This is a genomic window from Streptomyces glomeratus (assembly GCF_021462825.1).
Lineage (GTDB): Bacteria > Actinomycetota > Actinomycetes > Streptomycetales > Streptomycetaceae > Streptomyces > Streptomyces glomeratus.
This window is the reverse complement of sequence record NZ_JAKEEB010000004.1, coordinates 230687-288357: the sequence shown is the minus strand read 5'-3', so window position 1 is coordinate 288357 and position 57671 is coordinate 230687. Positions and strand designations below refer to the sequence as shown.

Sequence of the window (57671 nt, the reverse complement as noted above, 5' to 3'; positions counted from 1 at the left end):
GATGCCGAGGCCCACCAAGGGCGCCCGTATGGGCGGCAGCGCCGCGCACGAGAAGATCATCCTCGCGAACCTCGCGAAGGCGCTCTTCGAGCACGGCCGTATCACCACCACCGAGGCGAAGGCGCGCAAGCTGCGTCCGTACGCCGAGCGTCTGGTCACCAAGGCGAAGAAGGGCGACCTTCACAACCGCCGTCAGGTGCTCCAGGTCATCACGGACAAGAGCGTCGTCCACACGCTCTTCACCGAGATCGGCCCGCGCTACGAGAACCGTCCGGGTGGCTACACCCGCATCACCAAGATCGGTAACCGCCGTGGCGACAACGCTCCCATGGCCGTGATCGAGCTGGTCGAGGCGCTGACGGTGCAGCAGAAGGCGGTCGGCGAGGCCGAGGCGGCGACCAAGCGTGCCGTCAAGGAGGCCGAGGCCAAGGCCGAGGAGCCCAAGGTCGAGGACGCGGTTCCAGCCGCGGACGAGGCCGCCGAGGCTCCGGCCGAGGAGTCGAAGGACGCCTGAGGTCCACCCTCGCCCTGAGCGGGTCCGCCCTTCGCGGGGCGGGCCCGCTTTCGCGTACCTGAGAGGATCCGGCGGTGAGTGAGGATCCGGGAGTGAGCTGAGGATCCGGCAGTGAGTGAGGGTCCGGGAGTGAGTGAGGATCCAGGAGTGAGTGACGAAGTACAGACCGGTCACGTTCGTGTCCGTCTCGACCTTTCCTACGACGGCAGCGGTTTCCACGGCTGGGCCAAGCAGGCCGGCGGCAAGCGGACCGTGCAGGGGGAGATCGAGGACGCGCTGCGGACGGTCACACGGTCCCGGGAGACATACGAGCTGACCGTCGCCGGACGGACCGACGCCGGGGTGCACGCCCGCGGCCAGGTGGCCCATGTCGATCTGCCCCTGGAGGTCTGGGGCGAGCACCGCGGGAAGCTGCTGAAGCGGCTGGCGGGGCGGCTGCCCAAGGACGTGCGGGTGTGGGCCCTCCGGGAGGCGCCCAGCGGCTTCAACGCCCGCTTCTCCGCCGTCTGGCGGCGCTACGCCTACCGGGTCACCGACAACCCCGGCGGTGTCGATCCGCTCCTGCGGGGCCATGTCCTCTGGCACGACTGGCCGCTCGACGTGGACGCCATGAACGAGGCGGCCCGGGGGCTCTTCGGGGAGCACGACTTCGCCGCCTACTGCAAGAGGCGCGAGGGCGCGACCACCATCCGCACCCTCCAGGAGCTGAGCCTGGTGCGCGACGGGGACGGGATCGTCACCGCCACGGTCCGGGCGGACGCGTTCTGTCACAACATGGTGCGCTCGCTGATCGGGGCGCTGCTGTTCGTGGGGGACGGGCACCGCCCGCCCGACTGGCCCGCGAAGGTGCTGGCCGCCCGGGTACGGGACTCGGCGGTGCACGTCGTACGGCCGCACGGGCTCACGCTGGAGGAGGTCGGCTACCCGGCCGACGAACTGCTCGCCGCGCGGAACAAGGAGGCGCGGAACAAGCGGACGCTGCCGGGGGCCGGCTGCTGCTGAGCCCCCGGCAGTGTCCGCGGCGCCACCGGCCGGGGGCGTGGCGCCGGCGGTTCGGCGGCGCTACTGGTTGGTGGCCGCGGCCGCCTGTGCCTCGCCGCGGCGCCGTATCTGGCGGAAGGTGAACTCGGCCAGGTCGTCGCCGGCGGCGAAGACCTTGGCGTCCTTGGCCGTCACGTCCTTGCCGTTGGTGAAGCCGGCGAGCGTGAAATAGGCGTAGCGGCCGTAGGAATTGGTGGTGGAGCGGCAGACCGTCGTCCGGCAGAAGGCGGGCACCCCCTTGCCGAACAGCGACCTGAGAATGCTCTTGCTGTCGGCCTGCTGCTTCGCCTTGGTGGCCTGGGACGCGGTGTCGAACAGTGCCACGCCGACCGTCACGGCGACGCCGTCCTTGGTGTAGGTGGCGCGGAACACCTTGGTGCAGCCGTTCTTGGCGAGCACCGCGGGCAGGGTGCCCTGGACGGCGGACGCGCAGTTCGTGCCGGTGTCCGAGGGTCCCCGCTTGTAGACGTTCGCGCCCACGGTCAGCTGGGTGCCGGGGAACAGCGTGTTCGCGCTGATCGGGGCCTTGTCCTTCTTGGCGCTGGAGATGAAGTCCATCGGATTCAGCGGCGGAGGGGCCGAGGTCGGCGCGAAGGAAGGTGCCGGGTCGGCGCTCTCACTGGGGATGTTTGCCGTGCTGGGCAGGGCGCCAGCCGGCTTGTTCGAGGCGTTGGCGTTGCCGTTCGCGGACACGACCGCCACCGTGACGGCGGCGCCGATGCCGATCGTGGCCAGGGCCCCGCCGACGATCAGCAGCACCCGACGGCGCTTGTTGCGCGCCTCGGAGGCTTCGGCGAGCGCGGCCCAGTCAGGGGTGCCACTGCCGCTCCGGCTGCCCCACTCCGACTGCTGGGAACTCGGTTTCCAGGGATCCCACTGGGGCTCCCCCTGCCCATAACTCATGCGGCGCATCTTAGACGCGCCGCGGACCGCCTTGTTCCCCTTCGGTGGGCACCAAGGCGACAACACAGCTCAAGTGTGACCGGGCTGCCGGCCCCCGTCCGACGCGGCCGGGCGCCGGCGGCCCCGTTTTGACCCCTGTGGGCGCCCCGGTTATCCTGGCTGTTCGTTATGTGTATTGGCTTGCTCATTCTCACGTGAGGGGCCCTTACACCGGTCCACCGGGCCGATGACCAGCGACCAGCACGCGGCTTGCGTCACCGCGGTGCGGTCAGGGCTGTCGTGATCGTCTTCGGTGACCTTGTCAGGAACCTCACTGAAGAAGCGAAGGCTACGAACCGTGCGTACGTACAGCCCCAAGCCCGGCGATGTGACGCGTCAGTGGCACGTCATCGACGCTCAGGACGTCGTCCTGGGCCGTCTGGCCACCACTGCCGCCACCCTTCTGCGCGGCAAGCACAAGCCGATCTACGCGCCCCACGTGGACGCCGGCGACTTCGTCATCATCATCAACGCGGACAAGGTGCACCTGTCCGGCAACAAGCGGACCCAGAAGATGGCGTACCGCCACTCCGGCTACCCGGGTGGTCTGCGTTCCGTCCGCTACGACGACCTGCTGGCGAACAACCCCGAGAAGGCCGTCGAGAAGGCCGTCAAGGGCATGCTCCCCAAGAACTCCCTGGGCCGTCAGATGCTCTCGAAGCTGAAGGTCTACAAGGGTGACCAGCACCCGCACGCTGCCCAGCAGCCGGTGCCGTTCGAGATCACCCAGGTCGCGCAGTAAGTCCGGCCACCCCCTAAGACTGAAGAGAATCTGAGGAGAATCGTGGCCGAGACCACTGCCGAGCAGCCGCTCGAAGAGCTTGACATCGACAGCTACACCACGGAGACCGAGGTCCCGCTGGAGGGTGAGTACACCTCCGAGTCCCTCGCCTCCCGTTTCGGTGAGCCCCAGCCGGCCGCCGGCCTGGGCCGTCGCAAGAACGCCATTGCCCGTGTCCGGATCGTTCCGGGCTCCGGCAAGTGGAAGATCAACGGTCGCACCCTCGAGGACTACTTCCCGAACAAGGTGCACCAGCAGGAAGTGAACGAGCCCTTCAAGGTGCTCGAGCTCGAGGGCCGCTACGACGTCATCGCCCGCATCGCGGGTGGCGGCGTGTCGGGTCAGGCCGGTGCGCTCCGTCTCGGTGTCGCCCGCGCCCTGAACGAGGCGGACGTCGACAACAACCGCGGCCCGCTGAAGAAGGCCGGCTTCCTGCGTCGTGACGACCGTGCGGTCGAGCGCAAGAAGGCCGGTCTGAAGAAGGCCCGCAAGGCGCCGCAGTACAGCAAGCGCTAATCGCGCCCGCTGGTCGCGCAGGCTCGTACCGCCTGCCGCGCGTACGTATCGCCCCGGCAGCACGCTCCGTGCCGCCGGGGCGGTTCGTTTACGCGGAAAGATGCTTATCACCGGCTTTTGGAGCTTATGGAGCAATCCCGACAGGCTCGGGACGACTGCGTGGGATAAGCCTCAAGACGGGTCCGGGGGATGTACGTATCCCGCGCCGGTCTGGACACTCGGCATGAGCCGGATATTTGCAGCAAGTTCGGAGGACAGCACAGTGGGACGACTCTTCGGCACCGACGGCGTGCGCGGTGTCGCCAACGCGGATCTCACGGCCGAGATGGCACTCGGCCTGTCCGTGGCGGCGGCGCACGTACTGGCCGAGGCGGGCACGTTCGAGGGCCACCGGCCGACGGCGGTCGTCGGACGCGATCCGCGGGCGTCCGGGGAGTTTCTGGAGGCCGCCGTGGTCGCCGGTCTCGCCAGCGCGGGCGTGGACGTGCTGCGCGTCGGCGTGCTGCCCACCCCGGCCGTCGCGTATCTGACCGGTGCGCTCGGGGCCGACCTCGGGGTGATGCTCTCGGCCAGCCACAACGCCATGCCCGACAACGGCATCAAGTTCTTCGCCCGCGGCGGCCACAAGCTCGCCGACGAGCTGGAGGACAAGATCGAGGCCGTCTACGAGGAGCACAGGACCGGCGCGCCCTGGGACCGTCCCACCGGTGCCGGAGTCGGCCGGGTGAGGGCGTATGACGAGGGCTTCGACCAGTACGTCGCCCACCTCATCGGGGTCCTGCCGAACCGGCTCGACGGGCTCAAGATCGTCCTGGACGAGGCGCACGGCGCCGCCGCCCGGGTCTCGCCCGAGGCGTTCAGCCGGGCGGGTGCCGAGATCGTCACGATCGGCGCGGAGCCCGACGGACTCAACATCAACGACGGCTGCGGCTCCACCCACCTGGCGAAGCTGAAGGCCGCCGTCGTCGAGCACGGCGCCGACCTCGGCATCGCGCACGACGGGGACGCCGACCGCTGTCTCGCCGTGGACCACACCGGTGAGGAGGTGGACGGCGACCAGATCCTGGCCGTGCTCGCGCTGGCGATGCGGGAGCGTTCCGCACTGCGCTCCGACACCGTTGTCGCGACGGTCATGTCGAATCTGGGCTTCAAGCTGGCCATGGAGCGCGAAGGCATCCAGCTCGTGCAGACCGCGGTCGGCGACCGGTATGTGCTGGAGGAGATGAAGAACAAGGGCTACGCCCTGGGCGGCGAGCAGTCCGGCCACGTCATCATCCTCGACCACGCCACCACCGGCGACGGCACGCTGACCGGCCTGATGCTGGGCGCCCGGGTCGCGCAGACCGGCCGTACGCTCAAGGAACTCGCGTCCGTGATGGAGCGGCTGCCGCAGGTCCTCGTGAACGTCCCGGACGTCGACAGGTCCCGCGTCGGCACGTCCGCCGAGCTGGCCGCCGCCGTGACCGAGGCCGAGCGGGAACTGGGGTCCACCGGACGGGTGCTGCTGCGTCCGTCGGGCACGGAGCCGCTCGTGCGGGTCATGGTCGAGGCCGCCGACATCGACCAGGCCCGGTCGGTCGCCGGCCGTCTGGCGGACGCGGTGAAGTCGGCGCTCGGCTAGTACCGTCCGGCCCGGATGATACGGCCCCCCCGCCGGCCCGGAACCGCCTCCGGCCCGGCGGGGTGAGCGCGCCGTCCGGGCGCCGGCGCACCGGGGCTCACAGCTTGCGCAGGCTCAGCCGCTGCACCGTGTGGTCCGGGCCCTTGCGCAGCACCAGGGCGGCGCGGCCCCGGGTGGGGGCGATGTTCTCCACCAGATTGGGCTTGTTGATGGTGCGCCACATGGTGCGGGCGTAGTCGAGGGCCTCGTCCTCCGAGACCTGGGTGTACTTGCGGAAGTACGAGGACGGGTTCTGGAACGCCGTCTGACGGAGCTTCTTGAACCGGTTGAGGTACCAGCGTTCGATGTCCTCGGTGCGGGCGTCCACGTACACGCTGAAGTCGAAGTAGTCCGCGAGGCCGACCCGGGTGCGGCCGTCCTTCCCGGGCAGGGCCGGCTGCAGCACATTGAGGCCTTCGACGATCAGGATGTCCGGGCGGCGCACGGTGAGCTTGCGGCCGGGGACGATGTCGTAGATCAGGTGGGAGTAGACCGGCGCGGTCACCTCGTCCTTGCCGGCCTTGATGTCGGCGACGAAACGGGTGAGCGCGCGGCGGTCGTACGACTCGGGGAAGCCCTTCCGGGACATCAGCCCGCGGGCCTGGAGCTCCTTGGTCGGCAGCAGGAAGCCGTCGGTGGTGACCAGCTCCACCCGCGGATGCTCGGGCCAGCGGGACAGCAGGGCCTGGAGAAGGCGGGCCACGGTCGACTTGCCGACCGCCACCGAGCCCGCCACACCTATCACGAAGGGCGTCCCGGACTGGGAGCCCTGCTCACCGAGGAAGGTGTTCAGGGCGCCGCGCAGGCCGTCCGTGGCGCCGACGTAGAGGTTGAGGAGCCGGGACAGCGGCAGGTAGATGTCCCGCACCTCGTCGAGGTCGATGACGTCACCCAGACCGCGCAGCTTCTCGACCTCCTCGGCGGTCAAGGGCAGCGGCGTCTTGTCACGCAGCGCACTCCACTCGGCACGGGTGAGGTCGACGTAGGGAGTCGCCTCCGGCCTGGGCCGGTGGGCGCTCCGGGGCATCGAGGAGACCGGAGAGATCACAGTCCATTGTTAACGGAGTTTGAACGAGCGGCGGGGTGGGGTGCGTCACGCCGGGAGCGTATGGCGGCGCGCAGCGGACCGAACGCAAACTCGCCGTCGACCGGGTGCGGGGGCGTCTCGTGGTCGTCGCGCTCCCAGTGCAGTCGGTCGCAGCCCCAGCACGGCCACTTCGCCGTCCGGCGGCTTGTTCCGGCCCACCCGTGCGTGACGGCGACGGCTCGGCAGTCCCTGCCCTGGCTCCCGTCGGTGCGGTCACGGGCCGACTTGGCGTTCGTACGCCAGTGGGAAATTCCGATTTCGGGCAGGATTCGGGAGGTCGGGGCGCCGCCCGGACCGTAGGCTGCGGCACATGTGCGGAATCGTGGGATACGTGGGGCCGCAGTCGGCGCTCGATGTGGTCGTGGCGGGACTGAAGAGGCTGGAGTACCGGGGCTACGACTCGGCGGGCGTCGCCGTGCTCTCGGACGGCAGCCTGGCGGCCGCCAAGAGGGCCGGGAAGCTGGTGAATCTGGAGAAGGCGCTGGTCGAACGGCCGTTGCCGAGCGGCACCACGGGCATCGGGCACACCCGCTGGGCCACCCACGGCGGACCCACCGACGCCAACGCGCACCCGCACCTCGACAACGCCGGACGTGTCGCCGTCGTCCACAACGGCATCATCGAGAACTTCGCGGTGCTGCGGGCCGAGCTGGAGGAACGGGGCCACGCCCTCGACTCCGAGACGGACACGGAGGTCGTCGCGCATCTGCTCGCCGAGGAGTTCTCCGCCACCGCGGACCTCGCGGAGGCGATGCGACTGGTGTGCCGGCGGCTGGAGGGCGCGTTCACGCTCGTCGCGGTGCACGCCGACGATCCGGATGTGGTCGTGGGGGCGCGGCGCAACTCCCCGCTCGTGGTGGGCGTCGGCGAGGGTGAGGCCTTCCTCGCCTCGGACGTGGCCGCCTTCATCGCCCACACCCGCTCCGCGATCGAGCTGGGCCAGGACCAGGTGGTGGAGCTGCGCCGGGACGGAGTGACGGTCACCGGCTTCGACGGCCGGCCCGCAGACGTCCGCTCGTACCACGTCGACTGGGACGCCTCGGCCGCCGAGAAGGGCGGCTACGACTACTTCATGCTCAAGGAGATCGCCGAGCAGCCCAAGGCGGTCGCCGACACCCTGCTCGGCCGGATCGACGCGGCCGGCTCGCTGACGCTCGACGAGGTGCGGATCTCCACCGCCGAGCTGCGCGAGGTCGACAAGGTCGTGATCGTGGCCTGCGGGACCGCGTTCCACGCCGGGCTGATCGCCAAGTACGCCATCGAGCACTGGACGAGGATCCCGTGCGAGGTGGAGCTGGCCAGCGAGTTCCGCTACCGGGACCCGATCCTCGACCCACGCACACTGGTCATCGCCATCTCCCAGTCCGGCGAGACGATGGACACGCTGATGGCGCTCCGGCACGCCCGCGAGCAGGGCTCCAAGGTGCTCGCGATCTGCAACACCAACGGCTCGACGATTCCACGCGAGTCGGACGCGGTGCTGTACACGCACGCGGGCCCGGAAGTCGCGGTGGCGTCCACGAAGGCGTTCCTGACCCAGCTCGTCGCCTGCTACCTGGTGGCCCTCTACCTGGGCCAGGTGCGCGGCACCAAGTGGGGCGACGAGATCCGGGCCGTGATCCGCGACCTGTCGAAGATCTCCCAGGAGGTCGAACGGGTCCTGAAGACCATGGAGCCGGTACGGGAGCTGGCGCGCTCGCTCGCCACGAAGAACACCGTGCTGTTCCTGGGCCGGCATGTGGGCTATCCGGTGGCCCTCGAAGGCGCCCTCAAGCTCAAGGAACTGGCGTACATGCATGCCGAGGGCTTCGCGGCGGGCGAACTGAAGCACGGGCCGATCGCTCTGATCGAAAAGGACCTGCCGGTCGTGGTCGTGGTGCCGTCACCGCGTGGCCGCTCGGTCCTGCACGACAAGATCGTGTCGAACATCCAGGAGATCCGGGCGAGGGGCGCGCGCACGATCGTGATCGCGGAGGAGGGTGACGAGGCGGTGGCCCCGTACGCCGACCATCTGATCCGCATCCCGGCGACGCCGACCCTGCTCCAGCCGCTGGTCGCGACGGTGCCGCTCCAGGTCTTCGCCTGTGAGCTGGCGACCGCCCGGGGGAACGAGGTGGATCAGCCGCGGAACCTGGCGAAGTCGGTGACGGTGGAGTAGGCCTCGCTCTTCAGGCCTTCGATGAAGGTGGTGAAGGCTCCGGCCGGGAAGGAGAGGGTTCCCTCGGCCGGGGTCTTTGAGTCGCGTATGGATATACGGGTGGGCGAGTCGGCGATCTCCACACAGTCGTTGCCGTCGCCGGGGCCCGAGTAGGACGACTTCCGCCAGTTGCCGGGGGTGGTCATTGCGCGTCACAGCTCCTTCGCCAGCCTGTGGATGAAGTCACGGGACTGATCGGGTTCGAGCGATACAGCCTCCACTCTATGGAAGAGTGTTCGAAAAGCGCCTAGTTGTGCCTCCGAGTCGATGAACGCGGTGCCATGGGGTGCGTCTCGGACCACCGTGTCGAGCTTGGGCACGGCGCCGCCCGCGTACTTCATGGTGCTTGTGGCTCCTGCGAAGCCGTCCAGGTCGAACGGGATGACGCGCAGGACGATGTGCTCTGCTTCGGAGAGTTCCAGGAGCCGGGAGAGCTGGACCCGTGAAGCGGCGCGGCCGCTGACCCTGATCCGCAGGGCTGTCTCGTGGACCACCGCTTCGTACGGGACCGGCGCGGGTTCTTCGAGGATCACCTTGCGCTGCATCCGATGCTGGACACGCAACTCGACGTCTGCAGGGGGAAGTTCGGGGACCCTGAAGGAGTAGACCGCGCGTGCGTAGTCCTCCGTCTGAAGCAGGCCGGGGATGTACGGCAGCGCCACCTCACGTAGGGACGTGGCATGGTGCTCCAACTCGGCGAGGTCGAGGAACGGTGCGGGAAGCAGCCTTCGATACTCCTCCCACCAGCCACGCGTCCGGTCGGTTGCCATCGCCACCAGGGCATCGATGAATGCGTCGTCCGTGCAGGCGTAGTGGGACGCGAGTTGACGCAGTCGCTGCTCGCTCACTCCCGAGATGCCGGATTCGATCTGGCTCATCTGAACGGAACTCGCGCCAAGTCGGCTCGCGGCCTCGGTTGCCTTGAGGCCCGCGGCCTCACGCAGCCTCCGAAGTTCGGTTCCCAGGCGTACCTGACGTGCTGTGGGGTGCCGTCGAGCTGGCACGGCGACCTTCTTTCAACCTCTTGGGCAGGACGACTCGTTCGAGGGTCAGGCTACGCGACCGGCTTGCACGGACTGAAATTTATGGCCTACCGTCAGTGACCAATCGGAAGCGCACCGCTCCGTCGCGCCACGACGGCTGCGGCAATGCCACCGCCCGCCCCGCAACCCCACCACCGACCAAACGGAGCTGACGCATGCCCGAAAACGCGAACGAATCCTGGGAGTACTGCCTGTACATCCCGAACGACCCACGCGCCGTCACCATCAGTCGCCGCACCCTCCGCCTGATCCTCACCGCGCACGGCCTGATCCGCCTGGTGGACACCGCCGAACTCCTCGCGACGGAGCTGGTCTCCAACGCCGTGCGGCATACCAAGGGTCCGGCAGCACTGCGCGTGCGCTGGTCCGCGGGGGTGTTACGGATCGGGGCGTGGGACGCCGACCCCGGGCCTCCGGAGCCACCCCTGCCACCGGAGCAGGTGGCCCAGCTGGAGGAGGGGCGGGGGCTGGCACTGGTGCGGGCCTGCGCCGATCTGTGGGGCTGGCAGCCGCTGACGAGGGGCGGCAGCCGGGGCAAGGTCGTCTGGTGCGAACTGGCCGCGGCGGCCTGATCGCTTTTGCACCGCTCGCATCTTCCAGGAGCGGCCCAAGGCCGCCGACTACTTCTTCGACTTCCTGGAAACCAGCCTGGGTAACACCCCAGCCGGACAGAAACTGAAGGAAATCATGTCGTTCGTCAGCTACTTCCCCGGCCGGGGAACGTCCGCGAAACCGCCTACCTCGAAGGCAAGGCCGAAGGTAAAGCCGAAGGCAGGGCCGAAGACCGCGCATCGCTGATCCTGCGCGTCCTGGAGAAGCACGGGATCCCCGTCCCCGAGGAGACACGGGCACCCGCTTCCTCGATCGGGCCGTCACCGCGACGCACCAGGCCGATCTGGTCACCGGGGAGCGGGCGCACGGTCGCCGGTCGGATCGTAGAGTGCCCGGATGAGCATCATCGGAGTCGGGATCGACGTGGCCGAGATCGACCGTTTCCGGGCGTCGCTGGAGCGGACGCCGGGGCTGGCCCAACGTGTTTTCCTGCCGCAGGAGCTGCTGCTGCCCAGCGGCGAACGGCGCGGTATCGCCTCGCTGGCCGCGCGGTTCGCGGCCAAGGAGGCGGTGGCCAAGGCCCTCGGCGCGCCGGGCGGGCTGCACTGGACCGACGCCGAGGTATACGTCGAGGACAGCGGGCAGCCCCGGCTGCGTGTGACGGGTACGGTGGCGGCCCGCGCAGCCGAACTCGGCGTACAGAACTGGCATGTGTCACTCAGTCATGACGCCGGTGTGGCGTCGGCGGTGGTCGTGGCCGAGGGGTAGAGCCTCCGTCATGGTGTGAGGGCGGTGGGGGAGACTCGACGGTATGCGTACTGCGTACAGCGTGGAGACGGTGAGGGCCGCCGAGCGTTCCCTCATGGCACGGCTACCGGAGGGTGCGCTGATGCAGCGCGCCGCCGCCGGACTGGCCGCGGCCTGTGCGGACTTGCTCGGGCGGGTGTACGGCAGCCGAGTGGTGCTGCTGGTCGGCAGCGGGGACAACGGTGGTGACGCCCTGTATGCCGGGGCGCGCCTCGCCCGGCGCGGGGCGGGCGTCACGGCCGTACTGCTGTCGCCCGAACGCGCCCATCACGGAGGGCTCGCCGCCCTGCGGAGGGCGGGCGGCTCGGTCGCGGAGCCCTCGAAGGCCGCCGAGGAGCTGATCGGGCGGGCCGACCTCGTCGTCGACGGCATCGTCGGCATCGGCGGCAAGGGCGGGCTGCGGCCGGACGCCGCCGCGCTCGCCGCGCTCGCCGAACAGTCACGCGCGGCCGTCGTCGCCGTCGATCTGCCGAGCGGGGTCGAGGCGGACAGCGGGGAGGTACGGGGGGCGGCCGTACGCGCGGACCTGACCGTGACCTTCGGCACCCACAAGCCGGCCCTGCTGATCGATCCGGGGCGGGAGTACGCCGGTTCGGTACGCCTGGTCGACATCGGGCTCGACCTGCCGGAGGAGACGGAACTCGAGGCGCTGCAGCACGCGGACGTGGCGGCGCGGCTTCCGCTGCCGCAGGCGATGAGCGACAAGTACCGGCGCGGAGTGGTCGGCATCGCCGCCGGATCCGCGCGCTACCCCGGGGCGGCCGTGCTCGCCGTGGCGGGGGCGCTGCGGGGAGGGGCGGGGGCCGTGCGGTATGTGGGGCCCGCCGGGAACGCGGTGATCAGCCGCTTCCCGGAGACCCTGGTGTCCGACCGGGGGCCCGCGAAAGCCGGACGGGTGCAGGCGTGGGTGGTCGGCCCCGGTGCCGGGGACGACGCCGCGACGGTTGCGGAGGTCCTGGAGGCGGACGTGCCGGTGCTCCTCGACGCGGACGGGCTGCGGCTGGCCGACCGTGAGGCCGTACGCGGCCGCGGGGCGCCGACGCTGATGACCCCACACGCCGGTGAGGCTGCCGCCCTGCTCGGCGTGTCACGCGAGGAGGTGGAGGGCGCCCGGCTCTCGGCGGTGCGGGAACTGGCGGCGCTGTACCGGGCGACCGTCCTGCTCAAGGGCTCCACCACGCTGGTGGCGGACCCCGGTGGCGGGCCGGTGCGGGTGAACTCCACGGGCACGCCGTGGCTCGCGACCGCAGGCAGCGGAGACGTGCTGTCCGGATTGACCGGTTCACTGCTCGCGGCCGGCCTCTCCGCACGGGACGCGGGCAGCGTGGGGGCCTATCTGCACGGCCTCGCGGGCCGTTACGCGGCGGACGGCGCCCCCGCCGGTGCCCACGACGTGGCGGACACGATCCCGGAGGCCTGGCGGGACGTCCGGGGCTGAACGCGCGGGCGGGGCGCGGCCGGGAACGGCCCGATACCCAACGGGGGGTCCATCCGTACCGCCTGGGAGAGCCTGCCCGGGAGACCCCGTCCGGGCGGCACCGCCCGGACGGCGACCGCAGGCGCGTCGCGTGATCCGTGGGCGGCTCCGGGCCCCGCCTCGGGCCGCCGGGTGCCCGCCTGGAGGGGAACGTGTGACGTGCGCCACAACCCGCGGCCCCCGTCGAGGGCGACGCCGAGTCGTACGCCCCCCGCCCCCCGTACCGGCGCGACCGCAAGCCCCGCACATGCCACCCTGCGGTGCGTCGGTCCGAGGCTCACGGGCACCCGTCGGCAGGCCACCGCAGTCCGGGGCGTGCGCCGCAGGCCCGAGTGCCCGCGCGTCGGACGCCCGGCCGCGGGCCGTGCGTCCGCGTCGCCGCCCACGAGCGGACCGGTGCCGGAACGTCGTCGGAGGCCTCTGAGACACTGGGGGCGCGATGACGAGTTCTGAGACAGCACCCCTGCGTGCCCGCGCCGAGATCGATCTGGCTGCGCTGCGGGCGAACGTACGTGCCCTGCGTGCCCTCGCGCCCGGCGCGGCCCTGATGGCCGTCGTGAAGTCGGACGCGTACGGCCACGGGGCGGTGCCGTGCGCCCGCGCGGCTCTGGAGGCCGGCGCCGAGTGGCTCGGCACGGCCACCCCCGAAGAGGCCCTCGCCCTGCGCGCGGCCGGCTTGTCCGGGCGCGTCCTGTGCTGGCTCTGGACCCCCGGCGGCCCCTGGCGTGAGGCGATCGAGGCCGATGTGGACGTCTCCGTGAGCGGACTGTGGGCTCTGGAGGAGGTGCGCGAGGCGGCGGCCGCCGCGGGCGCGCCCGCCCGTGTCCATCTCAAGGCCGACACGGGCCTCGGGCGCAACGGCTGCCAGCCCTCGGACTGGCCGGAACTCGTCGCCGAGGCCCTGCGCGCCGAGGCCGAGGGCCTGGTCACCGTCGTGGGCCTGTGGTCGCACTTCGCCTGCGCGGACGAGCCCGGACACCCCTCCATCCAGGCCCAACTGGGCTGTTTCCGGGAGATGGTGGCGTACGCCGAGGAGCAGGGCGTACGGCCGGAGGTGCGGCACATCGCCAACTCGCCCGCCACGCTTACCCTGCCCGAGGCCCACTTCGACCTCGTCCGGACGGGGATCGCGGTGTACGGCCTCTCGCCCAGCCCCGAGCTGGGCACCCCCGCCGACCTCGGACTGCGCCCGGTGATGAGCCTGAAGGCCGCGCTTGCCCTGGTGAAGCAGGTCCCCGGCGGTCACGGCGTCAGCTACGGCCACCTGTACACCACCTCCGGCAGCACCACCCTCGGCCTGGTCCCCGTCGGCTACGCGGACGGCATCCCGCGCCACGCCTCCGGCACCGGACCGGTCCTGGTCGACGGCAAGCTGCGTAAGGCCGCGGGCCGGATCGCCATGGACCAGTTCGTGGTGGACCTGGGCGGCGACGAGCCGGCGCCCGGCACGGAGGCCGTCCTCTTCGGTTCCGGCGACCTCGGCGAGCCCACGGCCGAGGACTGGGCGCAGGCGGCCGGAACCATCGCTTACGAAATCGTGACCCGGATCGGAACCCGCGTGCCCCGCGTCTACGTAAATGTGAAGGCGGAACGAGATGGGTAACCCATACGGGTGAACCTGGGCAGGCGTGGGGCAGGACGAGGGGAGCATCCGGCGATGAGGAGGGGGACGTGAGCGAGACGAGCGCGGAGGCCTTGGAGGCCGTCGCGGGCGCCACCTCCACCACAACCGGGAGCTGGCGCATCGCCGGCCTCGCAGGCGCCGCGATAGGCGTCGTCGCGGCGGGCGCCGCGGCCGGTGTCGCCCTCGAGCGGATGACGGTCGGCCGCGGTATGCGCCGCAAGGCCCGGCTCGCCCTCGACTCGGCCGGCCCCTACGGCTCGCTCCGCGGCGCCCCCGGCAAGGCGTACGCCGACGACGGCACGGAGCTGTACTACGAGGTCGACGAAGTGGAGCCGGAGGGCGGCCCCGCACCGCGCCGCCGCCGGCTCTTCGGACGCAAGGCCCCGGTCCCGGTCACCGTCGTTTTCAGCCATGGTTACTGCCTGAGCCAGGACTCCTGGCACTTCCAGCGGGCCGCGTTGCGCGGCGTGGTGCGGACCGTGCACTGGGACCAGCGCAGCCACGGCCGCTCCGGGCGCGGAGCGGCCCAGGCACAGGGCACACCCGTCTCCATCGACCAGCTCGGGCGGGATCTGAAGGCCGTGGTGGACGCGGCCGCGCCCGAGGGGCCGATCGTGCTCGTCGGTCACTCCATGGGCGGTATGACGGTGATGGCCCTCGCCGACCAGTACCCCGAGCTGATCCGCGACCGGGTCGTCGGCGTGGCCCTGGTCGGCACCTCGTCCGGACGGCTCGGCGAGGTCAACTTCGGGCTGCCCGTCGCGGGCGTCAACGCGATACGGCGCGTCCTGCCCGGCGTGCTGAAGGCGCTGGGTCAGCAGGCCGAGCTGGTGGAGAAGGGGCGCAGGGCCACCGCCGACCTGTTCGCGGGGATCATCAAGCGGTACTCGTTCGCCTCCCGGGACGTCGACCCGGCCGTCGCCCGGTTCGCCGAGCGCATGATCGAGGCCACGCCCATCGACGTGGTCGCCGAGTTCTATCCGGCGTTCGCCGACCACGACAAGACCAAGGCGCTGGCCCGTTTCGCCGGCCTACCCGTGCTGGTGCTGGCCGGTGTCCGGGACCTGGTGACGCCGAGCGAGCACAGCGAGGCGATCGCCGGTCTGCTGCCCGACGCCGAACTCGTGCTGGTGCCGGACGCCGGGCACCTGGTGATGCTGGAGCACCCCGAGGTCGTCACCGATCGCCTCGCCGACCTTCTGATGCGCTCGGGAGCGGTTCCGGCAGGGGCTACCGTGGGGGGCTATGGAAGCACCAGCACCAGCACCGCACAGCCCGGCTGAGACCCCGCTGCCGGGCGTCACCGCCGAGTTCACCGTCACCTCCCCCGAACAGATGCAGGAGCTGGGGCGCCGTCTGGCCAAGCTGCTGCGCGCCGGCGACCTCGTGATGCTGAACGGCGAGCTGGGGGCGGGCAAGACCACGCTGACCCGCGGCCTCGGCGAGGGGCTCGGGGTGCGTGGCGCGGTCACCTCGCCGACCTTCGTGATCGCCCGGGTGCACCCGTCCCTCGGGGGCGGCCCGCCGCTGGTCCACGCGGACGCGTACCGCCTGAGCGGCGGGCTCGACGAGATGGAGGACCTCGACCTCGACGTCTCGCTGCCGGACTCCGTGGTCGTCGTGGAGTGGGGCGAGGGCAAGGTCGAGGAGCTGGCGGACGACCGGCTGCACGTGATCATCCACCGTGCGGTCGGGGACACGACGGACGAGGTGCGCCACGTGACCCTGAGGGGCCTGGGACACCGCTGGGCGGCGGTGGACCTCGCCGTGCTGTCGGCCTGAGGGCGCCGCCACCGGGGCTTCGCCCCGCATCCCGGGCGAACACCGCGGGGTGCGGGGCGCTCGTATGTTCGGTCGAACATGCCGACAAGTCGTCGGCAAAGTGTTGCGCCCCAGGTGCCGGGCGTGGTCACATGGATACCAGTCCGTGGTTAGGTCTACCTAACCACGTCGCCCCCGCGAGTCCAGGAGGCGTCCATGCCGGCTTCAGAACGCAAAGAGGCGCCGCCGCGCGTGGTGGCCGGGGCGGCCGGCGTGTCGATGCGGGACCTGCTGGCGTCGTGCGCCGCGGCGAAGGCCGTCTCGACGCCGCCGGGCGACCCCGCACCACAGGCACCCCCGGCGACACCGGCGGCCGGCGAGCGCCGCAGGGCCGCGTAGGGCGGGTTCTCCCGGGCGCAGCGCCGGCCGGGGTGCTTACACCTACCGGACGTTACCTACCGGACGACGACGACCTTCTCGCTGGTCGTCGCGAACTCCCACATCGCGGTGCCGTCCGCACGGGACGCACGGATCCCGCCCAGCTTCTTCGAGGCGTCGGGCTTCGCCGTCGAACCGTCCATCGCCGCGCTGAAGCCGATCACCACGCCGCGGTTCGTCGCGAATCGCACGATGTGCTCGATCGGCGTACCGTCCGAACCGGTCCCGGCGGCGGTCCGGGAGGTCACCTCGTAGGTGCCCGGCAGCGGGTCCACCGTCCCCGGCATGACCGTGAACGTGCGCTGCACCTTGTTGTCCCTGCCGACCAGCCACACCCGGTCGTCGCCGAGCGCGTACACGACCCGCTCACCGGAACCGGAGCCGCCGGGCAGCGCCGCCGGGTTCTTCTTGGTCCGGTCCGTCTTCGGCGTGGTCCTCGGGGAGTTCTTCACCTGCGGCTTGCCCAGGGTGTCGGGCACGTGCGCCGACGCCTGGTAGGCGAGGAAACCGACCGTGGCGACGGCCGCCACGGTGAGCCCGGCCACGAATCCCGAGCTGCTCCTAGCCACCTGTGCCCACCTCTCGACCCCCGCACGCGGAAGCAGTGCGTCGCCCGGATACGTCTCGTACACGCCTCGTATACGTGTCGCACAACTTACCGATTCGTTCACCGAATCCGTCGTACGCCTTCGCTGTGACGGTAGCAGCAGGCGCGCGCCGGACCGGCCCGGCCGTGCGTCGGGCGTGGGCGCCGTACGCTGTTTGCGTGCTCTTGCTCGCTCTGGATACCGCCACCCCCGCCGTCACCGTCGCCCTGCACGACGGCACGTCCGTCGTCGCCTCGTCGAGCCAGGTCGACGCGCGCCGGCACGGGGAACTGCTGCTGCCCGCCGTCGACCGGGTCCTCGCCGAGGCGGACACCCGGCTCGACGCCGTCACGGGCATCGTCGTGGGCGTGGGCCCCGGCCCGTACACGGGGCTGCGGGTCGGGCTCATGACCGCCGACACCTTCGGTCTCGCGCTCGGCGTGCCCGTGCACGGCGTGTGCACCCTCGACGGCCTCGCCTATGCCTCCGACCTGGAGGTGCCCTTCGTCGTGGCCACGGACGCACGCCGCAAGGAGGTCTACTGGGCGCGGTACGACGACGCCCGCACCCGGGTGACCGGGCCCGCCGTGGACCGGCCCGCCGAGATCGCGGAGCAGGTCGCGGGCCTGCCCGCCGTCGGCGCCGGCGCACTGCTGTACCCGGACACGTTCCCGCAGGCCCACGAGCCCGAGCACGTCTCGGCGGCCGCGCTCGCGTCCCTGGCCGCCGAGAAACTGGCGGCGGGCGAGGAACTGGCTCCGCCCCGCCCGCTGTACCTGCGCCGCCCGGACGCGCAGGTGCCCAAGAACTACAAGGTGGTCACCCCCAAGTGACCGCGCCCGTGACCCCCGTGCTGCGCGAGATGCGCTGGTGGGACATCGACCCCGTCCTCGAGCTGGAGAAGGAGCTCTTCCCCGAGGACGCCTGGTCGCGGGGCATGTTCTGGTCCGAGCTCGCGCACTCCCGGGGGCCCGAGGCGACGCGGCGGTATGTCGTGGCCGTCGACGGCGAGCGGGTGGTCGGCTATGCGGGGCTGGCCGCCCAGGGCGACCTGGCGGACATTCAGACCATCGCCGTGGCCCGCGGCCTGTGGGGCTCGGGACTCGGCGGCCGGCTGCTCACCGAACTGCTGCGCGCCGCCACGGCGTTCGAGTGCGCCCAGGTGATGCTCGAGTGCCGGGTCGACAACGTGCGCGCACAGAAGCTCTACGAGCGCTACGGCTTCGAGCCCATCGGCTTCCGACGCGGCTACTACCAGCCGGGGAACGTGGACGCCCTGGTGATGCGCCTGACCACAGCGCCCGACGGCGGCTTCGCCGCGGGCTCCCCATCAGTACGAGGAACCGAGAACAATGGCTGACGAACCCCTGGTCCTGGGGATCGAGACCTCCTGCGACGAGACCGGCGTCGGCATCGTCCGCGGTACCACCCTGCTCGCCGACGCCGTCGCCTCCAGCGTCGACGAGCACGCGCGCTTCGGCGGCGTGGTCCCGGAGGTCGCCTCCCGCGCACACCTGGAGGCGATGGTGCCGACCATCGACCGGGCGCTGAAGGAGGCGGGGGTGAGCGCGAAGGACCTGGACGGCATCGCCGTCACGGCCGGCCCCGGCCTCGCCGGCGCGCTGCTGGTCGGCGTCTCGGCGGCGAAGGCGTACGCGTACGCCCTGGGCAAGCCGCTGTACGGGGTGAACCACCTCGCCTCCCACATCTGTGTGGACCAGCTGGAACACGGCGCGCTGCCGGAGCCGACGATGGCGCTGCTGGTCAGCGGTGGGCACTCCTCGCTGCTGCTCTCCACCGACATCACCTCAGACGTCCGGCCCATGGGCGCGACCATCGACGACGCGGCGGGCGAGGCCTTCGACAAGATCGCCCGTGTGCTGGACCTCGGCTTCCCCGGCGGCCCGGTCATCGACCGGTACGCCAGGGAGGGCGACCCGGAGGCCATCGCGTTCCCGCGCGGACTCACCGGCCCGCGCGATCCCGCCTACGACTTCTCCTTCTCCGGCTTGAAGACGGCCGTGGCCCGCTGGATCGAGGCCAGGCGGGCGGCGGGCGAGGAGGTGCCGGTGCGCGATGTGGCGGCCTCCTTCCAGGAGGCGGTGGTGGATGTGCTGACCCGCAAGGCGGTGCGGGCCTGCAAGGACGAGGGCGTCGGCCATCTGATGATCGGCGGCGGTGTGGCGGCCAACTCCCGTCTGCGCGCCCTGGCCCAGGAGCGCTGCGAGGCGGCCGGGATCCGGCTCCGGGTGCCCCGTCCCAAGCTGTGCACCGACAACGGTGCGATGGTCGCGGCGCTGGGCGCGGAGATGGTCGCCCGCGGGCGGGCCGCCTCGGACTGGGACCTGTCGGCGGACTCGTCGCTGCCGGTGACGGACCCGCATGTGCCCGGCCAGGGGCACGGCCACGACCATGTCCACGAGATCGGCGAGGAGAACCTGTACTCGTGACGGTCGCGCTGATGTGGGAGGCCCGGGCGGTCGCCGGGCGGGGCGAGGACCTGCTGGCCTGGGCGCGCACCCAGGAGCTGACGCCTCCGCCGCTGCGGCGCGAGACCTTCCGGGCGCCCCAGGACCGTGTCCTCGTCATCACCTGGTGGGACGCGGACCTCGGCGCCGGCCTTCCCGAACTCCCCGAGCCCGACGAGGGCCTGGTGACGAGGGCGGTGCACCGCTGGCGGTTCGAATCGGTGGACGGCGGCTGAACCGTACGGCCCGGTCCCGACGGCCGCCGGTGCCGGCGCCCACGCCGCTCAGGCCGGGTGGCCCAGCAGCATCGTCGGTGCTCCGGCGACCCGGGTCAGGAACACGGTCACCGCGTGGGAGCCGTGCGGCTTGGGCAGGACCTTGCGGCGCAGTTCCTCCGGCTCGACCGCCGAGCCGCGCTTCTTCACCGTCAGGACCCCGACCTCCCGCTCACGCAGCAGGGCCTTGAGTTTCTTCACATTGAAGGGGAGTCGGTCGGTGATCTCGTAGGCGGTGGCGTAGGGGGAGTCGTGGTGCGCGTCCGAGGTCACATAGGCGATCGTCCCGTCGATCAGCCCGCCGTCCACCTCCTCGGCCACCTCCGCCACCAGATGGGCGCGGATCGCGGCGCCGTCGGGTTCGTACAGGTAGCGGCCGAGCGGACGTACCGGAGGGTCGGGCAGCCCGCGGCCGCGCAGTTCGCGGGGTCCGGGCAGCAGCGTGGCCCGGACGAGGCCGGGCTCGGTGCCGAACCACAGCACCGCCTCTTTCACGTCCCCGCGGTCCGAGATCCACTCGGCCTCCGCCTCGGCCGGCACCGCCTCGTGCGGGATGCCGGGCGCGACCTTGAGCGCGGCGCGCGGCGCCGCGCGGGCCGTGGCCACCGCCCAGGACAGCGGGGGTGAGTACGCCTCCGGGTCGAAGACGCGGCCGCGCCCGCCGCGCCGTGCCGGATCCACGAAGACGGCGTCGTACGACGAGACGTCCACCCGGGTGACATCGGCCTCGCGCACCTCGATCAGCGCGGAAAGGCGGAGCGCTTCGGCGTTCGCCCGTGCCACCTCCGCGGTCAGGGGGTCGCGGTCCACGGCCAGCACCCGGATGCCGGCCCGGGCGAACGCGATCGCGTCGCCACCGATGCCGCAGCACAGATCGGCGACGGAGGTGACGCCTAGCGCCCGCAGCCGTGCCGCCCGGTGGGCGGCGACCGTGGTCCTCGTCGACTGCTCGACGCCGTTCGCGGTGAAGAACATCCGCCGCGCGTCCTCGTCCCCGAACTTCGCCGCCGCCCGCTCGCGCAGCCGCGCCTGGGTGAGGGCCGCCGAGACCAGTTCGGCGGGGTGCTCGCGGCGCAGCCGGGTGGCGAGGGCCAGTTCCTCGGCCGGGGCGGTGCCGCGCACCTCGTCGAGGAGGGCGCGGCCCTCGGGGCTGAGCAGGGAGTCGAGGCAGAGGTCGTTCACGGGGCCATTGTCGGCCAGTCGGTGGACGGCGTGCGCCCGGCCGCGGTGTCGGCCCGCCGGGGCCCTCGGCGACTGCAAGGATCCGACACCATGCGGCTCGTACGACAAAATGACCAAAAGCGTGCGAACAGTCTCCCCGCCCTCGCGTCCGGCTGCATCGACGCCGCCAGGCGCTGGACGGCGCGCCCGGAGGACCACCTGTGAGGGGGCGGCCGAGGGGGCGGCTGAGAGGGCGGCTGAGGGGACGGCGTCCCCTGCGGGTGCTGGCCGCCGGAGTGGGCGCCGTCGTGCTGCTGTCCGGCTGCGCCCCGTCCGTGGACCCCATCGAACGCCTGGGCAGGAAGGCGGCGCAGCGGGTCCACCGCACACACGCTGCCCATGAGCGGGCCTATCGGCGCTGGGGCCTCGCCGCCCCGCTCGCGCCCGCACCCCGGCCGCCTCGCCCTCTCGGCGGGGCACAGGAGCGCCTGCCGGTCGTGCTCGACCGCGTCCCCACCCACGACAAGGTCGTCTTCCTGACCTACGACGAGGGCGCCGAGAACGACCCCCGGTTCGTCGACATGATCCGTGAACTGCGGCTGCCGGTCAGCGTGTTCCTCACCGACCGCGCCCTGCGGCCGGGCGACGCGCGCGCCGCACGGCTGCGGGCCGCCGGCGCCGTCATCCAGAACCACACCCTGGACCGCACCGCGCTGCGCGGCCGCCCGTACGGCGAGCAGCGTGCCGAGATCTGCGGTCAGCGCGACCGGCTGAAGGCGCGCCTGGGCGTGCAGCCCCGGCTGCTGCGGCCGCCGTACGGCAGGTACGACCGTACGACGCTGCGGGCCGCGGCGGACTGCGGCGTCACGGCACTGATCCTGTGGCGCCCGGCGCCGAGCCCGGGAGCGGGCCGTCACGGCAGGGAGGCGGCACCCCGCTCGGGGGACATCGTCCTGCCCCGGGAAGCGGGCCGCCCCCTTGCGTCCCTGACCGCGGAGACAACCCGGCTTCTGCGCCGTATCCAGTCAAGGGGTTTCACGGTGGGACGTCTGGAGGACTATCTGTAGGCCGGTGCCGGGCACCCCGCGCGCGCGGCGCGCCACAGCCCATTGGCACTCCGCTTGACCGAGTGCTAATCGCGGTCATAGTCTCGGCTCTGGCACTCGCCACCGGAGAGTGCCAACGAAGCGACGGGCAGGTCCGGCACCCGCGACGACGGATCGACCTGGTCGCCACCTCAGACAGTTAACCCCGTGAGATCTCCGAAGGGGGAGGTCGGATCGTGACGACCACCAGCTCCAAGGTTGCCATCAAGCCGCTTGAGGACCGCATCGTGGTCCAGCCGCTGGACGCCGAGCAGACCACGGCCTCTGGCCTGGTCATCCCGGACACCGCGAAGGAGAAGCCCCAGGAGGGCGTCGTCCTCGCCGTGGGCCCGGGCCGCATCGAGGACGGCAAGCGCGTCGAGCTTGACGTCAAGGTCGGTGACGTCGTCCTGTACAGCAAGTACGGCGGCACCGAGGTGAAGTACAACAACGAGGAGTACCTCGTTCTCTCGGCTCGCGACGTGCTCGCGATCATCGAGAAGTAATTCACCGAAGCAGACTGCTTTGAGCTGCGCCCCTGGACCCGCGAGCCTTGATCAGCCGGGCGCCGGGGGCGCGGTTCGTTCTTCACCGCGATGGCGGCCGCTCCGGGAGGGCGGCCGAGCACCGCAACGAGAGGACTGAAACGCTCCATGGCGAAGATCCTGAAGTTCGACGAGGACGCCCGTCGCGCCCTCGAGCGCGGCGTCAACAAGCTTGCCGACACGGTCAAGGTGACGATCGGCCCCAAGGGCCGCAACGTCGTCATCGACAAGAAGTTCGGCGCCCCCACCATCACCAACGACGGTGTCACCATCGCCCGTGAGGTCGAGGTCGAGGACCCGTACGAGAACCTCGGCGCCCAGCTGGTGAAGGAGGTGGCGACCAAGACCAACGACATCGCTGGTGACGGCACCACCACCGCCACCGTGCTCGCCCAGGCGCTGGTGCGCGAGGGCCTGAAGAACGTCGCCGCGGGTGCCTCCCCGGCCGCCCTGAAGAAGGGCATCGACGCGGCCGTCGCCGCGGTCGCCGAGGACCTGCTGGCCACCGCCCGCCCGATCGACGAGAAGTCCGACATCGCCGCCGTCGCCGCGCTGTCCGCCCAGGACCAGCAGGTCGGCGAGCTCATCGCCGAGGCGATGGACAAGGTCGGCAAGGACGGTGTCATCACCGTCGAGGAGTCCAACACCTTCGGTCTGGAGCTGGACTTCACCGAGGGCATGGCCTTCGACAAGGGCTACCTGTCGCCGTACTTCGTGACGGACCAGGAGCGTATGGAGGCCGTCCTCGACGACCCGTACATCCTCATCAACCAGGGCAAGATCTCCGCCATCGCGGACCTGCTGCCGCTGCTGGAGAAGGTCATCCAGGCGGGCTCCTCCAAGCCGCTGCTGATCATCGCCGAGGATGTGGAGGGCGAGGCCCTGTCCACCCTCGTCGTGAACAAGATCCGCGGCACCTTCAACGCCGTCGCCGTCAAGGCCCCCGGCTTCGGCGACCGCCGCAAGGCGATGCTCCAGGACATGGCGGTCCTCACCGGCGCCACGGTCGTCTCCGAGGAGGTCGGCCTCAAGCTCGACCAGGTCGGCCTGGACGTGCTGGGCTCGGCCCGCCGTGTCACGGTCACCAAGGACGACACGACCATCGTCGACGGCGGTGGCAAGTCCGAGGACGTCGCGGGCCGCGTCGCCCAGATCAAGGCCGAGATCGAGACCACGGACTCCGACTGGGACCGCGAGAAGCTCCAGGAGCGCCTCGCCAAGCTGGCCGGCGGCGTGTGCGTGATCAAGGTCGGCGCCGCCACCGAGGTGGAGCTGAAGGAGAAGAAGCACCGTCTGGAGGACGCCATCTCCGCGACCCGCGCCGCGGTCGAGGAGGGCATCGTCTCCGGTGGTGGCTCCGCGCTGGTGCACGCCGCCAAGGTGCTCGAGGGCGGCCTCGGCAAGCAGGGCGACGAGGCCACCGGTGTGGCCATCGTCCGCCGCGCGGTCGTCGAGCCGCTGCGCTGGATCGCCGAGAACGCGGGCCTGGAGGGCTACGTCATCGCCTCCAAGGTCGCCGAGCTGGAGAAGGGCCAGGGGTACAACGCCGCCACCGGCGAGTACGGCGACCTGGTCAAGGCCGGCGTCATCGACCCGGTCAAGGTCACCCGCTCCGCCCTGGAGAACGCTGCCTCCATCGCCTCCCTGCTGCTGACGACCGAGACCCTGGTCGTCGAGAAGAAGGAAGAGGAGGAGCCGGCCGCCGCGGGTCACGGCCACGGCCACGCCCACTGAGGCCGATCCTTCCGAGCCGACCGAGGCCCGGCCCCCGCAGACGGGGCGCCGGGCCTCGGCGCGTTCCGTCCTCAGCGCTCCAACGCGTCCAGCGCGCCGAGCTGGTCCATCAGTCCCAGCTGGTCCTGCTGCCACCAGGTCTCGGCGATCTTCGCGTCCGGACCGAACCGGAACAGGGTCATCCCGGTCATGGTCACCTGGCGCCCGGTGGGGGCGATCCCGAGGAACTCGCCCTTGTGGGTGGCCTTCCAGGTCCACCGCGCGCAGGCGCGCTCGCCCTGCGCGATCAGGTCCTCGAGGGTGAAGGTGAAGTCGAAGGCGTCCCGCCACATCCGGTACTCGCGCCGGATCGCGTCCAGGCCGATGGTGTCCTGCGGATTGACGGGATCGTGGCTGTGGCAGCCCTCATTGATCAGGTCGTTGAGCGGCGGCAGTTCACCCGCGTCCGAGAGCGTGTCGAAGAAGCGCCGCACGGCGTCCGCGTACAGCTGTTCGTCCCGCACCACGTCGAGATCCGTGAAGACGGGCATCTCGTCGCAGAGGGCGACCATCTCCCCGAGGATCCTGTCGGTCTCGGGCAGGTTCGAGTTCCGCATCGCGTCCTCGTACGAGGGGAACTCCACGAGCTCGACGAAGTGCGACCCGTCGGACCGGTCCCTGCCGACCAGGTCGTGCGTGGCCCTCCGCTTCCCTTTGGTCTGCTCCACCCACGCGTCGATCAGCCGGTTCATCTCCTCGAACCGGTCGGTTCTGCACTCGATGAGCTGTACGAAGGTCATGACGTCGCCTCCGGCCCTGCGTCCGGTTCGGTCCAGGCCATTTTCCCACCGGAGCGGCGACGTCACCTCCGCCCGTCACTGCGGGCCGTACTTGCGCCCCGTCCGGGAGCTGATTCCGCCCAGCAGCGCGCGCGGGGTCACCTTCACCAGGCCCATCAGCGCCTTGTACCGCGGGTCCGGAATGGACAGCGTCTTGCCCCGCGACAGGTCCGCGAGCGCGGAGGCGACCAGTTTGTCGGCGTCCAGCCACATCCAGCCCGGGATGTTGTCCGTGCCCATCCCCGCCCGCTGGTGGAACTCCGTGCGCACGAAGCCCGGGGCCAGCGCCATCAGACGGACGCCCGACCCGGCCAGGTCCCGCGCCGCGCCCTGCGTGAACTGCACGACCCACGCCTTGGACGCGCCGTAGGTACCGCGCGGCACGAACGCCGCGACCGAGGCCACGTTCACGATCCCGCCGCGGCCGCGGGTGCGCATCGCCTCCGCCGCGGCGCCGGTCAGCCGCAGCACGGCCTCGCAGTGCACCTTCAGCATCCGCAGCTCGTCGGCCATCGGCACGTCGAGATAACGGCCCTTGTTCCCGAAGCCCGCGTTGTTGACGAGCAGGTCGACCGGGTTCCTGGGGTCGGTCAGACGTGCGGCCACCGCCTCGATGCCCTGGTCGGTGGCCAGGTCGGCGGTCAGTACCTCCACCTCGATGCCGTGCCGGTCGTGCAACTCCGTCGCCTGCTCGCGCAGCCGCTTGGTGTCGCGTGCCACCAGGACGAGGTCATGGCCGTCGGCGGCGAGCCGCCGTGCGAACGCGGCGCCGATGCCCGCGGTCGATCCCGTAATCAGAGCCGTTGTCATGGGCCAACGATAGTGACCCGGACTGACCGAGTCCGCCCGCCGGACCGGGGATTTCACCGGCTCCGACGCCAACGTCCGCAGCTGGGACGTCAGTTCTCCGCCGCATGGGCGCGGGCGTATTCCCGTGCCGTCCGTGCGATTTGCGAGTGCAGGGCGTCGCCCGCCGCCAACAGACGGGGCAGCAGATGCCGTTCCGTCGTCGAGGCCCGGAACTGAAGGGCGACCGTGATGTCGTGACCGGGCCGGTGCACGATCTCCACGGCGTCGCCGACCCGTATCTCACCCGGTGCGATCACCCGCAGATACGCGCCGGGGGCGCCCTGCCGGGTGAACCGCCTGACCCAGCCGCGCTCGCCCAGGTGCTCCTGGAAGGTGCGGCACGGAATCCGCCCCGAGGTGACCTCCAGCACCACCTCGGGCCCTATGCGCCAGCGCTCGCCGATCCGCGCGCCGGACACGTCGAGCCCTTCCGTGGTGAGGTTCTCGCCGAACGAGCCGTTCGGCAGCTGACGGCCCAGCTCCCGCTCCCAGGCGTCCAGGTCCTCCCGGGCGAACGCGTACACCGCCTGGTCGTCACCCCCGTGGTGCCGCAGGTCGCACACCGTGTCCCCGGCCACCCCGCTCGCGCCGACCCCCTTGGGCCCCGGTGCCGCCACCCGGACCGGCCCGTCCACGGGCTGCTTGTCGATGCCGGTCAGACCCTCCGGCTGGTCGGTGTAGTCGACGGACTTGGGCCGGCCCAGGTTTACAGAAAGAAGCTTCATGCCCGCACGGTAGGCGACCGGTGGTCAAAGCGTCGACGCGATATGTGCCGCACTACCCAAGATGCGCTTATGCTCACAGCGTGATCGAGGCCCGTCATCTCCGTGTGCTGCGTGCCGTGGCCGCCACCGGCTCCTTCTCGGCGGCCGGGCGCGAGCTGGGCTGCACCCAGCCGGCCGTCAGTCAGCAGATGAAGGCGCTGGAGGCGTCCGTCGGCACCCCCCTGCTCGTCCGGACCGGCCGCGAGATGCGCCTGACGCAGGCCGGCGAGGCCCTGGTGCGGCACGCGTCGGGCATCCTCGCCGGGCTGACCGCCGCCGAGGAGGAGGTCGCCGCCATCGCGGGGCTGAGGGCCGGCCGGGTCCGTCTCGTCTCCTTCCCGAGCGGCAGCTCCACGCTGGTCCCCACCGCGCTCGCCGCCCTGCGCGCCGCGCACCCCGGCACCCGGGTCTCCCTGGAGGAGGCCGAGCCGCCCGAGTCCGTCGAGAAGCTGCGCGAGGGCGACTGCGATGTCGCGCTCGCCTTCCGTTACGGGGGTGCGGCGGGTGCAAAGGAGTGGGACGACCTGTTCGTGCGTCCCCTGCTGGAAGACCGGCTGGTCGCCCTCGTCCCCGAGCGGCACCGGCTGGGGCGCGCGGAGTCCGTCGCCATCGGCGAACTGGCCGGGGAACCGTGGATCGCGGGCTGTCCGCGCTGCCGGGGACAGCTCGTGGAGGTGTGCGAGAGCGCCGGTTTCACGCCCCGTATCGACTTCGCGACCGACGACTATCCGGCGGTGGTCGGCCTGGTGGGCGCCGGGCTCGGCGTGGCCGTACTGCCGCAGCTCGCGATCGAGTCCGTACGGCCCAGGGGCGCGCGCCCGGTGGCGCTGGAACCCGTGGTGCGGCGGGAGATCGTCGCCCTGACCCTGCCGGATCTGGCACAGGTGCCGGCGGTGGCGGCGACGCTGGACGAACTGGCGCGGGCGGCGATGCGCTAGCCCGCTGCGCGAGGGGGGCCGCCTGTCGTGCGGCCCGGCGGTACCCCGGGACCCGGCGGTACCCCAAAAATGGGCACGCTCGTGCGTGCCCGTCGTGCAAAAACGTTCCTTCAGTTGTTCGAGGCGGAGGAGCCCCCGCTGGAGGTCGAGGCCGGCACCAGCCGGTTGCGTGCTCGCCCCATGAGCTCTTCGCGCTCGTCCTCGGTCAGTCCGCCCCATACGCCGTACGGCTCGCGCACCGCCAGTGCGTGGGCCGCGCACTCGGCGCGTACGGGGCACCTCATGCAGACCTCTTTGGCCGAGTTCTCACGAGCGCTCCGGGCCGCCCCGCGTTCTCCCTCGGGATGGAAGAACAGCGAGCTGTCGACCCCACGGCAGGCCGCATGGAGCTGCCAGTCCCACAGATCCGCGTTCGGACCGGGAAGGCGGGAGAAATCTGCCATTGCGTGTCCCCTTGTTGCCGTTTTGGGCGGATACCTGCCCCTGACCGTACAACGACGATCTAAGGATATGAAAATATGACTCATTGCGAATCTAGCCCTAGACACCAGCAAACGGGAAGAAAAGCGGCTAAATGGGGCATAGGTTGTGATGAAAGTTCGAGGGTCCGCCGCGCATGTATGCACCGTGTCCGCGCCCTCACGTACAGTGCCGAAGACGGCGTGCTGCACCGTAACTCTTTCGAGTGACCATCGTTGAGAGTGCGGAGGCGGTTGAAACAACAAGCGCTCGGGCAGGCGTCCGAGGGCGTCGACCGCTCAGGTGACGATTCGTACCAGCCTGGAGGCTCAAGGTGACGCGCATCAGCTGCGGAGGGCGGTCATGACATCCGTCCTCGTCTGCGACGACTCCCCGCTTGCCCGAGAGGCGCTGCGCCGCGCGGTGGCGACCGTGCCCGGTGTCGAGCGCGTGACGACGGCGGCCAACGGCGAGGAAGTCCTCCGCCGCTGGGGGGCCGACCGTTCGGACCTGATTCTGATGGACGTACGCATGCCCGGTCTGGGCGGCGTCGAGACCGTACGACGGCTGCTGTCCGCCGACCCCGGTGCGCGCATCATCATGCTCACCGTCGCGGAGGACCTGGACGGGGTGGCGCTCGCGGTCGCCGCCGGCGCGCGCGGCTATCTGCACAAGGACGCCTCGCGCGCGGAACTGCGGGCGACCGTCACGCAGGCCCTCGCCGACCCGACCTGGAGGCTCGCTCCGCGGCGGCTGCGCTCGGCCGAGATGGGCGCCGCGCCCACACTCACCGCGCGTGAGATCCAGGTCCTGGAGGGCATGAGCCACGGCCGCTCGAACGCGGAGATCGGCCGTGAGCTGTTCCTCTCCGAGGACACGGTGAAGACGCACGCCCGCCGGCTGTTCAAGAAACTCGGCGCATCCGACCGTGCGCACGCCGTGGCGCTCGGCTTCCGATGGGGTCTGGTCCGCTAAGTGGACCATCGCGGGGGTGCGCAGATCCCCGCCTGCCGCACGGCGGGCGGGGCGCGGCGACCTCGGGGAAGTTCGGACACCCGCACTCCCCTCGAGCCGCCCGGTGACAGGGTCCGCCGGATGCCCGCTGCTCGTTTCGCCGCGGATGCCGCATCCTTGAGGTGTGGAGTTCCTCGGGGACGAGTCGGTCGAGCGGGAGGGGAGGGCGCAGGCGATGGGTTCCGGCGCACCTGCTCATAACGCTTCGGTGCACAACTACGGACGCGGTGCCACGGATCGGACGACGCCAAGGCACCATGGACCGATGCGCGACGACGAGACGACGGTGATCGGTGCGCTCGTTCATCGTGCCGTCGACGGCGACGAGCAGGCGACCCATGACCTGCTCGCCCGCGTTCACCCGCTGGCCTTGCGCTACTGCCGTACGCGGCTGTCCCGGCTGCCGGGCGATGCGCGGCACTTCGTCGAGGACCTGGCGCAGGAGGTCTGCGTGGCCGTGCTGCTCGCGCTGCCGCGTTACAAGGACACCGGACGCCCGTTCGAGGCGTTCGTCTTCGCGATCGCCGCGCACAAGGTCGCGGACCTGCAGCGCGCGGCGATGCGGCACCCCGGCTCGACGGCGGTCCCGTCGGACGAGATGCCCGAACGCCCGGACGACTCCCTGGGTCCCGAGGAGCGGGCGCTGCTGAGCAGCGACGCAGAGTGGGCCAAGAAACTCCTGGCCAACCTCCCCGAGAACCAGCGCGAGCTGCTGCTGCTGCGGATCGCCGTGGGCTTGACCGCGGAGGAAACAGGTCAGATGTTGGGAATGTCACCGGGAGCGGTGAGGGTGGCGCAGCACAGGGCGCTGAGCAGGCTGCGCGCGCTCGCCGAGCAGTAGCGGCCCTGCCGCCGTCCCCGCGCGCCGCGTCTTGCCGTCCCGGCCGCGTTTTCTTCGCCGGCGCAACGGCGACCAGCGAAAACGGCGGAGTTGTGCGCTGCCGGGGCCCGCTCGCCCGGTGCTCCGCGCAGCCCCGTGGCCCCGCGCCTGAACCGGGGGGCCACCGACTCCGTAGGAACATACGAAGCCGAGGGTCACTCCCCATCGTGGAATGAGCTACCCGCGCTTCCCGTTAGCATGGACATCCGCACCGATCAAGGCCATTTGGGGAAGGTGTCATGACTGCCAACGTCGACGGAGTGCCCGAGAAATTCGCGACACTCGGGCTGACCTACGACGACGTGCTGCTGCTGCCGGGCGCGTCGGACATGGCGCCCGAGGAGATCGACACCACCTCGTACGTCTCCAAGAACGTCCGGGTCAACATCCCGCTCCTGTCCGCCGCCATGGACAAGGTCACCGAGTCGCGCATGGCGATCGCGATGGCCCGCCAGGGCGGCGTCGGCGTACTGCACCGCAACCTGTCCATCGAGGACCAGGCCAACCAGGTCGACCTGGTCAAGCGCTCCGAGTCCGGCATGGTGGCCAACCCCATCACCATCCACCCGGACGCCACCCTCGCCGAGGCCGACGCCCTGTGCGGCAAGTTCCGCATCAGCGGTGTCCCCGTGACCGACCCCGCCGGCAAGCTGCTCGGCATCGTCACCAACCGTGACATGGCCTTCGAGAGCGACCGCTCCCGCCGGGTGCGCGAGGTCATGACCCCGATGCCCCTGGTCACCGGCAAGGTCGGCATCACCGGCGACGAGGCCGTGGAGCTGCTGCGCCGCCACAAGATCGAGAAGCTTCCGCTGGTCGACGACGCGGGGGTCCTCAAGGGCCTGATCACGGTCAAGGACTTCGTGAAGGCGGAGAAGTACCCGAACGCCGCGAAGGACGCCGAGGGCCGGCTCATCGTCGGTGCCGCGGTCGGCGTGGCGGGCGACGCCTTCGAGCGCGCCCAGGCCCTGATCGAGGCCGGTGTCGACTTCATCGTCGTCGACACCGCGCACGGCCACTCCCGGCTGGTCGGCGACATGGTCGCCAAGATCAAGTCGAACTCGTCCGACGTCGACGTCATCGGCGGCAACATCGCCACCCGGGAGGGCGCCCAGGCGCTCATCGACTCGGGCGTGGACGGCATCAAGGTCGGCGTCGGCCCGGGCTCCATCTGCACCACCCGTGTGGTCGCCGGGATCGGCGTGCCCCAGGTGACCGCCATCTACGAGGCGTCGCTGGCCGCCAGGGAGGCCGGTGTCCCGGTCATCGGCGACGGGGGCCTGCAGTACTCCGGTGACATCGCGAAGGCCCTGGTCGCGGGTGCCGACACGGTGATGCTGGGCTCGCTGCTGGCCGGCTGCGAGGAGTCGCCGGGCGAACTGCTGTTCATCAACGGCAAGCAGTTCAAGTCGTACCGGGGCATGGGCTCCCTGGGCGCCATGCAGTCCCGCGGCGACCGCAAGTCCTTCTCCAAGGACCGGTACTTCCAGGAGCGCATCGCTTCCGACGACGAGCTGGTCCCGGAGGGCATCGAGGGCCAGGTGCCCTACCGCGGCCCGCTCTCCTCGGTCGTCCACCAGCTGGTCGGCGGTCTGCGCCAGTCGATGTTCTACGTCGGCGGCAGGACGGTCCCCGAGCTCCAGGCGAGGGGCCAGTTCGTCCGGATCACCTCCGCGGGCCTGAAGGAGAGCCACCCGCACGACATCCAGATGACGGTCGAGGCGCCGAACTACAGCAGGAAGTGATCAACGCGCTCCACGCGCGCGTGGAGCGCGTCCGACGATCCTGACGATCCACGAGGGCGGTCCGGAAGCTTCCGGACCGCCCTCCTCGTCCGTCCGGGGCAGCCCCCGTCGCGGCCGTCGGCGATACTGGAAGACGCTGAAACGCATCAGGGAAAGGCCACAGACGTGACTGAGATCGAGATCGGGCGCGGCAAGCGCGGCCGCCGGGCGTACGCCTTCGACGACATCGCCGTCGTCCCCAGCCGCCGTACGCGGGACCCGAAGGAGGTCTCGATCGCCTGGCAGATCGATGCCTACCGCTTCGAGCTGCCCTTCCTGGCCGCGCCCATGGACTCGGTCGTCTCCCCGGCCACCGCGATCCGCATCGGCGAGCTGGGCGGCCTGGGCGTGCTGAACCTCGAGGGCCTGTGGACCCGGTACGAGGACCCGCAGCCGCTCCTCGACGAGATCGTCGGGCTGCCGGTCGAGGCCGCCACCCGCCGCCTCCAGGAGATCTACGCGGCTCCCATCAAGGAGGAGCTGATCGGGCAGCGCATCAAGGAGGTGCGCGACTCGGGCGTGGTCACCGCGGCCGCGCTCTCCCCGCAGCGCACGGCCCAGTTCTCCAAGGCCGTCGTGGACGCGGGCGTGGACATCTTCGTCATCCGCGGTACGACGGTGTCCGCGGAACACGTCTCCCACTCGCACGAGCCGCTGAACCTGAAGCAGTTCATCTACGAGCTCGACGTCCCGGTGATCGTCGGCGGCTGCGCCACCTACACCGCCGCCCTGCACCTGATGCGCACCGGCGCGGCCGGCGTACTGGTCGGCTTCGGTGGCGGCGCCGCGCACACCACGCGCAATGTACTCGGCATCCAGGTCCCGATGGCCACGGCGGTCGCGGATGTGGCGGCGGCCCGCCGCGACTACATGGACGAGTCCGGCGGCCGGTATGTGCATGTGATCGCGGACGGCGGCGTCGGCTGGTCCGGCGACCTTCCGAAGGCGATCGCCTGCGGCGCCGACGCCGTGATGATGGGCTCCCCGCTGGCCCGCGCCACGGACGCGCCCGGCAGGGGCCATCACTGGGGCATGGAGGCCGTCAACGAGGAGCTGCCGCGCGGCCAGAAGGTCGACCTCGGCACGGTCGGCACGATCGAGGAGGTTCTCACCGGTCCCTCGCACAACCCGGACGGCTCGATGAACCTCTTCGGTGCCCTGCGCCGGGCCATGGCCACCACCGGCTACAGCGAGCTGAAGGAGTTCCAGCGGGTCGAGGTGACGGTGGCGGACTCGCAGCACCGGCGGTGAGGTGACGCGGCGCTCGGCTTGAGCGGACGAAGGGGCCTGGTACACCCGGATGGGTGTACCAGGCCCCTTCGTGTGTCCAAGTTCCCAGATGGGCGCGCGTTTTTATGCGCAGGGCGCACGGTTGCGTTCGGGGCGAAAGCGGGCTGGAGCACGGTGCCGGGGCGGTAGCGTCCATGTCCGGCGACCCGGTTCTCCGGGGCGCCCCCTTCCAGGGACATGGTTCCGGACCCCGGCCGGTCGGGGCCCGGCCCCAGTTCCGGCGGACCGCCTACCGGGCCAATGGGCGGCATCGCGGAAGGAGGCGCGCCCATGGGCCGTCACCGCAGGCCACCCGCTGGGGCCGGATCCGTCTGTGGACGGTGAAGTGCCGGAGGAGGTGGATCTTGCGGATCTTCGGATGGTGAGCGGCCACCCCCACGAGAACTAGGGGTGGACACTCCGTTCACCATTCAGGAGCCTGCCGCAGTGGCCGCTGCGGTGGGCTCCGTCTGCCCGTACCGTAGCGGCGCAGCCGTCCCCACCGCCACCGTCCCCGAAGGCCCGGGCACCGCACGCGCCCCCCTTCACAACCGATGCGCCGCCCCCGTAGGCGCGGCCCCCCGTGTGTCCAGCAGCAGCTGGGCCTTCACCGACAGGCCCTGGAGGTCGTAGGTGCGGTGCTGCTGGAGCAGGATCGTCAGATCCGCGCCCGCCACCGCCTCGTACAGGGAGTCCGCGCGCGGGATCGGGCGGTCGAGGACGCTCCAGGACGGGACGAGCGGGTCGTGGTAGCTGACGGAGGCACCCAGCTCCATCAGGCGCAGCGCGATCTCGTGCGCGGGGGAGCCCTGGAGGTCGGCGAGGTCCGGCTTGTAGGTGACGCCGAGCAGCAGGACCCGGGCGCCGCGGGCCGACTTGCCGTGCTCGTTCAGGAGGGCCGCGGCGCGCTGCACGACGTACTGCGGCATGCGGCTGTTGACCTGTTGCGCCAGTTCCACCATGCGCAGGCCGCGTCCGGTCGGGCCCGTCAGGTCCTGGGGGACGGCGTGGCCGCCAACGCCGGGGCCGGGACGGAAGGCCTGGAAGCCGAACGGCTTGGTCTCCGCGCAGCGGATGACGTCCCACAGGTCGACGCCCAAGTCGTGGCACAGCACCGCCATTTCGTTGACCAGTGCGATATTGACCTGCCGGTAGTTGGTCTCCAGCACCTGCACGGTCTCCGCCTCGCGGGGTCCACGCGCGCGTACCACCTTGTCCGTCAGGCGCCCGTAGAACGCGGCGGCGGACTCGGTGCAGGCGGGGGTGAGGCCGCCGATGACCTTCGGCGTGTTGGCGGCCCCGAAGTCGCGGTTGCCGGGGTCGACGCGGCTGGGGGAGCAGGCGAGGTGGAAGTCGCGGCCCGCGCGCAGCCCGGAGCCGGCTTCGAGGAGCGGGCGCAGGAACTCCTCGGTGGTGCCGGGCGGAACCGGTGACTCCAGGATGACGGTGGTGTGCGGGCGCAGCCGCCCGGCCAGGGTGCGGGCGGCTGCCTTCACCTGGGCGAGGTCGGGTGCGCCGTCGGCGCCGCGCGGGGTGGGGGCGCAGATGACGGCGGTGCGGACGCGGCCCAGTTCGGCGGGGTTGGTGGTGGGCCGGAAGCCCCGCGCGAGCATCCGGCGCAGTTCGGCGGCGGTGAGGGAGCCGGCCTCGGGTCCGGTGCGGTACCCGAGCGTCGAAATTCCGGCCGCCACGGCGGCCTGGGCCAGGGGCAGGCCGAGATGACCGAGTCCGATGACGGCGAGATCTGCGGGCATGGCGTGGGCCGTCCTTCCCAGTAGCCGAAGCGGGAGAGGTGCGCAACCGCTGTGGACTGAGCGAGCGAAGAGCGCAATGTCAGACTAGGAGTAAATATGACCGATTTGCGTGATTGACTGGGCGCGTTTCCTCGGTTGTTTGTCCACAGGCTGCCGGTGCGTGGTGGCCGAAGTCGGGCATCACGGTCAGACTTTGGGCATGAGGAGAGGTGAGCCGGGATTCGCTTGACGGGTGTGGGCCGGCGCGACATGGCGGGAGGCAGCTGTGAGGACAGCGACACTAGGGCCGGCGCAGCGTGCCGAGTCACTGGCGGGCATGGCCGAGCGCGAGCTGGACGTGCTGGTCGTGGGCGCAGGCGTGGTCGGCGCGGGCACGGCGCTGGACGCCGCCACCCGCGGACTGTCCACGGGCCTGGTCGAGGCCCGTGACTGGGCGTCGGGTACCTCCAGCAGGTCCAGCAAACTGATACACGGCGGCCTGCGCTATCTGGAGATGCTGGACTTCGCACTCGTGCGCGAGGCGCTGAAGGAGCGTGGCCTGCTGCTGGAGCGCCTGGCGCCCCATCTGGTGAAGCCGGTCCCCTTCCTGTACCCCCTCCAGCACAAGGGCTGGGAGCGGCTGTACGCGGGCGCGGGCGTCGCGCTCTACGACGCGATGTCGATGGCGCGCAGCCACGGCCGCGGCCTGCCGCTGCACCGCCACCTGACACGCCGTCACGCGCTCCGCGTCGCTCCCTGCTTGAAGAGAAACGCACTGGTCGGCGCGTTGCAGTACTACGACGCACAGGTGGACGACGCCCGCTTCGTGGCGAACCTGGTGCGCACCGCTTCGTGGTACGGCGCGAAAGCCGCCAATCGCGCCCGTGTGACGGGCTTCCTGCGCGAGGGCGAGCGGGTCGTGGGCGCCAAGGTGCTGGACGTGGAGGGCGGTGGGGAGTACGAGGTCCGAGCCCAGCAGATCGTCAACGCGACGGGGGTGTGGACCGACGACACCCAGGCGATGGTGGGCGAGCGGGGCCAGTTCCACGTCCGGGCGTCCAAGGGCATCCATCTGGTCGTCCCGAAGGACCGGGTGCACTCGACGACGGGTCTGATCCTGCGGACCGAGAAGTCCGTCCTCTTCGTCATCCCCTGGGGCCGGCACTGGATCATCGGCACCACCGACACCGACTGGAGCCTCGACAAGGCCCACCCCGCCGCCTCCAGCGCCGACATCGACTATCTGCTGGAGCATGTGAACTCGGTCCTCGCGGTGCCGCTCACGCGTGACGACGTCGAGGGCGTGTACGCGGGCCTCAGGCCCCTCCTCGCCGGTGAGTCGGACGCCACCAGCAAGCTGTCCCGCGAGCACACCGTGGCGCATCCGGCACCCGGCCTCGTGGTCGTCGCGGGCGGCAAGTACACGACGTACCGGGTGATGGCCAAGGACGCCGTCGACGAGGCGGTGCACGGCCTCGACCGGCGGGTGGCCGAGTGCGTCACCGAGGACGTCCCCCTGCTGGGCGCGGAGGGCTACCGGGCGATGTGGAACGCACGGGCGCACACCGCCGCACGCACCGGACTGCACGTGGCCCGGGTCGAGCACCTGCTCAACCGCTATGGCTCGATGACGGAGGAGGTGCTCGACCTGATCCTGGCCGACCCCTCCCTCGGCGAGCCGCTCCACGCGGCCGACGACTATCTACGTGCCGAGGTCGTCTACGCCGCCTCGCACGAGGGCGCCCGGCACCTGGACGACGTGCTGACCCGGCGGACCCGCATCTCGATCGAGACCTTCGACCGCGGGACGCGCAGTGCCCGGGAGGCGGCCGAGCTGATGGCCCCGGTGCTCGGCTGGGACACGGACCACATCCGGCGCGAGATCGAGCACTACGAGAAGCGGGTGGAGGCGGAGCGGGAGTCGCAGCGTCAGCCCGACGACCTGACGGCGGACGCCGCGAGACTGGGGGCGCCGGACATAGTGCCGCTGTAGTCGCCGGGGCGTCCCGGGATCACGGAATCACTCGAACGGGTGGCGCTATCCGGGACCCTCGTTCGGCGCCGGGTCGTTCAAGGAGGTGCGGGGACAGAATTCGGCGGCGAGCATGTCCCGTTCCAGGCGGGAGTCCTCGAAACGGTCCGTGTTCACCCGGAAGGTGAGGACGCGACGGCCGTCGACGGTGGCTGCGGTGCGCACGTAGCTTCCGGAAATGCGGCCGTCATGCCCCCACACCGTGGTGCCGCACGGAAGCCTCACCGGAAGCAGCCCCATGCCGTACACGCCATGTGCGGTCCGGGTGTCGAGCATCTCGCGCAGCCCGCGCGGGGACAGCAGTTCACCGCCGAGCAGCGCCGCGTAGAAGCGGTCCAGATCGGCGAGCGTCGTCACCAGCTCACCCGCCGCGCCGGCCACACGCGGGTCCAGCTTCGTGACGTCGGACCCGTCGGCGGCCCAGGCGCGGCCGTGCGGTGAGGGAAGAGCGGTGCGGGTGCCCGGGAACGAGGTGCCCGTCAGACGGAGGGGAGTGATGATGCGGCGCTCGGCCTCGACGGCGTAGGAGTGCCCGGTGACCTGCTGGATCACCATGCCGAGCAGAACATAGTTGGTGTTGGAGTACGAGAAACGGCCCCGGGCGGCCGGAGGGTGGGTGAGCGCGATGCGTACGGCCTGAAGAGAGGTCAGGGGGAAGACGCCCTTGGTGTCCTCGGTGAAGTCGGCCAGTCCACTGGTGTGCGTGAGCAGGGCGCGCAGGGTCAGCGTGCGGCCGTCGTTGCCCGCGCCGCGCACCAGGCCGGGCAGATGGTCCTCCACCGTGTCCGACAGGGACAGTCGATCCTCCTCCGCCAGTTGGAGGACGACCGTTGCGATGAAACTCTTGGTGATGCTGCCGGCGCGGAAGTGGTCGGCGCGAGCGATGCCGTGACCGGCCCGGGCGAAGCGCGTCCCCGTCCCCTCTCGTGCCAGCAGCGCGGCGCCCGGCACCCGGTCCCGTCCGACCAGCTGCGGGAGCACGTCGTCCGTCGCCGGGGCCGCGTGGACTCCGAAGCCGCCGGGGGCGAGCCCGAGCAGCACCAGGCACACGGGCACGGCCGGCAGAGTCCAGGATGTCCGGCGCGGCGGCATCGCGATCCCTCCTTGTCGCAGCCCATCATGGGGGACCTGCCTGTGACGGGAACGGGCGGGTGCGTGCGCGACCGGCTCCGGCGACGGGACAGGAGTACGCAAGGGGTGCAGACCGGGCGTCCGGGGCGCTCGCCCCGGCCCCGGTCGCGCTCCGCGGCCGTCTCGAGGCGCCCTCCGGCGTGGGGCGACCCGCCGGACCAGGGGCACCCTGGGCGTTGGGTGGTCCGTGAGTGAGGGACAATGGAGGCTCTGTCAGGGCGGGTTGCATGAGGGGACGCATGTCGGAGGCGGAGCGGGCGGGGACATCCCGTCAGGACAAGAGCGAACGTCTCCTCGCCGGGCGGTACCGGCTGGGAGACGTACTCGGCCGCGGCGGCATGGGCACGGTGTGGCGCGCCGAGGACGAGACCCTCGGCCGAACGGTCGCCGTCAAGGAGCTGCGGTTCCCGTCGAGTATCGACGAGGACGAGAAGCGCCGGCTGATCACGCGCACGTTGCGGGAGGCCAAGGCGATCGCCCGGATCCGCAACAACGGCGCCGTGACGGTCTTCGACGTGGTTCACGAGGACGACCGGCCCTGGATCGTGATGGAGCTGATCGAGGGCAAGTCGCTCGCCGAGGTCATCCGCGAGGACGGCCTGCTGGAGCCGAGGCGTGCCGCCGAGGTCGGACTGGTGATCCTCGACGTGCTGCGCGCCGCGCACCGCGAGGGCATCCTGCACCGCGACGTGAAGCCGTCGAACGTGCTGATCGCCGACGACGGGCGGGTCGTGCTCACGGACTTCGGCATCGCGCAGGTCGAGGGCGACCCCTCCATCACCTCCACCGGCATGCTGGTCGGCGCCCCCTCGTACATCTCGCCGGAGCGGGCGCGCGGGCACAAGCCGGGCCCGGCGGCGGACCTGTGGTCGCTCGGCGGACTGCTGTACGCGGCGGTCGAGGGCGTTCCGCCGTACGACAAGGGATCGGCGATCGCCACGCTGACCGCCGTGATGACCGAACCGCTGGAGGAACCGAAGAACGCGGGCCCGCTGAAGAGCGTCATCTACGGCCTGCTCGCCAAGGATCCCCAGCAGCGGCTGGACGACGCGGGCGCCCGGGCGATGCTCAACGAGGTCATCCACGCCTCCGACCCGAAGCAGGAGGTGCCGGCGGACGCGACGCGGGTCGTGGCGCTGCCGCCGGCGCCCCGGGAGAGCGGGGACGAAGGGGCCTCGGCCTCCGGGGCCAAGCAGGGCGAGGAGGCCGCCGAGGGGTGGCGCGGGGCGCTGCGGTCCGTGCGCAGGTCCGCCGCCTCACTGGGCGCGGCCACGGCCGCCGCGGCGACCGTCGGGCGGACCAAGTCCACGGGGACCGCCACGCAGGAGGCGGCGTCCGAGGATGCCGGCGCCGCCCGTGGGACCAAGCCCGCCGCCGGGACGTCTGGTCCGGGCGGGTCGACCGGTTCCGCCGGCCCGGCCTCCTCCGCCGCCTCGGCGGCAACGGCCGGCTCGGCCGGTTCATCCGCTCCCTCCGCTCCATCGTCCGTTCCCTCCGGTTCGCGTGGTTCGGGGACGGGGTCCGCGGGCCTGCGGGGTGACAAGACCTCCGCCGGGTCGAACTCGGGTTCCACGAAGCCGAGTTCGGGATGGCCCATACTGCCGGACCCGGACCGGCCCGCGCGGCCGGTGCCGCCGCCGCGGGCGCCGCTCACCGACGTGGTGTCGAAGCGGACGCTGGTGATCGTGGCGGTCGTCGTGGCGCTGGCCGTGCTGGGGACGGTGCTCGCGCTCACCTTCGGCGGCGGCGACAGCGGCGCGCGGAACGACGGGAAGGGCGGCACCAGGGCGGCAGCCTCCAGCGGCCCGAAGACCGGGAAGGGCGGCGGCAGCGGCAAGAGCGGCGGCAGCACGCACACGGACAGCGGCAGTGCGAGCGGCGCCGCGACGAGCGGGTCGGACGCGCAGAACACCCCGGACGGATCTCCGGCCGCGGGCGGGAGCGACGACCCCTCCACCGGTGCCAAGGGCGGTGACGACGGCTCGGTGACGACGTACAAGGGCGGCCAGGGGTACTCCATCGGGCTGCCGAAGGGCTGGAAGTACACGTCGTCGGACTCGGGGGGAGACCGTTTCACCGGGCCCGAGGGGCAGCGGCTGCTCGTCGGCTGGACGTCCACGCCCAAGGACGACCCGGTCGCGGACTGGAACGACCAGGAGCACTACATGACGCGCTCCCGGTACAAGCGGATCCGCATCGAGAAGGTGGACTACAACGGCTGGAACACGGCCGACTGGGAGTTCACCTACGCCGACGGCGGTACCACGTACCGGGTGATCGACCGCGGATTCGTCGTCAACCCGCATCAGGGATACGGGCTGATGTACACGGCGAAGTCCGACGACTGGGACGGCGATCTGCGCACGGATACCTGGAAGACGCTCACCGGGACCTTCCGGCCGAAGTCATGACGTACCCCGCGCCGGCTGACGTTCCGTACGGTCGTGTAGCGGGGAGATATGGCATCCCCGGGTTGCGGGTTGCCTCCGGCACGTATCGTGAAGAATTGCGGACCGTACGCATCCAGAACGGGGCGCAAAGCGAACGGAGTTGACCAGCCGGGTGGCCGGGGGAGGCATCGTGGACGACTATGCGGGACGGGTACTCGCCGACCGCTACCGCCTGCCGTTGCCGCCCCCCGACGAGTACGAACTCGCCGAGACCCGGGCCTTCGACACCTACAGCGGGCAGGAAGTCCTCGTACGCCAGGTGCCGTTGCCCGAGGTCGTCGAGGCCGAGGTGCTCGACGCGGACGGACTGCCCGAGGGATTCGTGGCCCGGGACGGCCGGGCACGGGGCGCCGCCGACGGTGCGAGGGCCACGCGGCGCCCCGCCGACCCGGCCGTAAGGCGCGCGATCGAGGCCGCGCAGGCCGCCGCCCGGATACCCGACCACCCCCGGCTCGACCAGGTCTTCGACGTGTTCGCCGAGGGCGGTTCGCTGTGGATCGTCAGCGAGCTGGTGGCCGCGCGGCCGCTGGCGGCGCTGCTCGAGGAGAAGCCGCTGACGCCGTACCGCGCGGCGGAGGTCGCCTCCGACGTCCTCATGGCACTGCGCGTGCTGCACGGCCACGGCTGGGTGCACCGGAACATCACGGCACGCACGGTGCTCGTCTGCGACGACGGCCGTGTGATGCTGACCGGGCTGGCTGCCGGGGCGGCGGAGGAGGCGCTGTGCGGGTACGACCCGGTGCCGGCGCAGGAAGCGGAGGCGGAGGCCCAGAAGGGCGCCGGGCCGTCCGCCGGCGGTGAGGCCGGACCGGGGATTGCGGCCGGGGGTTCCGGGGGACCCCCGGGGAGCCGTGTGCCCGGGGGTCCCGAAGGCGGCCTCGCGGGAAGCGGCGTCCCGGCGGACGGGAGCCCGCCGGGCAGGGATCCCGAGGCAGCGCGACGCGCCGCGATCGAGGCGCGGGCGAACGGCGCGGCTCCCGGTGCGGGCACGCCCGGCGGCGGTGTACCCGCCGTGCACCGGGCGCTCGAGTCGGCCGAGGACGTGCGGGCGGCGCGGGCCGGGGCCATCGCGGCCTACCGCGCCGGAGCGCGGGCCGCGGCACGAGTGCAGGAGGAACAGCGGGATGGGCGGGCGGCGTTGCCCGCGCCCCGTGCGGCCGGCGCGGGCGCCGGGAACGCGCACCCGCCGCAGGCTCCCGGGTCGGATGCCGACCACCGTCCCGGCATCGCGCCGGGGCATATCTCCGATCCGTACGGAGTGGGCCGTACGGCGTCCTGGCACGGCGCGGTGCCCCGCCCCGCGGCACCCGCCGAAGACGACCGGCCCCGCACCGTACCGCCCGGCGGTGCAGGCGGAACCCAGGCCGGCGAGAACGGTGCCGCCGGCACCCCCTGGAACCACCGCGGCCCCACCACCGCCCTCGCCGCCGAGCGGGCGCGGCAGGCGCGGATGGCCGTCGTCGGGCCCGTCACCGAGCGGTGGGCGCCCGAACAGGCCGGTCCCGTGCACGAGAACTGGCAGCTGGCCCCGCCGATCGGTCCCGCCACCGATCTCTGGGCGCTGGGCGCGCTGCTGTTCCGGGCCGTGCAGGGGCATGCGCCGTATCCCGAGGAGAGCACCGCCGAACTGGTCCAGCTCGTCTGCTCCGAACCGCCCGCCTTCGCCGAGGAGTGCGGTCCGCTGCGCCCGGTCGTGGAGTCGCTGCTGCGTCAGGACCCGACCGACCGCCTCGACTTCGAGGAGCTGCGCGGCTGGCTGAGGTCCCTCGTCCGGTCCGCCCCCGAGCCCGAGGCGGGAGCACATGTCGTCGCGGCACCGCCCGCCGACCCCAGCCGGCTGCCGATCGTACGGCGCCGCGGCGAACTGGTCCGCAGGCGCCGCGCCGGGCTGCCCGCGACCACCCGTGCCCGCCACAAGCGCGGCCGGGACGAGCGCCCCCACAGGCCCCGCCGACTCGGCCGCACCCTTCTTCTGCTGATCCTGCTCGCGCTGGCGGCGGCGATCGCGTACGCCATGGCCTTCATGCCGAAGGCCGGGAACGGCAGCGGCGCCGCGAGCGAGCGCACCCGCACGGCCGGAGACGTCGGCCCGGCGCCCCGGCAGTCCGCGACGAGCGGCGCGCAGCAGCCGGGCCGCGGGAGCACCAAGAGCGCCTCCCCGCCGGCCGGTTCCTCGCAGACGCAGCCGCAGACCGATGAGACCCAGGTCGCCCAGGGCTTCACCCTGCGCACGGATCCCGAGGGCTTCCGTGTCGCCGTGGCGAACGGCTGGAACCGTACGCCGAAGAACAACAGGGGTCAGATCGTCTACGCCCAGGGAGACTTCGAGCTGATCGTCGTCCCCGGACGCGACAGCACGAGCAGCTACGGCGGCGATCCACTGACGTACCAGCGGGAGTCGGAGCCCGAACTCCAGCCGTTCCGCGACTCGACCTGGGCCACCTCCAGCGGGATGCGACGCATCGACGTCGGCGGACGGACCATGGCCGAAGGGCAGTTCACCTGGACGGACGGGGACGGGCGCGAGCTGTTCGTCCGCAATCTCGCGCTTGTCGCGGGCGGCCGCTACCACGTGCTGCAGGTTCGCGGACCGAAGGCCGAAGTGGACGAGGTGACCCGGTTGTTCGAGCAGGCGGAGCAGACGTACCGGACGACCCGTTGAGCGACCCGTTGAGCGCAGCGCTGAACGCACCGCCGGAGCGAACGGCCGGTGGCAGTCCCGCCGGACCCGGGAAGGGCGAGGTCCGATTGCGCTGAGTGTGCGGTGGTTCCGTCCCGTACTGGGAAGGGAGAACCGTCACAGTGCGGTCTCCGTTACCACCCCGCCGGTTCCCTGGGTGAGGGGTGCTCTCTAGTCTGACCTCGTCAAGACCATTGCGGGGAAACGTGAATCACATGCAGGGCCTGCTCCTCGCGGGCCGCTACCGGCTCGTCGACTCCATCGGCAGCGGCGGCATGGGCCGGGTATGGCGCGCCCACGACGAGGTGCTGCACCGGGCGGTCGCCATCAAGGAACTGACGGCCGCACTGTACGTCACGGAGAGTGATCGTCCGGTCCTTCTCGCCCGTACCCACGCCGAGGCACGGGCCGCCGCGCGCATCAACCACTCCGCCGTCGTCACCGTCCACGATGTCCTGGAGCACGACAACCGTCCCTGGATCGTCATGGAGTTGGTCGAGGGCGGCTCGCTCGCGGACGCGGTCAAGGAGCGCGGCCGTCTGGAGGCCACCGAGGCCGCGCGCATAGGGCTGTGGGTGCTGCGGGCACTGCGCGCCGCGCACTCCGCGGGCGTCCTGCACCGCGATGTGAAGCCCGGCAACGTCCTGCTCGCCGCCGACGGACGCGTGCTGCTCACCGACTTCGGGATCGCCCAGGTCGAGGGCGACACCACCATCACGCGTACGGGAGAGATCGTCGGGTCGGTGGACTACCTGGCGCCCGAGCGCGTCCGCGGCCACGATCCGGGCCCTTCCTCCGACCTGTGGGCGCTCGGCGCCACCCTGTACACGGCGGTGGAGGGCAGGTCGCCGTTCCGGCGGACCTCCCCGCTGACCACCATGCAGGCCGTCGTCGACGAGGACCCCGCACTGCCGCAGTTCGCGGGCGCCCTGGAACCAGTGATCGCGGCGCTGCTGCGCAAGGACCCGGCCGAGCGGCCCGACGCGGCGGAGCTCGAACAGATGCTGGCCGAGGCCGTGGAGGGACGGCGGCCGAAATCGGCGCAGGAGTATGTGGCCACGCAGCACGTGGATCTGAGCGAAGTCGGGAACACGACCGCGACCGTGGGGCGCCGCCGCGAGACCCGCGCCTCGCAGACCGGCAGCACGCTGCACCAGCCCGCCCCCGTGCCCGTTCCGCGCAGACGCCGCCGCGGCCGCACGGTCGCGCTCGTCCTCGCGGTGGCCGCGATCGTCGGCGCGGCGGGCGCGGTGGCGGTGGACTCCTTGGGCGGACGCGGCAGGGACACCACCGCGAACGCCGCCGCCTCCGCCCTCACCCCGACACCCGCCGCGAGCACACAGCAGCCGGAGGGCGCCGTCCCGGACGGCTGGGTGCGCAAGAAGGACCCCGCGGGCTTCAGCCTCGCCCTGCCCGGCAAACGGTGGAAGCGCAAGCCGTACGACGCCCTGCAGACCGACTACACGCCCGACGGCGGCAGGCATTTCATCCGCATCGCCGTGGACAGCTCACCGGACTTCGACGACGCGAACCAGCATCAGCTGGACCTGGAGCAGCAGCTCCAGCGTCTCGTCGACTACAAGCGGGTGGCCCTGCGCAAGAACATCTACCGTGACCGTCCCGGTTCCGTGTGGGAGTACACGTGGACCGCGCTGGCCAAGGACACCCCGTTCCCCGGTCCGCGGCACGCCGTCGAGGAGACGTACTTCTCCCGCAACGGGGTGGAGTACGCCATCTACATGTCCGGTCCGGCCGCGGACTGGGACACGACGAGCAAGCAGTTCGAGGTGGTGCTGCGGGGGTGGCGTCCGCCGGAGGAGTGACGGGCGCGGGGAACGGGGGGACCAGCGCGCGGAGCGGGGGACGGGCACGGGGGACGGCGCGCGGAGCGGGAGACGGGCGCGAAGCGGATGACGGGCGCGGGGACCGAGGGCGTGCGCCCATGCCCTTCGTACGCCCCGTCCGCCCCGTCCGCACGCCCTTGTACAACGCTTGTCGGCCACCGTCGCGACGGTGGCCGGGAGGGTCGCCGTGGCGTGCGGCATGATGGGGCGCATGGGGACCGAGGGGGAGAACGTCCGTGTCATAGCGGGGCGCTACCGGCTACAGGAGCGAATCGGCCGCGGTGGCATGGGCGTCGTCTGGCGGGCGTCGGACGAACTGCTCGGCCGTCAGGTGGCGGTCAAGGAGGTCACCCTCGATCCCTCGCTCTCCGCCGACGAGGCCCGGCTCCAGCGTGAGCGCACCCTGCGCGAGGCGCGCGCCGTGGCGCAGTTGCGGCATCCGCACATCGTCGTCGTCCATGACGTCGTCGAGCACGACGAGCGCCCGTACATCGTGATGGAGCTGATCGACGGCGGTTCGCTCGCCGAACGCGTCGCCCGGCAGGGCCCCGTCGACGCCCGCGAGGCCGCCCGTATCGGCATCGCGCTGCTGGGCGCGCTGCGCCGCGCCCACGGCGCCGGTGTCCTCCACCGCGACCTGAAACCGGCGAACGTCCTGATCGAGACGGGCACCGGCCGCGTCGTCCTCACCGACTTCGGCATCGCGCAGGTCGCGGGCGCCACGACGCTCACCGAGACCGGCTCCTTCGTCGGCTCCCCCGAGTACACCGCACCCGAGCGGATGTCCGGCGTCCGGACCGGACCCGAGTCCGACCTGTGGTCCCTGGGCGCGCTGCTGTGCGCGGTGCTGAGCGGCGAGTCGCCCTTCCGCCGCGACTCGCTGGGCGGCATCCTGCACGCGGTGGTCGTCGACGAGATCCGCCCGCCCGCCCAGGCCGAGCCGATCCTGCCCGTCGTACGGGGGCTGCTGGAGCGCGACCCCGAGCGGCGCCTGGACGCGGCCGAGGCGGAGCGGCTGCTGCGGGAGTTCCTGGAGACGGGGCGGACACCACGGGTGCCGGTTCCCTACACGCCGACGCAGCGGGACGTGTCCCGGCGCGCCCTGAACGTCTCCCCGGGACAGGGGCCCGACACCGCGGTGGCCCGGGAGCCCGCCGAGTCGCGGCCCGCCCGGCCGTCGGCGCGGGGCACGCTCGTCGCGGCCGCTCTGGTCGCGGCGATGGCCGGCGCGGGCGTCTCGGCGGCCGCGCTGCTGATGGGCCATGGCGACGGTGGGGTCGCGCCCGCGACCACGGCACCGCCGCACTCGTCTGCGGGCAGCGGATCGCCGCACCCGTCGGCCGGTACCGGAGGGCCGGGCCTGTCGTCCCCCGGTTCCTCGCCCGCCCCCACGGTGACGGTGACCCGTTCGCCGACCCGGGCCACGACCGCCGGCCACACGGCGCCCTCGGGCTACCGGCTGGTGCGGGACCCGAGCGGTTTTTCGCTGGCCGTCCCGGAGGGGTTCACCCGCAGTCCGCAGGGGGAGCGGGTCTTCTATCTGTCACCGGGCCAGACGTTCCGTCTCGGCGTCAAGGTGGCCGACCCCGATGCGGGTGGGCCGCTCGCGGTGATGCGGCGCTCGGCCGCCGACGGGCCCTCCACGAACCCGGGCTACCACGACGGCAGCGTCACCGAGACCTCGCACCACGGGAACACCGCTGCCCTCTGGGAGTTCAGCTGGAACGGCTTCACGGCCGCCGAGGGCCCCCGGCACACCTACGACCTGTGCTGGGAGGAGGGCGGCCGGATGTACGACGTGTGGGTGTCGGCGCCCGTCGGGAAGGTGAAGGAGGCGAAGGAGTACTTCGACGTCGCGGTCGACACGTTCGTACCGGGGTGACCCCGGGCTCGCGCGATGCGTCACGGGTCTGTGACCGGTGGGGCGCGAGGGTGGATGAGGGGTCGCCCGGCGCGATAAGCATGGACCCATGAACGACAACGGGGGACTTTCCTACGGGCCCGACGAGCCCACGAGTTTCGGACTGCAACCGCCGCAGCCCAGGGAGCCGTATCCGGGAAACCCGTACGCCCGGCCGCAGTCGGCGCCCCAGCCCCACGCGGCGCCCACCCAGACCGTGGCCGAAGCCCCCGGGGACCCGGGGACGGGGCGGCTCATCGCCGGGCGCTACCGGCTGCTGGCCCGGCTCGGTCACGGGGGGATGGGCACCGTGTGGCGGGCCAAGGACGAGACGGTGGACCGGGAGGTCGCCGTCAAGGAACCCCGGGTCCCCGACCACCTTCCCGAGCGCGAACAGGCCAACGCCTTCGAACGGATGCGCCGTGAGGCCCGGGCCGCCGCGCGCCTCGACCACCCCGCGGTCGTGAACGTGCACGACGTGGCGGTGGTGGACGGCAGACCGTGGATCGTGATGGAGCTGGTGCAGGGCCGCTCCCTGGGCGAGGTGCTCCAGGAGGGCACGCTCGGGGTGCGCGAGGCGGCGAGGATCGGCCTGGAGGTGCTCGGCGCACTGGAGGCCGCGCACGCGGCGGGCGTCCTGCACCGCGATGTGAAGCCCGACAACGTCCTGCTCGGCCGCCACGACCGGGTCGTACTAACCGACTTCGGCATCGCACAGATCGAGGGCGAGACGAAGCTGACGGACACCGGCGGTTTCGTCGGCTCGCCCGAGTACATCGCGCCCGAACGGGTGCTCGGGCGGCGCCCGGGCCCGGCGGCGGACCTGTGGTCGCTGGGGGTGCTGCTGTACGCGGCGACGGAGGGCGTGTCGCCCTTCCGCCGCACCAACACGCCCGCCACCCTCCAGTCGGTTCTGCACTTCACCCCGGCGCCGCCTGCCGCGGCCCGCGGACCGCTCGCGGACGCCATCGGCGGCCTGCTGGAAAAGGACCCGGCGCGCCGCCCCGATGCGGCCGCGGTCCGCAGGCTGCTCCAGGAGGCGGCGCGGCCGCCGCAGCCCGCACGGATCACGGTGCCCGGCGGCGGGGGCCTTCGGCTCGGCCGCAAGCTGCTCGTCGGCCTCGGCGCCGGGGTCGTCGCGGCGGCGGTGGGGGTGTACCTGGCCGTCGCCGACCCGTTCGCGGGCCCGCTCCCGGACGGCTGGACGCAGCGACCGGAGAAGGCGCTGGGCGTGACGCTCGCGGTGCCCGCGGACTACCAGGTGAGCCGGCCCCGCAAGGAGGACACCGACCGGAACCGGGTGACCTACACCGACTGGAGCGGCGGTATCCGGATCGACCTGCACCTGGCGAAGAAGTCCGAGGACTCCGCCCACGGCATCAAGGACTCCTCGGCGGCCGAGATGTACGCCGACAACGACGCGTTCAAGGACGGCGGCGCCTACCAGCTCGACATGCCCAAGGGCCCGAGGACCGACCCGGAGCAGACCACGTACCGCGGCAGGCAGGCCGCCGAGAACACGGTCGTCTACACGACCGACGACAGCCAGGACCCTCGCCCGCGCGAGCTGAAGATCTTCTACTACAAGGACTCGGCGGGCAACATGTACAAGCTCACGATCGGTTACCCCGGCAAGGGCGACTTCACGGACCGCGGCCGTGAGGTGGCCCGCACCGCGATCGCGAACCTGGACGTCCACAAGCCCTGAGCCGGCGGACCCGCGTCGACAACCCGTGATTCCGCACGGTACTGATGGGACATGGGTACTGACGCGGGACGCCTGATCGACGGCCGCTACCGCTTGGCCGAGCGGATCGGCTCCGGCGGCAGGGGAACCGTGACTCGGCCACGGACCGCACGGTCACCTACGGCGACGACACCGTCCGGCTCCGCCTGACCCGTCAGGAGTCGGCTCCCGCATCCCTGACGGCATGGGCGCGGCAGACCACCGCCACCTGGCCGGGCGACGACGCGCACACGCTGTACACACCCACCAGCTTCCAGGGCGACGACGCGATGCTCACCGACACCACGTACCGGGTGAAGGAGAAGCGGTACCGGGTGATGCAGCTCCTGGTCGCCACGCGCGCCCGTGCGCTCTACACGCTGCGGGTCGACATGCCGAAGGGCACCCCCGACGAGCGGCGCGGCACCTCGCTGTTCAAAGGCGCCCGGGCCCGTCTGAAAGTCGGCAGCACCCAGCCGGGCGGCTGACAACGCCCTGATCAGCGCATTCGCTGCCAGCGGTCACTGGCGCAGTGTGGACACCCCGTGAAAGCGCATTACCGACGGGTACCCAAACGCTTCACCCCGGCATACGCTGCGCCTCATGACGGACTCGCAGGCCCCGGAAAAGGCCAACGCCACGACCCGTACGGGCACGGCCGGTACCAACCCGCTCGCGCCCGCCCCCGCGGGCACCCGCACCGCCGTCGACGTGGTCACCCCGGAGCTGGTCGCCCAGCTCACCAAGGGTGTCGTCGGCTCCGGCCGCACCGCCAACCACACGCCGTTCACCGGTGAGAAGCTGGCCGACCTGCCCGAGTCCACCCCCGAGGACGTGGCGCTCGCCTTCGAGCGCGCCCGCAGCGCGCAGGCCGCCTGGGGCGCGACCCCCGTACGCCGGCGCGCCGCCGTCCTGCTCCGCTTCCACGACCTGGTGCTCGCCCGCCAGGCCGAGGTCCTCGACCTGATCCAGCTGGAGACCGGCAAGGCCCGCCTTCACGCCCACGAGGAGGTGCAGGCCGTCGCCGTCGCGGCCCGGCACTACGGCCGTACGGCCCCCTCGTATCTGAAGCCGAAGCGGCACACCGGTGCAGTGCCGACGCTGACGAAGGTCACCGAACTGCGCCACCCGCGCGGTGTCGTCGGCCAGATCGCCCCCTGGAACTACCCCCTCGAGCTGTCGGTCGGCGATGCGCTCCCCGCGTTCGTCGCGGGCAACGCGGTCGTGATGAAGCCCGACACCGAGACGTGCCTGACCGCCCTGTGGGCGCGTGACCTGCTGATCGAGGCCGGGCTGCCCGCCGAGGTCTTCCAGGTCGTCATCGGCGAAGGGCCGGTCGTCGGCCCGGAGGTCGTCCGGCACGCCGACTACGTCTCCTTCACCGGCTCCACCCGTACCGGCCGTGAGGTCGCCCAGAGCGCCGCCGCCCGCCTCGTCGGCGTCTCGCTCGAACTCGGCGGCAAGAACGCCATGCTGGTCCTTCAGGACGCCGACATCGACAAGGCCGCCGCGGGTGCCGTGCGCGCCTGTTTCTCGTCCGCGGGCCAACTCTGCATCTCCATCGAGCGGTTGTACGTCCACGAGTCGATCGCTGACGCCTTCCTGGAGCGTTTCGTCGCCCGCACCAAGGCCATGCGGCTGGGCACGTCCCTCGCGTACGGGGCCGACATGGGTTCGCTGGTCGGCGAGCGGCAGCTGGAGACGGTGACCCGGCATGTCGAGGAGGCCGTGGCCAAGGGCGCGAAGGTCCTGGCCGGCGGGGTCGCCCGCCCGGACGTCGGTCCGTACTTCTACGAGCCCACCGTTCTCGACGGCGTCGAGGCGCCGATGGCGGTGTGCGCGGAGGAGACGTTCGGACCGGTGGTGTCGGTCTACCGCTTCACCTCGGAGGACGAGGCGATCGAACGCGCCAATGCCACCCCCTACGGCCTCAATGCCTCCGTCTGGACGAAGGACGGCCGTCGCGGCCGCGAGGTCGCCGCCCGGCTGCGCACCGGCACGGTCAACGTCAACGAGGGCTATGCGCCGGCATACGGGAGCGCCCAGTCGCCCATGGGCGGCATGAAGGACTCCGGCCTCGGCCGCCGCCACGGCTCGGAGGGCATCCTCAAGTACACCGAGGCCCAGACCGTCGCCCATCAGCGGCTGCTGCCGATGGCACCGTCGCTCGGCATGGACGACGAGAGGTACGCGGCGTTCATGAGCCGCAGCCTGCGGCTGATGAAGGCGTTCCGCTTCCGCTAGCCAGCCCCCATTTCGGTCGGCCACCACCCGTTCTCAACGAGGAGAGCACGTGTCGCAGGAGAAGTCTGTCCACGCCCGGGACGAGGAAGGGCACGCCGAGGGAGGGCCCACCGAGGAAGGGCACACCGAGGAAGGGCCCGCCGAGGACGGATACGACTACGACGTCATCGTCGTGGGATCGGGATTCGGCGGATCCGTCACCGCCCTGCGCCTGACCGAGAAGGGTTACCGCGTGGGTGTCCTGGAGGCGGGCCGGCGCTTCACGCGGGCCTCGCTGCCGAAGAACTCCTGGGACCTGAAGAACTACCTGTGGGCACCCGCCCTCGGCCTGTACGGCATCCAGCGCATCCATCTGCTCGGCAACGTGATGGTGCTCGCGGGTGCCGGTGTCGGCGGCGGCTCCCTCAACTACGCCAACACCCTGTACGTACCGCCGAAGGCTTTCTTCGACGACCCGCAGTGGAAGGACATCACCGACTGGGAAGAGGAGCTGACGCCGTACTACGACCAGGCACGGCGCATGCTCGGCGCCCGGCTCAACCGGACGGTGACCGCCGCGGACGTCCATCTGAAGGCGGCCGCCAAGCGGATGGGCGTGGAAGACTCCTTCCACATGGCGCCGGTCGCGGTCTTCTTCGGCGACGGCGACGACGCCGACGGAACGGCCACGGCCAGGCCGGGCGAGGAGGTCCAGGACCCGTACTTCGGCGGCGCCGGACCCGCCCGCCGGGCGTGCACCGAGTGCGGCGAGTGCATGACGGGCTGCCGCCACGGCGCGAAGAACACCCTCAACGAGAACTACCTCTATCTCGCGGAGAAGTCGGGCGCGGTCGTCCATCCCATGACGACCGTCGTGTCGGTCACGGACGACTCCCGGGGCGGCTACGCCGTCGCGACCCTGCCGACGGATGACAGGCGCAAGGGCAAGGGCCGGATCTTCACGGCACGGCAGATCGTCCTCGCGGCGGGCACATACGGGACGCAGACGCTGCTGCACCGCATGAAGGCGAACGGCCAACTGCCTCACCTCTCCGGCCGGCTGGGCGAACTGACCCGCTCCAACTCCGAGGCGCTGGTGGGCGCGCGGACGGACGACCGCCGCTACCGCAAGGCGCACGGTACGAAGCTCGACTTCACCCGCGGCGTGGCCATCACATCCTCGATACACCCGGACGAGAACACGCACATCGAGCCGGTCCGCTACGGCAAGGGGTCGAACGCGATGGGCTATCTGTCGACCCTTCAGGTCCCCTACGCAGAGGGTTCCTCCCGCGTCGTGGCCTGGCTGGCGAACGTGGCGCGGCACCCGTGGCTGCTGGTCCGGTCCCTCTCGTATCGCCGCTGGTCGGAGCGGACCATCATCGCCCTGGTGATGCAGTCGCTGGACAACTCCCTGACGACGTATCTGAAGCCGAAGGGCCTGGGCAAGGGCCTGCTGACGGCCCGGCAGGGCCATGGCGCGCCCAACCCCAAGCAGATCAGGTCGGCGTCGGAGTCGGCGTCCGCACTCGCCGTCGAGATCAACGGCTTCGCGGGCAGCAACATCGGCGAACTGATGGGCACCCCTCTGACCGCGCACTTCCTCGGCGGCTGCCCCATCGGCGCCTCGCCCGAGACCGGAGTGATCGACCCGTACCACCGCCTCTACGGCCATCCCGGGATATCGGTGGTCGACGGCGCGGCGGTGTCGGCGAACCTGGGTGTCAACCCGTCTCTGACGATCACCGCGCAGGCCGAGCGGGCGATGTCGTTCTGGCCGAACAAGGGGGAGGCGGACCCTCGCCCGGCGCAGGGGGTGGCCTACGAGCGCCTGAAGCCGGTGGAACCCCGGCGCCCGGCGGTGCCAGAGAAGGCGTTCGGGGCCCTGCGGCTGCCGTTCCTGGGGATGCCGACGGTGCCCCCGAAGAGCCCGCTCGCCGGGCACACGGACGAGTAGGACCGGCGTACAAGCATGTAATGGCGGCGTACGACGGCGTACGAGGCGCAGAACGCAGAACGCAGAACGCAGAACAGGGAGAGGACCTGGGCCCCCCTCCGGGTCCAGGTCCTCTCCTCTGTGGTGCTTCATGGTGCGCGGCGCGGGCGCCCCGCGCCGCGCTGCGGCCGTTACGCGGCGGCCTGAGCACCCGCCTTCCGGCGCCGCACGGCGAAGACCACACCCGCACCGGCGACGACGGCGACACCGCCGACGAGGCCGATGACCGGCAGCATGGACGACGACCCGGTCGAGGCGAGCTTGCCGGTGACCGGGAGCTGCTCGGAGCCGCCCTGCGGCTTCATGTCCGTCTTGGGCTTGCCGGTCGGCTTGTCACCGGTGGGCTTGGCGTCGCCGCTGTCGGTCGGCTTGGTGCCGGCCGCGAGCACGGTGAACTCGTAGGAGTCCCCGTTTCCGTTGCACGCCGTGCCCTTGCCGGCGTAGATGGCGCTGCTCATGGCGAACGAGGACCCTGCCGGGGCCTTGGCGCTCACCCGCACCCGCAGGTCCATGTCCACCTTGGCGCCCTTGTCGATGGCGTCGATGACGCCTACGAAGGTGCCGGAGAAGACGGTGTCACCCTCCCCGTCCTGGTAGGAGTCGGTCCACTTGCCGGTCTCGGGGTCCTTGTACTGGAGCTGGGCGAGGTCGAACGCCAGGGAGTCGTCCGACTCGTTGTCGGCGTACTCGGTGAACGTGTTGACCCAGACGTTCTTCAGGTCGGTGTCCGAGTCGTTCTTCACCGAGAAGGTGAAGTTGTGCCAGCCGGAACCCGCGACGATCTTGTTCGGCAGGCCCTTCACCGTGATCTTGAGGTTCTGGTCCAGGTTGAACTCGTCACACTGGTCCGGCGACCAGCCGTCCGACGGGTCGGTCGGCCGGCTGCTCGGCGTCTGGCTCCCGGTCGGCGTACCCGAGGCGGTCGCCGAGGAGGTGGGCTTGCCCGCGGGGGCCCCGCTCGTGGGCGCCGAGGACGTCGAGGTCGAGGACTCGCCGCCCGCCGGGGTGGTCGTGCTGTCGGTTGCGGGCGCCGGGCTGGTGGGCGTCTCGGTGGCCGCGGTTTCGGTCGCGGAGGTGGTGGGCGGAGCGTCGTCCGCGAACGCGGTCGGCGCCGAGAGCAGGGCGAGCGGAGTCATGGCCGCCGAGGCAACCGCGGTGGCGATGGCATGACGAAGCTTCATAAGACCTCGAGAAATCCGTTGTGTCGCGAGGATGCGACACATCCATGGGGGGGATCTCCGCGTGTGGGGCGCGGCTATGGCCCTTGATTCGCGAGGTGTGACCTGTGAGCCCTGTGAATGGTTGCCTCAGGTTGACAAAATTCTTACGCGGGCTGCCGGGGCGCGGTGAGGGCCCCGCGGCGGGGGGATCCCCCGCCGCGAGGTGAGCCGAGAAGGCGGGGGTCCGCGGGGCCCTCTTACGCCGGCACCGACGTCAGGGCAGTGCCGGTGCCCGGACGGCGGCGCCGGAGGGCGCGCCGCCTGTCTGTGAGCGGGCAGGTGCTCTCGCCCGTCTGCCGGCCGCCGAGGGTGCCGGCCGTCTCCGGGCGGATTCCGCCGGCCGGTTCCGGGCGTCCCCGGAACCGGCCGTTTACTGGTGACCGGGCTGCTGTCCCCTGCCGTCCGGTCATGTCCTGGAGCGAGGTCCCACGACGTACGGCACCGGCCCTACGTCTCATCGCTCCAGCGAAGCCACGCGTGGTTCTTTCGGGCCCGCCCCTGGCTGGCACGGACACCGGGACCAACGACATCCTCCGGGCCCCGGTCACGCGCCGTACGGGTGAGGCGGCACGTGGACATGTATCCAGTCGCACGCGTTTGCGGGAGGCGCGGCCGTGCGGGGACTGTGGCCATGCTCGGAGTGCGGCCACGAGGAGGCGCGGCCGCCGTCAGACACGGCCCCGGCACAGCTCCAGCAGGGTCATCGCGAGGGCGGTACCGGGCTTGCCCAGGGCCTCTCGGTAGTGGCCGAGGACCTCCATCTCGCGGGACAGGTTCACCCGGCGGCCGCCGGAGGCGATGCGGGCCTCCTGGATGACGGCGGAGACCGCCATGCGCTCCTGGATGAGGCCGATGATGCGGTCGTCGAGGGCGTCGATGCGTGCCCGCGCGCCGGTGATCACACCGGCGGCCTCGGCTGTACGTGCGCCGGTCTTCTCGGCGGCGATGCTCTTCACGGCGGTGGCGGACTGCCGGGTGGCGGCGGTCTGCTCGGGGCTGGTCTGCTCGGGGGTCGCGGTCTGCTCGGGGGTGACGGAGGTCATGGCCGGGCTCCTCATGGTCGGTGGCGGGTCGAGGGGCCCCGGATCGGCACGGTCCGCACAACGCCAGGCGCCCCGGACCGTATCGGCCCGGGGCGCCTGGTAAGTCGCTTGTCAGTGGCTCAAGCAGCACGACCATGGCATCCGGCGGGCCCGGTGCCATAGGTAAAGACGAAGGTCGTGTGCGTCAGCATGGGCTCCAGTATGCCGTGGTGACGGACGGCGTCCAACCGGGCTCGGATGGTGAGACACAACGGTGGGGACCCGCCGCCCCCGGCAGACGGAAGGGGTCCCACGGCCACCCCGTTAGAATCGGTAGCACAGACCCCCGCCCGACCGCCGGAAGGCACCCCGTGTCATCAGCGACCCACGCTGCCGCCGCCCCCGACACCGTTCTGGTCGTCGACTTCGGTGCGCAGTACGCCCAGCTCATCGCCCGTCGCGTCCGCGAGGCCCGGGTCTACAGCGAGATCGTGCCGAGCACCATGCCGGTCGAGGAGATGCTCGCCAAGGACCCGGCGGCGATCATCCTCTCCGGCGGCCCCTCCTCCGTGTACGAGGAGGGCGCCCCCCGTCTCGGCCGCGAGATCTTCGAGGCCGGCGTCCCCGTCTTCGGCATGTGCTACGGCTTCCAGCTGATGGCGCAGGTGCTGGGCGGCACCGTCGACAACTCCGGCGCCCGCGAGTACGGCCGTACCGACCTGTACGTCTCCAAGACGTCCTCCACCCTCTTCGAGGGCACCCCGGCCGAGCAGCACGTGTGGATGTCGCACGGCGACGCCTGCTCCGCCGCCCCGGAGGGCTTCACCGTCACGGCGTCGACGGACGTCGTCCCGGTCGCCGCGTTCGAGAACGACGAGAAGAAGCTCTACGGCGTCCAGTACCACCCCGAGGTCATGCACTCCACGCACGGCCAGCAGGTGCTGGAGCACTTCCTGTACCGCGGCGCGGGCCTGGAGCCGAACTGGACCACGGGCAACGTCATCGAGGAGCAGGTCGCCGCGATCCGCGAGCTGGTCGGAGACAGGCGTGCGATCTGCGGTCTGTCCGGCGGTGTGGACTCCGCCGTGGCCGCCGCCCTCGTCCAGAAGGCCATCGGCTCCCAGCTGACCTGTGTGTACGTCGACCACGGCCTGATGCGCAAGGGCGAGACCGAGCAGGTCGAGAAGGACTTCGTCGCGGCCACCGGCGTCCAGCTGAAGGTCGTCGATGCCGAGGAGCGCTTCCTCGACGCCCTCAAGGGCGTCTCGGACCCCGAGGAGAAGCGCAAGATCATCGGCCGTGAGTTCATCCGCGTCTTCGAGCAGGCGCAGGCCGAGATCATCGCCGACGAGGGCCCGGCCGTGGAGTTCCTGGTCCAGGGCACGCTGTACCCGGACGTGGTGGAGTCCGGCGGCGGCACCGGTACCGCCAACATCAAGTCGCACCACAACGTCGGCGGTCTGCCCGAGGACCTCGAGTTCAAGCTGATCGAACCGCTGCGCAAGCTGTTCAAGGACGAGGTCCGTATGGTCGGCCAGGAGCTGGGCCTGCCGGAGGAGATCGTCCAGCGGCAGCCCTTCCCGGGCCCGGGCCTCGGCATCCGTATCGTCGGCGAGGTCACCAAGGAGCGGCTCGACCTGCTCCGCGAGGCCGACGCCATCGCCCGCGAGGAGCTGACGGCGGCGGGCCTCGACCGCGACATCTGGCAGTGCCCGGTGGTCCTGCTCGCCGATGTCCGCAGCGTCGGTGTCCAGGGCGACGGCCGGACGTACGGTCACCCGATCGTGCTGCGCCCGGTCTCCTCCGAGGACGCCATGACCGCCGACTGGTCCCGGCTGCCGTACGACGTCCTCGCCCGTATCTCGACCCGGATCACCAACGAGGTCCGTGACGTCAACCGGGTCGTGCTCGACGTGACGTCGAAGCCGCCGGGCACCATCGAGTGGGAGTGAGCCCCCTGCGGTGAGGCTCAGGTCCGGCGGAGCGTGCGCACCGGCTCCCCGGGCTTCCAGACCTGGACGACCAGATACCTCTCGTCCTCGACGGAGGTCCGCACGACCTCCGTCAACTCGGTGCGGAAGAGGTGGAACGGCTGCGGCGGTTCCACCTCTTTCACATACGCGTCCTTCGTGGCGGGGTCGTCCACCTCGACCGCCCGCCCGCTGATGCGCACGTCCCCGCCGGCCATCCCGGTTCCCGGCCCCGGGTTCGCCTGCAAGGCGAAACGCGGGTCGCGGCGCAGGTCCAGCGCCTTCAGCGAGTCGGGCATCATGCCGAACCACATCTCACCGCCCGTGAAACGCACCTCGAGGCCGGTGGTGCGCGGCGAGCCGTCCCTGCGGAGCGTGGCGAGGACATGATGAGTGAACGCCTCGAAGCGTGCCTCGGCGATGGTGGCGAGATCGGGTTCCGCCGCGGCGAAAGCCGCCCAGTTCGTCGTCATGGGACCGAGCCTGGCGCCGAAACACGACATCTTCTGTCCTATATCGGACGTGCGTGTCATCTTTACAAACCCGCGCTGTCATCCGGGGCCGACCGACGATAACTTGCCGCCGGTCAAGCAACCCAGTGCCGGAGGACCCATGCACGGCCCCACTCCGCCCCCGCCCCTGCCCACCGACCGGCTCACCTTCGCGATGCCGCC

Annotated in this window: 51 protein-coding genes (1 of these 51 cut by a window edge); 36 read left to right on the top strand and 15 right to left on the bottom strand. The window is 71.5% G+C overall.

All coding sequences use genetic code 11. The features are described from left to right. Position 1: 1 nt before the first annotated feature. Together rplQ and truA are read left to right on the top strand one after the other, a co-directional pair. Entirely contained in the window at positions 2-514 is a 513-nt protein-coding gene (gene rplQ / locus LZ604_RS07030; RefSeq protein WP_234513426.1) for a 50S ribosomal protein L17, read from the top strand. A gap of 147 nt (positions 515-661) precedes the next feature. Next, complete coding sequence (truA, locus tag LZ604_RS07025; RefSeq protein WP_234513425.1) at positions 662-1516, top strand: tRNA pseudouridine(38-40) synthase TruA; 855 nt, start codon at positions 662-664, stop codon at positions 1514-1516. 60 nt (positions 1517-1576) lie between these two features. Here truA and LZ604_RS07020 read toward each other — a convergent pair whose 3' ends face one another. Further along, positions 1577-2467 (bottom strand): hypothetical protein, encoded by an 891-nt coding sequence (locus LZ604_RS07020; RefSeq protein ID WP_234513424.1) that lies wholly within the window; start codon positions 2465-2467, stop codon positions 1577-1579. Between the two features lie 328 nt (positions 2468-2795). Between LZ604_RS07020 and rplM the strand changes: the two genes are divergently transcribed. The 3 genes from rplM (at position 2796) to glmM (ending at position 5415) form a co-directional block, all read left to right on the top strand. Beyond that, on the top strand, positions 2796-3239 hold the full coding sequence (gene rplM / locus LZ604_RS07015) for a 50S ribosomal protein L13 (protein ID WP_146463583.1): 444 nt from the start codon (positions 2796-2798) through the stop codon (positions 3237-3239). A gap of 42 nt (positions 3240-3281) precedes the next feature. After that, the gene (gene rpsI, locus LZ604_RS07010; RefSeq protein ID WP_234513423.1) at positions 3282-3794 is read left to right on the top strand and encodes a 30S ribosomal protein S9; all 513 of its coding nucleotides are present in this window, start codon (positions 3282-3284) and stop codon (positions 3792-3794) included. 262 nt (positions 3795-4056) lie between these two features. Next, the gene (gene glmM / locus LZ604_RS07005) at positions 4057-5415 is read left to right on the top strand and encodes a phosphoglucosamine mutase (protein WP_234513421.1); all 1359 of its coding nucleotides are present in this window, start codon (positions 4057-4059) and stop codon (positions 5413-5415) included. Between the two features lie 97 nt (positions 5416-5512). On the opposite strand, the gene coaA is transcribed toward glmM, so the two are convergent. Then, positions 5513-6481: a type I pantothenate kinase gene (gene coaA, locus LZ604_RS07000; RefSeq protein WP_234513419.1), complete on the bottom strand. Its 969-nt coding sequence runs from the start codon at positions 6479-6481 to the stop codon at positions 5513-5515. A gap of 370 nt (positions 6482-6851) precedes the next feature. On the opposite strand from coaA, the gene glmS reads away from it, so the two are divergent. Next, complete coding sequence (gene glmS, locus LZ604_RS06995) at positions 6852-8699, top strand: glutamine--fructose-6-phosphate transaminase (isomerizing) (protein ID WP_234513417.1); 1848 nt, start codon at positions 6852-6854, stop codon at positions 8697-8699. Here glmS and LZ604_RS06990 read toward each other — a convergent pair. Continuing rightward, positions 8660-8884 (bottom strand): DUF397 domain-containing protein, encoded by a 225-nt coding sequence (locus LZ604_RS06990; RefSeq protein WP_234513416.1) that lies wholly within the window; start codon positions 8882-8884, stop codon positions 8660-8662. The genes glmS and LZ604_RS06990 overlap by 40 nt on opposite strands. A gap of 6 nt (positions 8885-8890) precedes the next feature. Beyond that, positions 8891-9742, bottom strand: coding sequence for a helix-turn-helix domain-containing protein (locus LZ604_RS06985; RefSeq protein ID WP_234513415.1), 852 nt, complete (start codon positions 9740-9742; stop codon positions 8891-8893). 194 nt (positions 9743-9936) lie between these two features. Between LZ604_RS06985 and LZ604_RS06980 the strand changes: the two genes are divergently transcribed. The 7 genes from LZ604_RS06980 to LZ604_RS06950 all read left to right on the top strand — a co-directional run bounded on the left by LZ604_RS06980 (position 9937) and on the right by LZ604_RS06950 (position 16401). Beyond that, on the top strand, positions 9937-10353 hold the full coding sequence (locus LZ604_RS06980; protein WP_234513414.1) for an ATP-binding protein: 417 nt from the start codon (positions 9937-9939) through the stop codon (positions 10351-10353). Between the two features lie 376 nt (positions 10354-10729). Next, positions 10730-11101, top strand: a complete 372-nt coding sequence (locus tag LZ604_RS06975) for a holo-ACP synthase (RefSeq protein WP_234513413.1) — start codon at positions 10730-10732, stop codon at positions 11099-11101. Between the two features lie 43 nt (positions 11102-11144). After that, complete coding sequence (locus LZ604_RS06970; protein WP_234513412.1) at positions 11145-12578, top strand: NAD(P)H-hydrate dehydratase; 1434 nt, start codon at positions 11145-11147, stop codon at positions 12576-12578. Between the two features lie 478 nt (positions 12579-13056). Next, entirely contained in the window at positions 13057-14220 is a 1164-nt protein-coding gene (gene alr, locus LZ604_RS06965) for an alanine racemase (protein ID WP_234513411.1), read from the top strand. A gap of 68 nt (positions 14221-14288) precedes the next feature. Then, on the top strand, positions 14289-15524 hold the full coding sequence (locus tag LZ604_RS06960; RefSeq protein WP_234513410.1) for an alpha/beta fold hydrolase: 1236 nt from the start codon (positions 14289-14291) through the stop codon (positions 15522-15524). After that, positions 15487-16023: a tRNA (adenosine(37)-N6)-threonylcarbamoyltransferase complex ATPase subunit type 1 TsaE gene (gene tsaE / locus LZ604_RS06955; protein ID WP_234513409.1), complete on the top strand. Its 537-nt coding sequence runs from the start codon at positions 15487-15489 to the stop codon at positions 16021-16023. The genes LZ604_RS06960 and tsaE overlap by 38 nt, the downstream gene beginning before the upstream one ends. A gap of 195 nt (positions 16024-16218) precedes the next feature. Continuing rightward, positions 16219-16401, top strand: coding sequence for a hypothetical protein (locus LZ604_RS06950; RefSeq protein ID WP_234513407.1), 183 nt, complete (start codon positions 16219-16221; stop codon positions 16399-16401). Positions 16402-16457: 56 nt separating this feature from the next. Here LZ604_RS06950 and LZ604_RS06945 read toward each other — a convergent pair whose 3' ends face one another. Beyond that, positions 16458-17009, bottom strand: coding sequence for a hypothetical protein (locus LZ604_RS06945; protein ID WP_234513406.1), 552 nt, complete (start codon positions 17007-17009; stop codon positions 16458-16460). A gap of 197 nt (positions 17010-17206) precedes the next feature. Between LZ604_RS06945 and tsaB the strand changes: the two genes are divergently transcribed. The 4 genes from tsaB to LZ604_RS06925 are packed head-to-tail and all read left to right on the top strand — an operon-like array spanning position 17207 to position 19731. Further along, positions 17207-17860, top strand: coding sequence for a tRNA (adenosine(37)-N6)-threonylcarbamoyltransferase complex dimerization subunit type 1 TsaB (gene tsaB / locus LZ604_RS06940; RefSeq protein ID WP_234513405.1), 654 nt, complete (start codon positions 17207-17209; stop codon positions 17858-17860). Continuing rightward, a complete protein-coding gene (gene rimI / locus LZ604_RS06935; RefSeq protein ID WP_234513404.1) occupies positions 17857-18387 on the top strand; it encodes a ribosomal protein S18-alanine N-acetyltransferase in 531 nt (176 codons plus the stop codon). The genes tsaB and rimI overlap by 4 nt, the downstream gene beginning before the upstream one ends. Next, positions 18380-19477 (top strand): tRNA (adenosine(37)-N6)-threonylcarbamoyltransferase complex transferase subunit TsaD, encoded by a 1098-nt coding sequence (gene tsaD / locus LZ604_RS06930; protein ID WP_234513403.1) that lies wholly within the window; start codon positions 18380-18382, stop codon positions 19475-19477. Before rimI ends, tsaD begins: the two co-directional genes overlap by 8 nt. Continuing rightward, positions 19474-19731, top strand: coding sequence for a hypothetical protein (locus LZ604_RS06925; RefSeq protein ID WP_234513402.1), 258 nt, complete (start codon positions 19474-19476; stop codon positions 19729-19731). Before tsaD ends, LZ604_RS06925 begins: the two co-directional genes overlap by 4 nt. Positions 19732-19779: 48 nt before the next feature. Here the strand turns inward: LZ604_RS06925 and LZ604_RS06920 are convergent, their stop codons facing one another. Further along, the gene (locus LZ604_RS06920) at positions 19780-20952 is read right to left on the bottom strand and encodes a THUMP-like domain-containing protein (protein WP_234513401.1); all 1173 of its coding nucleotides are present in this window, start codon (positions 20950-20952) and stop codon (positions 19780-19782) included. Positions 20953-21152: 200 nt separating this feature from the next. On the opposite strand from LZ604_RS06920, the gene LZ604_RS06915 reads away from it, so the two are divergent. The 3 genes from LZ604_RS06915 (at position 21153) to groL (ending at position 24295) form a co-directional block, all read left to right on the top strand. Next, on the top strand, positions 21153-21998 hold the full coding sequence (locus tag LZ604_RS06915) for a polysaccharide deacetylase family protein (protein ID WP_372482096.1): 846 nt from the start codon (positions 21153-21155) through the stop codon (positions 21996-21998). Positions 21999-22213: 215 nt separating this feature from the next. Then, a complete protein-coding gene (groES, locus tag LZ604_RS06910; protein ID WP_234513400.1) occupies positions 22214-22522 on the top strand; it encodes a co-chaperone GroES in 309 nt (102 codons plus the stop codon). 147 nt (positions 22523-22669) lie between these two features. Then, positions 22670-24295, top strand: a complete 1626-nt coding sequence (groL, locus tag LZ604_RS06905; RefSeq protein WP_234513399.1) for a chaperonin GroEL — start codon at positions 22670-22672, stop codon at positions 24293-24295. A gap of 71 nt (positions 24296-24366) precedes the next feature. Here groL and LZ604_RS06900 read toward each other — a convergent pair whose 3' ends face one another. The 3 genes from LZ604_RS06900 to LZ604_RS06890 form a co-directional block, all read right to left on the bottom strand. Further along, a complete protein-coding gene (locus LZ604_RS06900) occupies positions 24367-25074 on the bottom strand; it encodes an ester cyclase (RefSeq protein ID WP_234513397.1) in 708 nt (235 codons plus the stop codon). A 75-nt stretch (positions 25075-25149) separates the two neighbouring features. Next, positions 25150-25923, bottom strand: coding sequence for an SDR family NAD(P)-dependent oxidoreductase (locus LZ604_RS06895; RefSeq protein ID WP_234513396.1), 774 nt, complete (start codon positions 25921-25923; stop codon positions 25150-25152). Positions 25924-26012: 89 nt separating this feature from the next. Next, on the bottom strand, positions 26013-26687 hold the full coding sequence (locus LZ604_RS06890; protein WP_234513395.1) for an MOSC domain-containing protein: 675 nt from the start codon (positions 26685-26687) through the stop codon (positions 26013-26015). Positions 26688-26767: 80 nt separating this feature from the next. Here LZ604_RS06890 and LZ604_RS06885 point away from each other — a divergent pair, with 80 nt between their 5' ends. Further along, a complete protein-coding gene (locus LZ604_RS06885; RefSeq protein ID WP_234513394.1) occupies positions 26768-27664 on the top strand; it encodes a LysR family transcriptional regulator in 897 nt (298 codons plus the stop codon). Between the two features lie 110 nt (positions 27665-27774). Here the strand turns inward: LZ604_RS06885 and LZ604_RS06880 are convergent, their stop codons facing one another. Further along, entirely contained in the window at positions 27775-28107 is a 333-nt protein-coding gene (locus LZ604_RS06880) for a WhiB family transcriptional regulator (RefSeq protein ID WP_234513393.1), read from the bottom strand. Between the two features lie 379 nt (positions 28108-28486). Between LZ604_RS06880 and LZ604_RS06875 the strand changes: the two genes are divergently transcribed. From LZ604_RS06875 to LZ604_RS06860, 4 genes are all read left to right on the top strand, one after another. Continuing rightward, positions 28487-29098, top strand: coding sequence for a response regulator transcription factor (locus LZ604_RS06875; protein WP_003948568.1), 612 nt, complete (start codon positions 28487-28489; stop codon positions 29096-29098). Between the two features lie 304 nt (positions 29099-29402). Beyond that, entirely contained in the window at positions 29403-29978 is a 576-nt protein-coding gene (locus LZ604_RS06870) for a sigma-70 family RNA polymerase sigma factor (RefSeq protein WP_030571403.1), read from the top strand. A 278-nt stretch (positions 29979-30256) separates the two neighbouring features. Further along, positions 30257-31762 (top strand): IMP dehydrogenase, encoded by a 1506-nt coding sequence (gene guaB, locus LZ604_RS06865; protein ID WP_234513392.1) that lies wholly within the window; start codon positions 30257-30259, stop codon positions 31760-31762. 165 nt (positions 31763-31927) lie between these two features. Continuing rightward, a complete protein-coding gene (locus LZ604_RS06860) occupies positions 31928-33052 on the top strand; it encodes a GuaB3 family IMP dehydrogenase-related protein (protein ID WP_234513391.1) in 1125 nt (374 codons plus the stop codon). A 563-nt stretch (positions 33053-33615) separates the two neighbouring features. Here the strand turns inward: LZ604_RS06860 and LZ604_RS06855 are convergent. Further along, entirely contained in the window at positions 33616-34824 is a 1209-nt protein-coding gene (locus tag LZ604_RS06855; protein WP_234513389.1) for a nucleotide sugar dehydrogenase, read from the bottom strand. Positions 34825-35089: 265 nt separating this feature from the next. On the opposite strand from LZ604_RS06855, the gene LZ604_RS06850 reads away from it, so the two are divergent. Beyond that, on the top strand, positions 35090-36796 hold the full coding sequence (locus LZ604_RS06850) for a glycerol-3-phosphate dehydrogenase/oxidase (protein WP_234513388.1): 1707 nt from the start codon (positions 35090-35092) through the stop codon (positions 36794-36796). Between the two features lie 45 nt (positions 36797-36841). On the opposite strand, the gene LZ604_RS06845 is transcribed toward LZ604_RS06850, so the two are convergent. After that, positions 36842-37927 carry a serine hydrolase domain-containing protein gene (locus LZ604_RS06845; RefSeq protein ID WP_234513387.1) on the bottom strand — a complete coding sequence of 362 codons (1086 nt, stop codon included), beginning with the start codon at positions 37925-37927 and terminating at the stop codon, positions 36842-36844. Between the two features lie 278 nt (positions 37928-38205). On the opposite strand from LZ604_RS06845, the gene LZ604_RS06840 reads away from it, so the two are divergent. The 8 genes from LZ604_RS06840 (at position 38206) to LZ604_RS06805 (ending at position 52746) form a co-directional block, all read left to right on the top strand. Next, entirely contained in the window at positions 38206-40377 is a 2172-nt protein-coding gene (locus LZ604_RS06840; RefSeq protein WP_234513537.1) for a serine/threonine-protein kinase, read from the top strand. Positions 40378-40546: 169 nt separating this feature from the next. Then, positions 40547-43078 (top strand): serine/threonine kinase C-terminal domain-containing protein, encoded by a 2532-nt coding sequence (locus LZ604_RS06835; protein WP_234513386.1) that lies wholly within the window; start codon positions 40547-40549, stop codon positions 43076-43078. Positions 43079-43311: 233 nt separating this feature from the next. Next, entirely contained in the window at positions 43312-44919 is a 1608-nt protein-coding gene (locus tag LZ604_RS06830; protein WP_234513385.1) for a serine/threonine-protein kinase, read from the top strand. Between the two features lie 232 nt (positions 44920-45151). Then, entirely contained in the window at positions 45152-46822 is a 1671-nt protein-coding gene (locus LZ604_RS06825) for a serine/threonine-protein kinase (RefSeq protein WP_234513384.1), read from the top strand. Between the two features lie 88 nt (positions 46823-46910). Beyond that, positions 46911-48548, top strand: coding sequence for a serine/threonine-protein kinase (locus tag LZ604_RS06820; RefSeq protein ID WP_234513383.1), 1638 nt, complete (start codon positions 46911-46913; stop codon positions 48546-48548). 308 nt (positions 48549-48856) lie between these two features. Continuing rightward, positions 48857-49054 (top strand): hypothetical protein, encoded by a 198-nt coding sequence (locus LZ604_RS06815; RefSeq protein WP_234513382.1) that lies wholly within the window; start codon positions 48857-48859, stop codon positions 49052-49054. Between the two features lie 115 nt (positions 49055-49169). Continuing rightward, entirely contained in the window at positions 49170-50810 is a 1641-nt protein-coding gene (locus LZ604_RS06810; protein WP_234513381.1) for a succinic semialdehyde dehydrogenase, read from the top strand. A 49-nt stretch (positions 50811-50859) separates the two neighbouring features. Then, the gene (locus LZ604_RS06805; RefSeq protein WP_372482095.1) at positions 50860-52746 is read left to right on the top strand and encodes a GMC oxidoreductase; all 1887 of its coding nucleotides are present in this window, start codon (positions 50860-50862) and stop codon (positions 52744-52746) included. 170 nt (positions 52747-52916) lie between these two features. On the opposite strand, the gene LZ604_RS06800 is transcribed toward LZ604_RS06805, so the two are convergent. Then, positions 52917-53966, bottom strand: a complete 1050-nt coding sequence (locus LZ604_RS06800; protein ID WP_234513379.1) for an LPXTG cell wall anchor domain-containing protein — start codon at positions 53964-53966, stop codon at positions 52917-52919. Positions 53967-54673: 707 nt separating this feature from the next. After that, entirely contained in the window at positions 54674-55048 is a 375-nt protein-coding gene (locus LZ604_RS06795) for a chorismate mutase (protein WP_234513377.1), read from the bottom strand. A gap of 350 nt (positions 55049-55398) precedes the next feature. On the opposite strand from LZ604_RS06795, the gene guaA reads away from it, so the two are divergent. Further along, positions 55399-56979, top strand: a complete 1581-nt coding sequence (gene guaA, locus LZ604_RS06790; RefSeq protein WP_234513375.1) for a glutamine-hydrolyzing GMP synthase — start codon at positions 55399-55401, stop codon at positions 56977-56979. 17 nt (positions 56980-56996) lie between these two features. On the opposite strand, the gene LZ604_RS06785 is transcribed toward guaA, so the two are convergent. Beyond that, positions 56997-57470 (bottom strand): pyridoxamine 5'-phosphate oxidase family protein, encoded by a 474-nt coding sequence (locus tag LZ604_RS06785; RefSeq protein WP_234513372.1) that lies wholly within the window; start codon positions 57468-57470, stop codon positions 56997-56999. 139 nt (positions 57471-57609) lie between these two features. Here LZ604_RS06785 and LZ604_RS06780 point away from each other — a divergent pair, with 139 nt between their 5' ends. Beyond that, positions 57610-57671, top strand: partial view of a class II aldolase/adducin family protein gene (locus tag LZ604_RS06780; RefSeq protein WP_234513371.1) — the start only. 733 nt of this gene lie beyond the right edge of the window; 62 of the gene's 795 nt are visible here — the first part of the coding sequence; its start codon is at positions 57610-57612; the stop codon falls past the right edge of the window.

Excerpts from the sequence above, each read along its gene's own strand:
- guaB (WP_234513392.1), top strand. The coding sequence starts at position 30,257 with ATGACTGCCAACGTCGACGGAGTGCCCGAGAAATTCGCGACACTCGGG.
- LZ604_RS06845 (WP_234513387.1), bottom strand. The coding sequence starts at position 37,927 with ATGCCGCCGCGCCGGACATCCTGGACTCTGCCGGCCGTGCCCGTGTGC.
- tsaD (WP_234513403.1), top strand. The coding sequence starts at position 18,380 with ATGGCTGACGAACCCCTGGTCCTGGGGATCGAGACCTCCTGCGACGAG.
- rplQ (WP_234513426.1), top strand. The coding sequence starts at position 2 with ATGCCGAGGCCCACCAAGGGCGCCCGTATGGGCGGCAGCGCCGCGCAC.
- LZ604_RS06795 (WP_234513377.1), bottom strand. The coding sequence starts at position 55,048 with ATGACCTCCGTCACCCCCGAGCAGACCGCGACCCCCGAGCAGACCAGC.
- LZ604_RS06975 (WP_234513413.1), top strand. The coding sequence starts at position 10,730 with ATGAGCATCATCGGAGTCGGGATCGACGTGGCCGAGATCGACCGTTTC.
- coaA (WP_234513419.1), bottom strand. The coding sequence starts at position 6,481 with ATGCCCCGGAGCGCCCACCGGCCCAGGCCGGAGGCGACTCCCTACGTC.
- LZ604_RS06825 (WP_234513384.1), top strand. The coding sequence starts at position 45,152 with ATGGGGACCGAGGGGGAGAACGTCCGTGTCATAGCGGGGCGCTACCGG.
- LZ604_RS06830 (WP_234513385.1), top strand. The coding sequence starts at position 43,312 with ATGCAGGGCCTGCTCCTCGCGGGCCGCTACCGGCTCGTCGACTCCATC.
- LZ604_RS06890 (WP_234513395.1), bottom strand. The coding sequence starts at position 26,687 with ATGAAGCTTCTTTCTGTAAACCTGGGCCGGCCCAAGTCCGTCGACTAC.
- glmS (WP_234513417.1), top strand. The coding sequence starts at position 6,852 with ATGTGCGGAATCGTGGGATACGTGGGGCCGCAGTCGGCGCTCGATGTG.
- LZ604_RS06855 (WP_234513389.1), bottom strand. The coding sequence starts at position 34,824 with ATGCCCGCAGATCTCGCCGTCATCGGACTCGGTCATCTCGGCCTGCCC.
- LZ604_RS06980 (WP_234513414.1), top strand. The coding sequence starts at position 9,937 with ATGCCCGAAAACGCGAACGAATCCTGGGAGTACTGCCTGTACATCCCG.
- LZ604_RS06870 (WP_030571403.1), top strand. The coding sequence starts at position 29,403 with ATGCGCGACGACGAGACGACGGTGATCGGTGCGCTCGTTCATCGTGCC.
- LZ604_RS06820 (WP_234513383.1), top strand. The coding sequence starts at position 46,911 with ATGAACGACAACGGGGGACTTTCCTACGGGCCCGACGAGCCCACGAGT.
- LZ604_RS06970 (WP_234513412.1), top strand. The coding sequence starts at position 11,145 with ATGCGTACTGCGTACAGCGTGGAGACGGTGAGGGCCGCCGAGCGTTCC.
- LZ604_RS06815 (WP_234513382.1), top strand. The coding sequence starts at position 48,857 with ATGCTCACCGACACCACGTACCGGGTGAAGGAGAAGCGGTACCGGGTG.
- LZ604_RS06950 (WP_234513407.1), top strand. The coding sequence starts at position 16,219 with ATGCCGGCTTCAGAACGCAAAGAGGCGCCGCCGCGCGTGGTGGCCGGG.
- LZ604_RS06990 (WP_234513416.1), bottom strand. The coding sequence starts at position 8,884 with ATGACCACCCCCGGCAACTGGCGGAAGTCGTCCTACTCGGGCCCCGGC.
- groL (WP_234513399.1), top strand. The coding sequence starts at position 22,670 with ATGGCGAAGATCCTGAAGTTCGACGAGGACGCCCGTCGCGCCCTCGAG.
- LZ604_RS06895 (WP_234513396.1), bottom strand. The coding sequence starts at position 25,923 with ATGACAACGGCTCTGATTACGGGATCGACCGCGGGCATCGGCGCCGCG.
- LZ604_RS06880 (WP_234513393.1), bottom strand. The coding sequence starts at position 28,107 with ATGGCAGATTTCTCCCGCCTTCCCGGTCCGAACGCGGATCTGTGGGAC.
- LZ604_RS06810 (WP_234513381.1), top strand. The coding sequence starts at position 49,170 with ATGACGGACTCGCAGGCCCCGGAAAAGGCCAACGCCACGACCCGTACG.
- LZ604_RS06875 (WP_003948568.1), top strand. The coding sequence starts at position 28,487 with ATGACATCCGTCCTCGTCTGCGACGACTCCCCGCTTGCCCGAGAGGCG.
- LZ604_RS07020 (WP_234513424.1), bottom strand. The coding sequence starts at position 2,467 with ATGCGCCGCATGAGTTATGGGCAGGGGGAGCCCCAGTGGGATCCCTGG.
- LZ604_RS06800 (WP_234513379.1), bottom strand. The coding sequence starts at position 53,966 with ATGAAGCTTCGTCATGCCATCGCCACCGCGGTTGCCTCGGCGGCCATG.
- LZ604_RS06900 (WP_234513397.1), bottom strand. The coding sequence starts at position 25,074 with ATGACCTTCGTACAGCTCATCGAGTGCAGAACCGACCGGTTCGAGGAG.
- alr (WP_234513411.1), top strand. The coding sequence starts at position 13,057 with ATGACGAGTTCTGAGACAGCACCCCTGCGTGCCCGCGCCGAGATCGAT.
- tsaE (WP_234513409.1), top strand. The coding sequence starts at position 15,487 with ATGGAAGCACCAGCACCAGCACCGCACAGCCCGGCTGAGACCCCGCTG.
- LZ604_RS06840 (WP_234513537.1), top strand. The coding sequence starts at position 38,206 with ATGTCGGAGGCGGAGCGGGCGGGGACATCCCGTCAGGACAAGAGCGAA.
- LZ604_RS06785 (WP_234513372.1), bottom strand. The coding sequence starts at position 57,470 with ATGACGACGAACTGGGCGGCTTTCGCCGCGGCGGAACCCGATCTCGCC.